Here is a 56998-nt window from a genome sequence, read left to right on the forward strand (position 1 = left end):
TTCCCGGCCAGCATCTGCTGGCGGTCCGACGCCACGCCCTTCTTGATGGCGCCCACGTACACGTCGTGGGCCAGTGACGACGCCGCTGCAAGGGTCAACCCCGCGACCACCGCCACGATCGTGGCGAACGCAACGGCAGCCACCAGACCCAGCAGCACGTTGCCGGATACAGTGTCTGCCCCTCCGCCCAACAGCTGGGCCAATAAAGGCGCAGCCAGGTTGCCACCTTTATCACCCGCGACAATCGTCGAACTGCCCACGTAATAAGCTGCCGCGAAACCCAGGAAAATGATCAGCAAGTGGCAAGCGCCGATGGCGAGCATGGCCCACAACACTGACTTACGCGCCGTTTGTGCATCCTTCACGGTGAAGAAACGCATGAGAATATGAGGCAAGGCCGCCGTGCCCAAGGTCAGTCCCAGGCCTAACGACACCTGCTCCAGCGGGTTCTTCAAATACAGGCCCGGCTCGAAAAAGGTTTTCGTCACCAACGTGGGGTCTTCACCGGACGCCAATGCACGGCCATGGGAAAGATAGTCATACAGGGCGGCTTGATGGATGAGCGACGAAAAGAACGCCGCAATATCAAGATGAAAGGGAATCAGTGCGAGCACGGCCAAACCTGCACACGCCGTCAGTAGCAAACCCGCCTTGATGATTTGCACCCAGGTGGTGGCCGTCATGCCGCCAAACGTCACGTAGGTGAGCATTAATACGCCGACCACCGCGACCGACACTTCGTACTTGATGCCCAACAGCGCATAGAGCAGAACGGCGCCGCCGACGATTTGCGGAATCATATAGGCGATGACGATGACGACACTCGATGTCGCTGCGAGAATCTTGGACGTCCGAAAGTCATAGCGATACGCGAGCACATCGCCAAACGTGTAGCGGCCGAGGTTTCGGCAGGGCTCGGCCACGAACAACAGCACAGGCATCAGCGCGACGAAAAAACCGATCAGGTAAAGAATGCCGTCGTAACCATACAGCGCGATCAGCCCCGACACGCCCAGAAACGCGGCGGCAGACAGGTAATCCCCGGCGATGGCGAAGCCATTCTTGACCCCCGATATGCCGCCCCCCGCGGTATAGAAGTCATGCGTGCTCTTGCCCTTTTTCGAAGCCAATCCGGTGATGACCAACGTCATCAGAATAATCGCCACAAACGCCGCCAAGGCATAGGGTTTGTGGGCTTGCGGCACCAGATCTGCCGCCTGGGAAGAGGCCGTCGCGAACATCGCGACACACCCCGCGACGCAGCGCTTAACAGTGTTCATGGACTTTTCTCCAGGCGTCGGAAAACGTTGTTATTTGAATATCAATGGCTTTCATCCGATACGCATAGATCAGGGCAAGGCCCGCAACGAAGAAGTACTGCGACACCGCAAACGCAGTCCCCACATTGACCCCACCCATCAACGGCAATACATAAATGTCGCGAAACCACCCTGCTCCGACAATGAACGCGAAATAGTAGGTGAAAAAAACGGCACTCAGCGTGACCAGCATTCGGTTTTTTGCGGCCATGCAGCGTTCGAAAGATTCAATCGCCAACGCTTTTTCATCCGTGTGCAGCGGCGGGACGGGAAGTTGTTTGAGCGCATTCATGATTGCCAATCCTCCAGGAGCCGGGAATAAATATCGACGCATTCATGAACGCGTCTGACGCTGCACCACTCATCCGTCTGATGGGCGCAAGAAGGCTCTCCAGGACCGATGACGATCGCCGGCACTTCGCCAAACAATTCCCGGAGTACCGGACCATCAGTGAAGAACGCCACCGTCCGCACGGCTGACTGCTCACCGGTGACAAACGCGACGGATTCTGTGACCTGCCGGATCCACGGGTTGGCGAGATCGTTCGAAAGGGCGGGTACATCCACTGTCGCTGACAACTTCACGTTGCCGCCGATATGGTCGCCCACCCTGCCGCATAGCTCGTTGTGGGAAAGGCCGCACACGGTGCGGATGTCGATCGTGAACGCTGACGTGTCCGGCACTGAGTTAACGTTCATGCCTCCCGTGATCGTGCCGATGTTTAAGGTGGGACTGCCCAGCAACGGATCGACCGGGGTGCAGAAATCAAATTGCCGCAGCTTCTGGATGGCATCGACCGCATGGTAGATGGCGTTATCACCAAGCTCGGGCATGGCACCGTGCGCGGTCTTCCCCGTGGCCTGTCCCGTCAGCCAGAGCGCGCCTTTGTGCCCGACGACACATTGATTCGCGGTCGGCTCTCCAATGAGCAACGCGCCCACGTCCAGACCGGACAGATCAAGCTCGGCCAGGCGCTTGGCGCCTTCACACCCCGTTTCCTCACCTGCGGTCAGTACAACCAACACCGGAGGCAAAGACCCGAACCGCGTCGCGAAGGTGTGCAACGCGCAAAGAAAAGCCGCGATGCCGCCTTTCATGTCCGAAGCGCCGCGGCCATAGAGACGATCACCGATCACCTCCCCGCCCAACGGCGCCTGAACCCACGGAGCCGCGCCCAGTGGGACGGTGTCGAGATGACCTGTGAAACATAACCTCGACCCGTCCGCCGAAGGGTTCCATGCCAAGAGGTTGGCCCGTCCTGGGGCGATCGACTGGACCAGCGTGGTCAACCCCAACGTTTTCAGTGCCCGCTCCAACTCTTCGACGAGGGGGCCTTCATTGCCAGGAGGGTTGATGGTGTTGGTGCAGACCAGGTGTCGCGTCAGTGCTATGGGGTCACGCAGACTTAGGGGCACGATAGGATTCCTATGTCAGGAGCAGGATGCCGCACCTAGACAAAGCGTTCGAAAAACGCCATGTACTGGTACGTTACTTTTTTTGTACCAGCTGAATCTATAACGACGAGGGGTGACCGTCAATCAAAAACATGAGGTGAAAGGTGTTGATGAGGCCGCGCATCCGGTACAAAAGCCCCATGTCCCGGCGTATGTCCTAGCATTTCGGCCCTGCGCATGTGCAACATCCAGGCGAAGGTGCAGGTTTGTCCCGGTTCGAGCTAAAGTATGTCTCCCTGTACCGGCGCCGGCCGGACGCGGCATGGCCCTCACGCACCCACGGCCAGGTCGCCAAGACCGTTGAGGATGATTATGTTCACGTTGCAACCCCATGAAATTGCTGAAGGCAAGGCAGAATCCATACGCCGCGCCATCGAGCAGGCCATTCTCGACGACCGCCTCAAGCCGGGTGAAAGCCTTCCAACAGTGCGTAACCTCGCGGCGGACCTGGGTGTCAACAAGAACACAGTGGTGGTTGCCTACCGACAGTTACAGGCGACGGGGCTGGTGGTGTCCGATGGCAGACGGGGTTCGATCGTGGCCAACCCCTCGTCGTCGGCGCCTTCCGCCGATGTTGGCCTGCCCCAGATGATGTCGGTGCGTGACGGCAATCCGGACATCGCGTTTCTTCCCGATGACCACGACATTCGCGACGCATTTTCCCGCATGAGCCTCGACAACCATTTGTATGGCGAGCAGCGAAACAACGCGGGGTTCGTCAAATGGGCAAAAGAGGGCTTCCTGGCGGACAACGTGCCCGTGGACAGAAGCATTTTTGTCTCCGCAGGCGCGCTGGATCTGATCGAGCGCGCGCTTGAAGCGAGCGGGCTCACTGCAGGTGACAAAGTGGCCGTGGAGGACCCTGGCTACATGAGCCTGCTGGCGTTGACCCGCCTGATGGGCTTTGAGCTGGTGCCCCTTGCGTTCGATGATCACGGGATCGTGCCCGCCAGCCTGCAAGCGGCGGTGGACGTGGGCGTGAAGGCGGTGCTATTCAGCAGCCGCGCGCAAAATCCCACCGGTATTTCGACGTCGAAAGAGCGCGCACGGGCGCTAGCGGACATTGCCGCCCATGCCGATGACGTGCTGTTCATTGATGACGATCATTCCAGCCTGCTCCAATTGGCCGATTACCATCCATGGCATATCCGGGAGAACGGGCCTTGGCTGGTTGTCAGGTCGCTGTCCAAATTCCTGGGCCCTGATTATCGACTGGCGGTATCGACGGGAGACACCCGGACCATCGAGAGCCTCGAAAACAGACAGGCCGTCGGCATGGGGTGGGTCAGCACCTTTTTGCAGCGCCTGGCGCTTGAGCTGCTCATCAGCCCTGCCATCCGCCGAAAAATAGCCGCCGGTGGCGCAACGTATGTCGAGCGCCATATGGCCCTGGTGACGATGCTGAAAAAGAAAGGGTTCAACGTGGCAGGCGGCGCCGGACTCAATCTGTGGTTGCCCATCCCCGACGAGCGTGCAGTCGCCGAACGTCTGTTCGATGCGGGCTGGCTGGTGCGCACGGGGCGTGACTTCTGCGTGACACCCCAGTCCGGTATTCGAATCACATCATCGAGAATGACACCGCAACAGAGCAGCGTGTTCGTGGAGGCGCTCCTCGCCGCACGTCACGCCGTGACCACGACGCTGTCGGCCTGAGTCTGACGCCGACAGAACCCGACTGGGACGATCGATGACGGCCCATTGCGAGCCATCATCGATCGTCCCGTGTCACGCTGGAAAAACGGACTGATCCGGCAGACTCAAGCGCGAGCCAACGTTTGGCTGGCGTGATAAGCACGTGCGGTTTCAAGGCGCTGGGCCGTGATGTTGGCCGCGCGTTCCGTCACTGTGCGCAAAATCGACGCAGGCGCGCTTTTCGGCGAACCGGCCTGGAAAGGCGGTTCCGGGTCGTAGGCCATGTAGAGTTGCAACTCTTGGGCGACCGTCTCCCCGCGCAGCAGTGAAACCAGTACCAGCGACCCATCGATCCCGGACGTCACGCCGCCAGCGCTGACGAACTTGCCGTCGATCACGACGCGCTCATCGCTGGGGATGGCACCGAAAAAGGGCAGCGTTTCCATGGCTGTCCAATGGGTCGTCGCGCGCTTGCCCTTGAGCAAGCCAGCCCCGCCACACAAGAGCGCTCCGGTGCACACCGAGAACACATACTTCGCGTTTGCGGCTTGCTGACGGATGAAAGAAAGCACGACCTCATCATGCATCAGGGCTTGCTGGCCATAGCCGCCCGGCACCAGCAGCACGTCGAGCTGTGGCGCCTCGTCCAGGGTCGTATCGGCCAGCAACAGCATCCCGGCCAGATCACGGACCGGATCTTTGTCCTTCCAGATGGTGAAGAACGTCGAGTTCGGGGTACGTGCCAACGCTTCGAAGGGGCCGGTGAAATCGCATTGATCCATGCCGGGAAAGATCAGGGCGCCGATCTTCAAATGGGTCTCGAGTGGAATAGTCATGTTCGCTCCAACAGTATCAAGGTTCGTGGTACAACATTTGTTATGTACCAGTACAAATATAGGCTATTGTCTGCCCTGTCAACGAATTTTGACGCCGGGGTGAGTACCCACGGGCGGCCTGTCCGGCGTTCCGTCGCTGGGCAGAGCCTTCGGGTGAGCTACGCAGATGGACCAGAGACCGCCCTGTTCACTCGACCAGACACACGTTTCTCAGGCCCTTCATGCGCATTCACGTGACCTTCATCGACCGCGTCGGCATCACTCAGGAAGTCCTCGCCCTGCTGGGTGAGCGCCGCTTCAATCTGGAGGCCGTGGAGATGGTTCCCCCCCACGTCTACATCGATGCGCCAACGCTCGGCGCCGAGGTGCTGGAGGAGTTGCGCGGCGCATTTCTCGGCGTGAAAGGCGTGCAATCGGTGACGGTGGTCGACATCCTTCCGGGCCAGCGCCGACACCTGCAGCTCGATGCGTTGTTATCTGCCAGCTCCGACCCGGTGTTGGCGGTGGATGAGCGCGGGCATGTCTTGCTGGCCAACCCTGCGCTGATAGCTTTGTGCGGACGCGAACCGGCCGGCGAGTCGCTCGCCCAGGTGTTTGATGACGACGTGCTGCACACGTTGGTCAGCCACGCCTTTCGCTTGCCGATGCGAGAAGTCAGCCTTGGAGGGCGAACCCTGCTGCTCGACGCCATGCCGATTAATGCCGCGGGCGCCCTGATCACCCTCTACCCGCCAAGCCGAATCGGCGAGCGGCTGTCGGCGCTGCGCCATGACCCTGCCGGTGGGTTCGACGCGATTTTGGGTGCTTCCCAAGCCATTCAAAAGCTCAAGGCGCGAGCGCATCGCGTGGGAGGGCTCGATGCGCCTCTGCTGATTCAAGGCGAGACCGGTACCGGCAAAGAGTTGGTCGCCCGCGCCTGCCACGCGATCAGCAAACGGCGTGAGGCGCCGTTCTTGCCGTTGAACTGCGCAGCGCTGCCGGAAAGCCTTGCCGAGAGTGAGCTGTTCGGGTACGCCGCTGGCGCCTTCACCGGCGCGCAACGGGGCGGCAAGCTCGGGCTGCTGGAGCTGGCGGATCAAGGCACGGTGTTTCTCGATGAAGTCGGAGAAATGTCACCCTATCTCCAGGCCAAACTCCTGCGTTTTCTGAGCGATGGGTGCTTCCGTCGCGTCGGCGGTGACCGGGAGATCAGGGTCAATGTGCGAATTCTCAGCGCGACCCACCGCAATCTGGAAAACATGGTCAGCGACGGTCAATTTCGTGAAGACCTGTTTTATCGTCTCAACGTGCTAAACCTGCACGTGCCGCCACTGCGCGAGCGTGGCCAGGACATCCTGTTGATGGCAGAGCACTTCATGCAGCAAGCCTGCGCGCAGATTCAGCGTCCGGTTTGCCGTCTGGCCCCCAGCACGTTTCCAGCCCTGCTCGACAACCGATGGCCGGGGAACGTCCGGCAATTGCAAAACGTGATATTTCGCGCCGCGGCCATTTGTGAACATCCCAGGGTGGACCTCGACGACCTGGACATCGCGCGCACCGCCGTGGACGGGCAGCAAACCCGTGAGATAGGCAGCCTGGAGGACGCGGTTGCCCGCTTCGAGAAAGACCTGCTGGAACAGCTTTACCCCAGCCACCCTTCCAGCCGACTGCTGGCGGCGCGGTTGCAGACCTCGCACACCTCGATCTCCATGCGACTTCGCAAATACGGCATCCCTGGCAAGTCCTGAGCCTTTTGCTCCAGTGCCGTGTTCGCCTGGCCAGATGACAGCGCCTATAAAAAAAGCACCCTCAGGTGCTTTTTCAATGACGCGTTCTTCCGTTTATCGGGCTGCCGTCGCCCGCGCTGCGTGCAGCTTCTTGTAGCTCTCGATCAAGCGCAGGTGTTTGTCCAGACCTTCAAGCTTCATGCTCGTCGGCGTCAGGCCGTGGAAGCGCACGCTGCCGTTCACCGAACCGATCGCCGCGTCCATGCGTTCGTTGCCGAACATGCGGCGGAAGTTGACTTCGTAGTCGGCCAGTTCCAGGTCGTCGTCGAGTTCCATTTCCAGCACCACGTTGACCGCCTGATAGAACAGGCCGCGTTCGACGGTGTTGTCGTTGTATTGAAGGAAGGCTTCGACCAGATCTTTGGCTTTTTCGTACTTCTGCAGGGCGAGGTAGATGAGCAGTCTCAGTTCTAGAATGGTCAGTTGGCCCCAGTCGGTGTTGTCGTCGAACTCGATGCCGATCAGCGTGGTGATGTCGGTGTAGTCGTCCAGTTCGCTGTCTTCCAGACGCTGGGCGAGGCTTCTCAGGCCGACTTTGCTCAGGCTGTGCAGGTTGAGGATGTCGGCGCGGAAGGCCAGCGCCTTGTTGGTGTTGTCCCAGATCAGGTCTTCGATCGGATAGATCTCGGAATAGTCCGGCACCAGGATGCGGCAGGCCGTCGCGCCAAGGTCGTCGTAGACCGCCATGTAGGCTTCCTTGCCCATGTCTTCGAGGATGCCGAACAGGGTCGCGGCCTCTTCGGCGTTGGCGTGCTCACCCTCGGAAGAGAAATCCCACTCGACGAATTCGTAATCGGCTTTCGCGCTGAAGAAACGCCACGACACCACCCCGCTGGAGTCGATGAAGTGCTCGACGAAGTTGTTCGGTTCGATGACTGCCTGGCCTTCGAACGTCGGCTGCGGCAAGTCATTCAGGCCTTCGAAACTGCGGCCTTGCAGCAGTTCGGTGAGGCTGCGCTCCAGGGCGATTTCGAGGCTTGGGTGAGCGCCGAACGAGGCGAATACACCGCCGGTGCGCGGGTTCATCAGGGTCACGCACATGACCGGGAATTCGCCGCCCAGCGAGGCATCTTTCACCAGCACCGGGAAACCCTGCTCTTCCAGCCCCTGAATGCCCGCGAGGATGCCCGGGTACTTGGCGACGACCTCGTGCGGCACGTCCGGCAGCGCGAGTTCGCCTTCGAGGATTTCGCGCTTCACCGCCCGCTCGAAGATCTCCGACAGGCACTGCACCTGAGCTTCCGCCAGCGTGTTGCCCGCGCTCATGCCGTTGCTGAGGTACAGGTTCTCGATCAGGTTGGACGGGAAGTACACGGTTTCGCCATCCGACTGGCGCACGAACGGCAGCGAGACAATGCCGCGCTGGGTGTTGCCGGAGTTGGTGTCGTACAGGTGCGAGCCGCGCAACTCGCCGTCGCGGTTGTAGATTTTCAGGCAGTAGTCGTCCAGCACTTCGCTCGGGAGCGCGTCGTCCGGGCCGGGCTTGAACCAGCGCTCGTTCGGGTAATGCACGAAGTCGGCGGTGGCGATGTCCTCGCCCCAGAACTGGTCGTTGTAGAAGAAATTGCAATTCAGGCGCTCGATGAATTCGCCCAGCGCCGAGGCCAGTGCGCCCTCTTTGGTCGCGCCCTTGCCGTTGGTGAAGCACATCTGGGAGTGAGCGTCGCGGATGTGCAGCGACCAGACGTTGGGCACGATGTTGCGCCACGAAGCGATCTCGATCTTCATGCCCAGCGCCGCGAGGATGCCCGACATGTTGACGATGGTCTCTTCCAGCGGCAGGTCCTTGCCCGCGATGAAGGTGCTTTCGCCGGACAGGGACGCTGGCATCAGCAACGCCTGGGCGTCGGCGTCGAGGTTTTCGACCTCTTCGATCACAAACTCGGGCCCGGCCTGCACCACTTTCTTCACGGTGCAGCGGTCGATGGAGCGCAGGATGCCGAGGCGATCCTTTTCGGAAATGTCGGCGGGCAACTCGACCTGAATCTTGAAGATCTGGTTGTAGCGGTTTTCCGGGTCAACGATGTTGTTCTGCGAGAGGCGGATGTTGTCCGTCGGGATGTTGCGCGTCTGGCAGTACAGCTTCACGAAATACGCCGCACACAGGGCCGACGACGCCAGGAAGTAATCGAACGGACCCGGCGCCGAGCCATCGCCCTTATAGCGAATGGGCTGGTCGGCGATCACCGTGAAGTCGTCGAACTTGGCCTCCAGGCGGAGGTTGTCGAGAAAGTTGACCTTGATTTCCATGGGGTTTACCAGAAGCGAAAAACGGAATGGCGGCCATTATCCGGGTTTTGCGCCGGAAGTCTCGTGCGGTCGGCTCAGAGGGTGAAGGTCGGACCGATCAGCGAATGTTGCGAGATGTGAAAAAATTGTAAAAAATCCGTTACCATTTGTGTATATTTCTCATTTGCGACTGATTGACAATTACTTCTCTGCTCAACCAACCAGGAAATCGATCTTGAAAGCCCGCCTCCCTGCCAGCCTGTTGTTCGCTGGCGCTTGCAGCGCCATGCCCCTCACCCACGCCGCTGATGAAATCACCCTGCCCTCCACGCAAATCCAGAGCAACGGCGTCGCCCAAGCCGACGAGCAAAGTCAGGGTTATCAGGGGAAGACGGCCACCAGTACCACGCGTCTGGGGCTGTCGGACAAGGAAACGCCGCAAGCGGTGACCACCGTGACCCGCGACCAGATCGACGATTTCCGCATGAACAGCGTCAAGAGCGCGTTGCGTTCTGCGCCCTCCGTCACGGTCGAGCAGATCGAGACCGACCGCACCGAGTTCACGTCCCGGGGCTTCAACATCAACACCTTCGAATACGACGGCATGGGCATGCCTTTTACTGGCGACCTGCTGGTGGGCGATCAGGACCTGGCCGAGTACGAGCAAATCGACGTATTGCACGGCGCCAACGGCCTGATGAGCGGCAGCGGCAACCCGTCAGCGACGGTCAACTTCGTGCGCAAGCGTCCGACGAAAGACGTGCAGGCGAAGATCAGCACCAGCGTCGGCGCCTGGGACAACCGCCGTCTGGACGTGGACGTGTCCGGTCCGCTGACCGACAGCGGCAACGTGCGCGGCCGCTTCATTTACGCCCACGACAAGGGCAACTCCTACCTCGACCGCTACAGCCACGAAATCAACGTCGCGGCTGGTCTGATGGACTTCGACCTGACCGACGCCGACACCCTGACCGTCGGTTTCTCCCAGCACAACAGCGATTCGAACGGCAGCAGTTGGGGCAACCTGCCGCTGTCGGATTCGGACGGCAACCCGATCCATTACGGCAGCCGGAGTTCCAACGTCGGCCAGCCGTGGACCTACTGGAACGTGCACACCCAGCGCACTTTCGCCGAGCTGAAACATGACTTCGGCAATGGCTGGAACAGCAAGCTGTCCGTCACCGGCATCCGCCAGTATCAGGACACCGACATGTTCTACATCGCCAGCGTCACGGGCGACGACGCGTCGGCTTATGCGACCCACATCACCAGCAAGACCGATCAGGTGATCGGCGAGGCGCAGCTGTCCGGTCCTTTCACCCTGTTTGGCCGCGACCATGACCTGACCGTCGGCGCCAATTACGGCCGCACGCATTTGAAGGCCAACGAGCATGACATCGACGCCAACGGCTATTACGACGTGCCGTTCTCCAGCGCGCTGGCCGGCACGCTCACCCGTCCATCACTGGAGTACACCTTCGACACCAACAACCAGAATTTCCGGGACACCCAGAAGAGCCTCTACGCCGGTACGCGCTTCAGCCTGATGGATGACCTGCACTGGATCGTCGGTGCGCGGATGCTCAGCGCCGATGGCAGCGGTCTGGATTACGGCGCTGACCATTACACCCGCGAGCACGGCAAGGTCACGCCGTATTCCGGTCTGGTGTACGACCTCAACGATCAGTGGAGCGTGTACGGCAGCTGGACCAAGATTTACGCGCCGCAATACAAGGTCAGTTCGGACGGCAGCATGCTCGACCCGCTGGAAGGCACCAGCAAGGAAATCGGCATCAAGGGCAGTCTGGACAGCGGCCTCAACCTGACGGCAGCGCTGTTCAAGACCAAGCAGGAGAACGTTGCGGGCAACGGGCAGTATCAGGGCAGCCGCTTCGTCTACGACCCGATGGATTACAAGAGCCACGGCGTCGAGCTGCAAGCGTCGGGCGAAGCGATGCCGGGCCTGGAAGTGTTGGGCGGCTACACCTACGTGCGCATCGACGACGATAACGACGACCGCGCCCGCAAATTCGTGCCGACCCACAGCTTCCGTGGCATGGCGACGTATCGCCTGCCGGGCCTGCCGAAAGCCAAGGTGGGCACGCGGGTCAGTTGGCAGAGCGCCGTGCAAAGCGACACCAACAGCGACGTGCGCCAGAACGCCTACGCCCTGGTGGACCTGATGAGCAGTTACGACATCGACGAGCACTGGAGCACGTCGGTCAACCTCAACAACGTCACCGACCGCAAATACCTGATGTCGCTGTACGACAGCGCCACCAGCGCCAACTACGGCGCCCCGCGCAACGTGACCGCGTCGGTGACCTGGACGTATTGAGCCGCGTGTTCCAGTAGCACTCCGACTTGCCGGCGGCGCGGTCTCACAGTCGCCACCGCCGGTACGCCGCGCTGCAGCAGCCAATCGTTGGTCACACAATCCGGCACGTCGCAAGGGTGACAATCCATTCCTCCTGTGGGAGCGAATTCATTCGCGAGAGGCCCGTACATCCGACACGTGTTTGTCGGTTGTACGATTGCATCGCGAACGAATTCGCTCCTACAGGGCTCGCGATTATCCAGCCGGAGCGTGTTCATAGGGCAGCGCTTGCGCCGACAGTCCGGCTCGGCGGCAGCATGGATCAGTCGCCCAAGGCGTCGATAAAATCCGTCGACGGCACGAAGAACAGCGCACCGCTCACGGCCTTGCTGAAATCCAGCAGCCGGTCGTAATTCCCCGCCGGGCGGCCGACGAACATGTTTTCCAGCATCTGCTCCAGCGGTTCGGGCGAGCGTGCGTAGCCGATGAAATAGGTGCCGAACTCGCCCGATCCCGGACGCCCGAACGGCATGTTGTGGCGCAGGACTTTCACCTCTTTGCCGTCTTTCTCGATGACGGTCAACGCACTGTGCGAGTTGGTCGGCTTCACGTCATCGCCCAGTTCGATGTCCGACAGCTTCTTGCGACCGATGACCAATTCCTGTTGCTCGACGGTCAACCGGTTCCAGGCCGTCATGTCGTGCAGGTATTTCTGCACGATCACGTAACTGCCGCCCGCGAACGCCGGGTCTTCATCACCGACGATGGTCGCTTCTGCCGCGCGCTTGCCTTCCGGGTTTTCCGTGCCGTCGACGAAGCCGATGATGCTGCGCATGTCGAAGTTGCGGAAACCGTGGACTTCTTCGACGACGGTCACTGCATCGCCCAAGGGTTCGAGGAGTTGGGTCGCCAGTTCGAAACACAGGTCCATGCGGTCGGCGCGGATGTGCATCAGGATGTCGCCCGGCGTGGCCACGGCGCGGCGCTCCGGCGGGCCGAACTCACGGAAGGTGTGCAGTGCTGCCGGACGGTGGGTGCCAAACAGCGAATCCCAGGCGTTGAAGCTGAAGCCGCAAATGCAGGACAGATTGCCGTCGGGCACGCGTTTGCCAACCGCGCGGACCAGACCGGCAATGTCGGCGCACCAGGCCCGGGCGGTTTCAATGGCGTCATCGCCCGGCGCCAGAGTCGCCACCATGAAGATCGCGCTGCTGGTGATGGGCGTGTCGATGCCTTGGGGGAATGGGGTGACTTTGATCATTTTCCAGAAATTCCTTTTCTGTGGGAGCGAGCTTGATCACTCCCACAGGTCACTCTTCACACAATAATCGGGGGAAAATCAGTCCAGATCCGCCGCCGAATGCCGCTCCGGCACTTGTTTGTCTTCATCACCCCAGGTGCGGTTCACCCGCAGGCCGCGCACGACGGCCGGGCGGTTGGCGATGGTTTCGGCCCAGCGCTGGATGTGGGTATAGCTCTCGGCGTCGAGGAATTCAGCGGAGTTGTACACGGTGCCGCGCACCAGTTGGCCGTACCACGACCACACCGCGATGTCAGCGATGCTGTAGTCCTTGCCGCCCAGGTACGGGCTTTCAGCGAGACGACGGTCGAGCACGTCGAGCTGACGTTTGGCTTCCATGGTGAAACGGTTGATGGCGTATTCGATCTTTTCCGGGGCGTAGACGTAGAAATGCCCGAACCCGCCGCCCAGATAAGGCGCTGCGCCCATCTGCCAGAACAGCCAGTTCAGGGTTTCGGTACGGCCCGCCGGATCGGTGGGTAGCAACGCACCAAACTTCTCCGCAAGGTAGAGCAGGATCGAGCCGGACTCGAACACGCGCACCGGCGGCTCGACGCTGCGGTCCAGCAAAGCCGGGATCTTGGAATTCGGGTTGATGTCGACGAAACCGCTGGAGAACTGGTCGCCCTCACCAATGCGGATCAGCCACGCGTCGTATTCGGCATCGGTCTTGCCCAGCGCCAACAGCTCTTCGAGCATGATGGTGACTTTCACCCCGTTGGGGGTCGCCAGCGAATACAGTTGCAGCGCGTGCTTGCCGACGGGCAGGACTTTCTCGTGGGTCGGACCGGCCACCGGACGGTTGATCTTGGAGAACTGACCACCGGATTCCGCATCGTTTTTCCAGACCTTGGGCGGTACGTATGCTGCGTTCGACATGAAACTAACCTCTTGAAGTGAGTCACTGCGAAGGGTCCATGGGCACCGCCAGACGACACGGCGGACCGCAACCAGACCGGGCGTGATGGAGAGCGGTTCAGGGTATGCGCTTACGTTGGGGCGGCTCAAGAACATTTCAATCGCGACGTCTTGGCTTTAACCTGACACCCCTTCCTAGCCCCTCCCCGACAGGAACGCCATGCTCGCCCCCTTTTCCGGTGCCAAGATCGCCGTGCTGTGTGAAGGCCAGTTGCTGATCTACCTCCGCGACGACATCCCCACGATTCCATGGCCCGGCCTGTGGGACCTGCCGGGCGGCGGCCGGGAACATGACGAAACCCCGCTGCAGTGCGCGTTGCGTGAAACCCATGAAGAATTCGGCCTCACCCTCGATCCGGCGTGGATAGTCTGGCAACGGCTGTACGCAGGCCAGGGCATGCACGGCCTCGACACGTGGTTTTTCGTGGCTGAGGTGCCGCCGGGCACATTCGATCAGGTGGTCTTCGGCGATGAAGGCCAGCGCTGGCTAATCAGCTCAGTCGAAGCCTTTCTGGCCCTGCCGGACGCCATTCCCCGCCTGCAACAGCGTTTACGCGAGTACCTGAACGACGGCCGATAACTGCCTGTCAGCCCAACGGACGTGCCGCATCCCGAGCAAACAGCGCCGCCAATTCCTCAGAAGGCACCGCCTTGCTGAAATGGAAGCCCTGCACCTCATCGCACGGATGCCGTTGCAGGCATTCCAGTTGCTCCAGGGTTTCAACGCCTTCGGCAGTGACCGTCATGCCCAGCGAGCGCCCCAGATCGATCATCGCCTGCACGATCGCCTGATCGTTGCCGCGCTCGGTCATGTGGGAGATAAAGCTGCGGTCGATCTTGATCCCGTCCAGCGGGTATTTGCGCAAGTACGCCAGCGATGAAAAACCGGTGCCGAAATCGTCCAGACTGAGCCGTACGCCCAGGGCCCGCAGCGCCGTGAGCGTCGCCAGCGCGGCGTGAGCATGATCGAGCAGCACGCGCTCGGTGATTTCCAGCTCCAGGCGGCTGGCGGGTAAACCGCTGTCGAGCAACGCGGCGGCCACCACCGCGACCACGTCTTCGTTCTCGGCCAATTGGCCCGGCGACAGGTTCACTGACAGGCCGATGTCGTCCGGCCAGGTCATCGCTTCGCGGCACGCAGTGTTCAACACCCACTGCCCCAGCGGCTGAATCAACCCGGTCTCTTCCGCGAGGCCGATGAAGGTGTCGGGCGGGAGCAGGCCGCGCTCCGGATGCTGCCAACGCACCAGCGCCTCGAAACTGCGCAGCGAGCCGCCAACGGTGGCGTAACGCGGCTGGTAATGCAGGCGCAACTGACCGTCGAGCAGCGCCTGACGCAGTTCCTGTTCGAGCTGACGACGCGCCACCAGTTGGGTTTTCATGCTGTCGTCGTAGAAACACCACGTGTTGCGACCGGCGCCTTTGGCCTGATACAGCGCAATGTCGCCGGTGCTCAACAGCTCAGCGGCGGTGTGCGCGTTTTCCGGGGCCTGAGCGATACCGATGCTGGTGCCGATGAACACGGTCTGCCCCTCGACCTCCAAAGGTCGGCACAGGTCGTCCACCACCCGCCCACACAGTTCAATGATGTCGCCTTTTCGCGTCTCGCCCACCAGCACCAGAATGAATTCGTCGCCCCCCAGCCGCGCGACCATGCCATTCGGTTGCGCGTGGCTGCGCAGGCGCTGGGCGACTTCCTGCAACACGCGGTCGCCGATGGCGTGGCCCAGCGCGTCATTGATCGGTTTGAAGCGGTCCAGGTCCAGACTCAACACCGTCAGCGCTGACGGCGCCGGTCGATCCAGGTGTTCGTCGAGGAATTGGTGCAGGCGCAAGCGGTTCGACAAGCCGGTCAGGGAATCATGCAACGACAGCTGGCGAAAACGCTGCTCGCTGCTGGTCAGTTCCAGTTGGCTCGCGTGCAAGGCGTCGAATTGCGCATCGATCTGTCGCGCCGACGTCAGCGCATACCGCACCAGCATCGCGAGGACGATCGCCAGCACCAGCACCCCGGAAATGAACAGCGGCAAGGTCTGTTGAAGCAGGTCCATGCCGGGCTTGGGCGGCACCCAGCCCAATTCGATCCTGGAACCGAGCAGCGGCATCTGGTCATAGCCCTGCCGTGGCGCGGGGGACACGGAGATCGTCGGCAGACCGTAGGTGTCGCTGAGGTGCGCGAGCTTGGCGGGGTCGAGGATGGTCACGAACATCATCACCGACGCGGGGCCGGGCACCGGTTCGATCAGCGGGTCGGACGCCGGGCTGATGGTCGCTGCGGCCACCAGCGCGGGCACGCCGTCGACGCTGAACGCGCGCACCAGCCCGTCGTTCTCCTGAGTGGACTGGCGAGCATCGGCGATCAACGCGCTTAAATCGCCTTCCAGCCAGTCGCCGGCCTGAATCATCGAGGGCTTGCCATCGATCACCGCGTAACGGGTGCGGTCGTTGGCATCAATCACCAGCACGCCGTTGTAGCCGTACAACTCGTAGGGCACCGCGCCGACGTTGCGCTGTTCGTCAGCCCACGGCTTGTCCACCACCATGTGCAAGTGTTTGTAGGCCTCGCCCCACTTGGCGTAGTTGATGATGTTGCGCCCCACCTCGTTGCGCACCTGATCCAGCGTGCGAGAGATGAACGTGCGCGAACGCTGCTGCACGTCGCGATCCTGATTGAGCGCGTTCTGCACCAGCAGGTAGCCACTCAGCCCGATCAGCAGCAACAGCGCGCAGATCGCCGGAAAGAGGCGCAGGATCAAGTGGCGACTGCGACGTGTGGCGGCCCAGTCGGCCAGTGTGGGTTTGAACATGCAGACACCTGAATGCATCGACGGTAACGACAGCGACTCGTCTGGACCGGCCGTCAGCGAGACGCTGCGGCCGACCGATGATTGCGATTGGCTATCGTAACCGGCTGTTTCTGCAGGGGCTAGCGGTCATTCTGCGAAGCGGCGGTTACTTGGTCGCGAACAGCCGCCTTGTCGATGACCGAGTACACGTTGCGAATCCGCCCGTCGCTGAATTCATAGAACACGTTCTCGGTGAACTGCACGCGCTGGCCGTTGACCGCCGCGCCAAACAGTTCGCCCACCGGGGTGCAGTCAAAACGCAGGCGGGCCGCGACGTGCGGCGGGTCCGCCAGCAACATGTCGATCCCGAAATGTAAGTCGGGGATGGCGCGAAAATCGTTCTCCAGCATGCGTTGGTAGCCCTCCAGCCCGATGCGCTGGCCGTTGTAATGGGCCTCCTCATCGACAAACCGGCCGAGGTTGGCCCAGTCCTGACGGTTCAGGCAATCGATGTAACGGCGATACAGGCTGAGGATTTCGGGTTCGGACATGGGGGAAGCTCCCTTTTTTTATCGCTGCGGGTGCAGCCTTCGGAAATTAGGGCTTCATGGCGCGACGTTAGTTCAAAGGGTGCATCGGTCATCTTGCCGTCCTGCGAGCCCTGTCAAAGCGGTACGGCAACAGGCCTCGGGCGCCATCGATCCCCCCGAACCTTCAGATCACCCTTCGGTGCAGCTTGAACGCGCCGACATTCGGGGCATAAGACCCCCTGACCAGGTGGCTGATCCGCTCGGCACTGGCGCACGCCAGCGTCCACCCCAGGGCGCCATGCCCGGTGTTGACGAAGAGATTTTCCACGGGGGTGGCATCGATGTACGGCAATCCGTCCACCGTCATGGGCCGCATGCCGCACCAGGCGTTGACCTCAGCGGGCATGCGGATCTGTGGGTAAAGGTTGCTCAATGCATGCTTGAGGTTCGCCACTCTGGATTCACGCAGCGTACGGTCGTTGCCTGCGAACTCGACGGTGCCGGCCACGCGCAGCCGGTTACCCAGCGGGGTGACACAGATATGCTCGTGATCGTCGACAATGGGCCGCGTTGGCGCGATACCCACCTCATCCCGATCCAACGTCAGCGAGTAGCCTTTGACCGGCGTGATAGGCAGCTTCACACCCCAGGGCGCCAGCAGCCGTGGGGAGGCCGCGCCACTGCAGACGATGACCCGCGCCGCCTCGATTCGCCCATTGGCCAGTTTTACGCCGGTGATTTTACCGGACGCCACTTCCAGCCCTGTCACCTGCGTCTCGTATTGAAAACGGACCCCCTCGCCCGCCGCGACGCGTGATATCTCCTGAGTGAATTTGTGCGCATCCCCCCAGCAGTCATTTTCCAGCCAGAGCCCGACCTCGATACTCGACTCGATCGGCAACAGCGAGGGTTCGAGCGTGACGCACCCCAGCCGGTCCAAACGTTTCACGCTAGCGCCCATTCGCTCCAGCAGCGTGGCAAAGGCTTCTGCGCTCGAACGCGCGTTTGGGCCTTTGAAGATTTCCAGAAACCCGCCCCGCCCCAAGTCGAACTTCATCGCATCGCGGGCCAGCAATGTGTCCATCAGGCCCAGGCTATGTTGCGCGAAACGGGTCAAGGTGTTGGCCGTGTCGCGGTATTTGCTGTCGCGACAGTTGGCCAGAAATTTGAGCCCCCAGCTGCCCAGCGCGGGGATGGCCGAGGGACGCAGCAGCAGAGGCGCGTCTTCACGCCCCAGCCATTTCAGCATTTGCAGCGGCGTGCCTGGCGATGACCAGGGCAACGCGCTGTTGGCCGCCAGCAAACCACCATTGGCGAAACTGGTTTCCATGCCGGGTGCAGGCTGGCTGTCCAGAACGGTGACCGACAATCCTTCCCGGGCGAGAAAACAGGCCGTCGTGGCGCCGATGACGCCCGCTCCAATGATGATCGTGGCGGTCATGGCTTACGGTTCCAGGTAGGCGTTGGCAATGATTTCAATCTTGGCGCCCGGCACCATCAGATCGGCGATGATCGTCGCGCGGTTGGGGAATGGCGTATTGAAAAACGCCCGGTAAACCGCATTCATCCCCTCGAAGTAAGCCTTGTCGGTGAGGATGACTTGCAGCTGGGTGTAGTCGTCCATGGTCCCCCCTGCGGCTTCGATCGTCTGCTTCAGGTTCTTGAGTGTGAGTTCGGTCTGGGTCGCGATGTCGCCGGTTTCAATGCTGCCGTCGGGATAGATCGGAATACTCGCGGTGTAAAGGGTCTTGCCGCCGACAGTGGCCCATTCGACCGGTGCGGATCCCTCTGGAAGGCCGGTTGTGATGACGTTACGCATAGTGACTCCTTTTGAAGTGGGGGTTGCGGTTGGGATAGCGGTTGAACAGACCCGGGGGGCGGTTGCGTCAGGTGGACGTTCTGGAGGTTTTGCGCTCCAGCATGCGGACGGCGATCGACAGCGGGAAACACAGCGCGAAATACAGGGCCCCCACGATCAGATAGGTTTCCAGCGGCATGAAATACACCGAACTCAGGTCTTGGGCCCGCAGCATCAGGTCGGGCGTGGCGATGAGCGACGCCACTGACGTGTCTTTCAAAAGGGAAATCGCCACATTGCCTATCGGCGCAAGCACGACGCGGATCGCCTGAGGCAGGACGACCCAGCGCAACATCTTGAAGCGGGTCATGCCGATGGTCTGGGCGGCTTCGAACTGGCCTTTGGGCACGGCTTCGATGCCTGCGCGATACACCTCGCTGAGGTAAGCCGATGCGTTGAGGCCCAGACCGATGGTCGCGGCCTGAAAGGAGCTGAACTCAATGCCGATGGCTGTCAGCCCAAAGTACAAAATGAACAGCTGCACCAGCGCCGGGGTGCCGCGGAACAGCTCCACATAGGCCACGGCCAGACGCACGACGCCACGGTGGCGACTCATGCGCAGCAGCGCTACGACCATGCCCACGACCAACCCGATGGCCAATGCGCTCAACGCCAATTGCAACGTCGAGACGGCGGCGCTCAGCAGTTCTTCGCGGCAGGCCTGCCAGAGTTCGTAATACGTCATCTCAGTGCCCCCTGCGCAAGCTGGATTCGGCGCGATTGCCTACTCTCGCCAGTACCAGGCTCAAGACCAGATAGATGACGGCCACCATCAGGTAAATGAGGTTGGTCTGGTACGTTTCGCTGACCAGCATCCGGGCCTTGAATGCCAGTTCCGGCACTGCAGCGGCGGACGCCAGGGAAGTGTCCTTGAGCAGGCCGATGGCGAAGTTGGCCATGCCTGGCAACGCTACCTTGACGGCCTGCGGCAGCACGATCATGCGCATCGCCATCCGCCGCGTCATGCCGATGGCCGCAGCGGCCTCGCCCTGGCCTCTGTCCACGTTGTTGATCGCCGAGCGAAAGACTTCACACAGGATCGCCGCGCCATTGAGCCCGAAGCCGACGATCGCGGCGACCGTCGCCGGCAAGGTCAGCCCGAGATGGGCGAGGCCGAAATACAGGATGAACAGCTGGGTCAGGATGGGCACGTTGCGGAACAGTTCTAGATACACGCTCGCCAGGGAACGTAGCCACAGGCTGCGGGAAATACGCATCAACGCCAGGACGAACCCCAGCAGCATCGCGACCGCAAACGAGGCGACGGTCAGCCCCACGGTGCTGAGCGCGCCGAAGCCGAGCACTTTAAGAAAATAGGGAAACAGCGACAGGGCACGTTCCAGCTCATCGATGAACACCACGGTCAACGCTCCTGCACAGCGCGCAGGAAGGCGCGGGTGCGGTCCACCTGACTGTCACGAAACACCTGAGCAGGTGAACCCTGCTCGACGACGCGGCCGTCCGCCATGAACACCACCTGGTCCGACACCTGCTCGGCGAAACGCATTTCATGGGTGACGATGATCATGGTCATGCCCTCCTCGGCGAGCTGGTGCATGACGCCGAGCACCTCCCCGACCAGCTCCGGGTCCAGCGCGGACGTCGCCTCGTCGAACAACATCAACTTGGGCTTCATGGCCAGCGCGCGCGCAATGGCCACCCGCTGCTGTTGGCCGCCGGACAGCTGATCAGGGAACGCCTGCTCTTTGCCATGCAGCCCGACTTTGGCCAACAGCGCTCGCGCCTGCTCCGCCACTTCTTTTGCCGGGCGGCCCTGAACCTTGAGCGGGCCGAGCATGATGTTCTGCAGCACCGTCAGGTGGGCGAACAGGTTGAAGCGCTGAAACACCATGCCAATCGAGCCCCGCATGCGCGCCAGTTCTGCGTCACGCAGGGCCACCCGGCGCTCGCCGACCTGGCGCTGCCCCATCAACTGGTTATCGATATAGATGTCTCCCGATGAGGGTTCTTCCAGGTAGTTGATGCAGCGTAAAAGCGTGGTCTTGCCCGAGCCGCTCGGTCCGATCAGCGAGACTTTCTGCCCCGGCAGGACGTTCAAGTCGATGCCCTTGAGCACCTCGATCCGACCGAACGACTTGTGCAACCCTTGAATACGGACGAGCGGCTGCCCCGCCGAAGCGGTAGGTGGTGTGTACGACATGGAAAAACCCTTTTCGAGAATCGCGACGCGGCGGTTGACAGGCAATCAGCTGAAGACTGGGCTGAAATCGCGCGCTTGATGTTCGAAGGGTCCCAGCAGATTGCCTTGGGCGTCTCGGTCAACACCGAGCCGAGGATCGACCGGCATCGGCACCAGATAATCAGGGTTCTTGATGCCGTACTTGGCCAGGATGGGTGCAATCTGGCCGGTGGACTTGAGCCACCGGACGCCCTGGTTGATCGCGTCGAACAGATCGTGATGCTTCGGATAAACGCCCCAGATCGCCTGGAATTTCCCGGTGAGGTTTGGATAACGCTCATCGAACGCCATCGGCACCTGTTTGAGCTTCATGCCGGGGTTCTGCAGGATCATGTAGTCGATGGTGGGGGCGTCGAGCACGGCGAAGTCCAGACGCCCCGCAACCACGTCACGGATGCAGGCGTCTGAGTTGTCGTAGAGTTTGACTTCCTTGACGCCCGGGATTTTCTTCATGTCGGGCACCACGGAGTAGCCGGTGTTGCTGCCCAGCGTGCGCCCTTTCAGATCATCTGCGCTGATCGTGGACGCAAACGGCTCGCTGTCACGCATGATGATGTAGGCGCCGGTGTAGAACACAGGGTCTGTCAGCAGCAGGATTTTGGAGCGCATCGGGTTCCAGGCGAAGTTACCGCCGAACCAGTCGGCCCGGCCTGATCGCACCGCCTCGATCACTGCCGGGAAGCCCATCGGCAGAATGTCCAGCTTCAACTGCAGCCGATCGGCGATCAGCTTGAGCATTTCCAGGTCAGTGCCTACAGGCTGGCCGTCCCGCACGGCCCCCAATGGCATGTCACCCATGCAGGCGGCGGTCAGGTAACCCGGCCGAATCGTTTTGATGGGTGCGCTGGCTGCAAAGCTTTTGGACACGGGGCCCAGGACGCCAGCGGCAACGCATGCAGCGGCGCCATAAGCGGAGGCTTTGAGTAATGAGCGGCGGGACAGTCCCCGTTGAAAAAGAGTCGAATCTGAAGTCATGAGTCACCTACCACGGAGAATTGATGGACTGGCTTGCGTCGTCGCTGACGATTGCAAACTTCGAACAACAGGCTGGGCAGACTGAACAGTGAGACGGTGAAACGTGTTCTTTTTAGTGTTGGCGAAATGAAATCTATCGTCGATTTTGCATAAATGCAAATATTTTTCTCAATTGAGAAGCCGTGCAAAATGCTGCAAACTCTCGGCCTGCCCGTCTACTGGACTCCGGACATTCCCCATGAGCGTCAAGACTCGCGACAAAGCCCCTTCGCCAAAAAAGGCGGCGCTCCAGATCGAGGCGTCGGTTGAACGCATTCCCAACGTGCCCGGCCCCATGCATGAGCCCGGGCCGATGATTGCGATGCAACGCAAGAAGCTCAAATGGTCGCTGACCCGACTGGCCGAGAAGTCCAACGTCTCGATCTCCACCATCTCAAGAATCGAAAACGGCCTCATCTCCCCGACCTACGCCGTGCTGGCGCGGCTGTGCGAAGCCTTGGAAATCCGCTGGGCCGACATGTTAGGCGAGGAAGAACAGCGCTCTGCAACGGGATGTCGCGTGGTCAATCGGGCGGGCAGCGGGGTGATGCACAACACAGCGCGGGGGGTGTATGAATGGTTGGGGGCGGACCTTGCAACCAAGCGTATGGAGCCGACCATCGTCGACGCGATTCCGGACACCGGCTTGCGTACGCTGGAGGGGCACGAAGGGGAAGAGTTCTTGCTGGTGCTAGAGGGCACCATCGTGTTTTTCATGCAGGACTACGCCCCGCTTGAAATGACCCAGGGCGACAGCGTGTACTTCGATGCTTCGATTCCGCACGCCTACTACGGCATTACGCAACCCGCTCGATTCCTGAGCGTTGTCTCGCGCCAGCGCACCTGATGCGACGCCGTCTTCGGCGTCGCTGCCGAGGCGTCGCACCTTCGGCCAGTCCAGCAACGGGGACCTTCAGTTCCCCGCCACCTGCGCCACTTCACCCGAGGTCACCAGCGCTTTGAGCGAGGCGTCGAATTGTTTCAGGGCGTGGACTTGCAACGCGCGCTGCTGATCGATCTGCGCGGCAATTTCAGGGGCGGCCTTGTCGTGAACCCAGACCGATGTCAGCTCCTGAGCACCCGCACCTTCCGCTTTACCAATGTATTGCAGGTTTTCGTCATAAAACTTGGCGACAAACCGTGCCTCTACTTTGCTATTACGCTGGGTCACGAGTTGGTTGTAGGTGTCGAGCATGACCACCACATCAGGGCGCGCTTTCATCAACGCATCGAGGTTGTCGTAAACAGTGACCGACGCAAACTCTTTGGCAATCGACGCTTTGAGCCAATCGATCGCCAGCTTCGGATCGGAGCTGTTGACGAAGGCCTCACGAATCCGCGAGTCCAGCGCGCCATTTTTCACGCCCTTCAATGCCACGGCGTGATAACGCTCAAGGTATTGGAGCGTGCTGACGGTGTTTTCGCTGTAAAGAACGCCCACCGACTGGGTTTTTCTCAACGCAATGTTGCTGTCAGCCACGGGCGCGAAATGGCAGGAATGTTCATCCACGGCAGCGGTGGCCGCATAAACAGGCGCGGTGGCAGCGATGCCCCCAGTGAGGACGGCGACAAGTGTCAGCAGGGTTGAAATTCTCATCGCGGGTGTCCTCTAACGCCAGTTCGGTATGGCTCTATCCTGCTCCTTTGCTGGAAAAAAAGAACTCCCGATTGGTGATGTTCACTATCGATTTCACGAATGGTAGACAGACGGAAAAGGTCCTTTACGTTTTACTGAATAAAGCAACTTCGCCCTATGCTTATACGGACTAACTCAGAAGGCCAAGTTACCGATTACTTGCCGAACTTTATGCAACGCTTGTTGTAATGCACTCATGTCCACCGACCCGAGTGCCAACCGAATCGCATGGGGCACCGGGCTGGAAATGGCGAACGGTTCGGCGGTGGACACCGCGACGTTCATCGACAATAACGCCACCGCGACCTGATCCGCCCGCACCTCTTCCGGCAGCGGGAGCCACAGAAAATACGACGCGGGATGGCCGATGACCTTCAGCCCCTCCAAGGCTTTCCGGGCCAGGGTTTGCCGTTTCCTCGCATCTTCACGTTTTTCCGCTTCGAGCCGCAGGACGGTGCCGTCTTCGATCCAGCCACAGACCAACGCGGTCATCACCCCCGGCGTGTTCCAGGTGGTTGCCCGTATTGTCCGTTCAATCGCAGGCACCCACTGCAACGGCGCGACCACGAACCCTACCCGCAGGCCGGTGGCGATGTTTTTCGAGAAGCCCGAGACGTAGACCGTCAGCTCCGGGGCCAGCGCTCGCAGCGGCGCAGGGGGCGAATCGGCGAGAAAGGCATAGGCCGCGTCTTCGATCAACAACAAACCGTGTGTTCGCGCGATGCCGACCAGACGCTCGCGCCAAGGCAAATCCAGGACCCAGCCCATGGGGTTGTGCAGGGTCGGCATCGCGTAGACCGCCTTGATTCGGCGTTTACGACACAGCGCCTCTAACGCCTCCAGATCAGGGCCGGTGTCGGTCAGCGGGATCGGCACCAGTTCCAGCCGATGGGCGTCGGCGATCACCTTGAAACCCGAATAGGTCAATGCATCCACCGCCACCACGTCCCCCGGTTTGAGCAAGCCCATGATCGTCGCCGCCAGCCCGTGTTGAGCGCCGCTGACGATCAGCACCTCTTCCGCCTCGACCTGCAGCCCTCGCTCCGCCAGATGCCGCGCAATACAGGCCCGTTCATGGCCTCTGCCCGCGTGGGGCTGATAGCGCAGCAACGCCTCCAGATCCCCTGACAACGCCAGTTGCCGCAACCCCACGCGCAACAACTCCGCCTGTTCCGGTAATGCCGGGTAGTTGAAGTTCAGGTCCAGCACGCCCACGGCGGCTGCCTGTTGATCGACGCCATGGCTCAGCGGCAGCGCAATCTCGCGAACGAAGGTGCCGCGCCCGGCTTCGCCGCTGATCAGGCCCATCGCCTCCAGCTCGGCATAGACCCGAGACGCCGTGGCCAGCGCCAGCCCTTCTTGCTCGGCCAATTGGCGGTGGGTCGGCAAACGCGTGCCTGGCGGCAAGGCGCCCGAGGCGATGTCGCTGGCAAAGGTGTCGACGAGGGTTTTGTAGCGAGCGCGGGGCATGGGGCTGTATCCATGACAATTTTTTGATTGTCCTGACACTGCGCCTTAGGATGCGTCAACTGCAACCTGGCACCGGACGATCAGCATGGAAAACGCATCGAAACTGCAACACAGCAACCCCGTGAAAGCCTCCAGCGGCTGGCTGAACGGACTGATCGGGGTGGTGATCTTCAGTGGCTCGCTGCCCGCGACACGCATCGCGGTACAGGAAATCGCGCCGGTGTTTCTGACCGTGGCCCGGGCCTCCATCGCGGGTGCCGTGGCGTTGTGCATGCTGCTGTTGCTCAAGGAACGGCGCCCGGCGCGGCATCACATCCTGCCGCTGTGCATCGTCGCGTTGGGGGTGGTGCTCGGCTTCCCGCTGCTCACAGCGCTGGCACTGCAATACGTCACGTCAGCGCATTCCATCGTCTTCGTCGGCCTGTTGCCATTGGCGACCGCAGTCTTCGCGGTGTTGCGCGGCGGTGAACGACCCAAGCCAGCGTTTTGGCTGTTTTCGGTGCTGGGTAGCGCGCTGGTGGTCGGGTTTGCAGTGTCTCAGGGGTTGTCGCAAGGACTGAAAGCCTCCCCGGTCGGCGACTGCCTGATGCTGCTGGCGATCCTCGCGTGTGGGTTGGGCTATGCCGAAGGGGCGAAAGTCTCCCGGACCCTGGGCGGCTGGCAGGTGATCTGCTGGGCGCTGGTGATTTCCCTGCCCGTGATGCTGGCGCTGACGGCATTGACCGCCCCGTCCACCCTTGCCCACCTAAGCTGGCCGGCATGGCTGAGCCTGGGTTACGTCTCATTGTTCAGCATGCTGATCGGCTTCGTGTTCTGGTATCGCGGGCTGGTGCAAGGCGGGATCGCGGCCGTGGGGCAGTTGCAATTGCTGCAACCGTTTTTCGGACTGGCACTGGCAGCGACCCTACTTCATGAACAGGTCAGCCCTGGCATGATCGGCGTCACCGTCGCGGTGATTCTGTGTGTGGCAGCGGCGCGCCGGTTCTCACGATAGCCGCGCCGGTTCTCACCATAGCCGCGCCGGTTCTCACGTTAGCCGCGCGTCGGTTTTCTCGCTGAACGCGCTCAGTTGCTCAGAGCTGCGGCCGTACGCCTGCCGTACACCAGCAGCCCGCTGAAACAGATCAACGCCATGCCCGCCACCGAGAACAGCGCCGGGTAATTGCCGAAGAACAGCATCCCGTACAGCGTGGCGAACACGATCTGCAAATAGCCCAGCGGCGCGAGCGCAGACGACGAGGCGTAGCGGTAGGATTTCGAAATCAGGAAATGCGCCGACAGACCGAGGCTGCCCAGTACCAGCAACATCAGCCATTGGGTCAACGTCGGACTGACCCAGAAAAACGGCACCACCAGGCTCAACAGTGCGGTGCTGAAAACACCCACATAAAAGCTGCACACCGACGGGCTGTCCGACTCCCCGGCCAGTTGCGTCAACAGTTGGTACACCGCGAAGCAGAACGCACAGGCCAACGGGAACAGCATCCACAGCGAAAACCCGTCACTGGCCGGGTTAATCACCACCAGCACACCGATGAACCCGACGATCACCGATACCCACTGCAAGCGGTCCGCGCGAATGCCGAACAGGAGCGGCGAAAGGATCGTGACGAAGGCCGGTGCCAGGAACACCAGCGCGGTTGATTCGGCCAACGGCACGTGGGTCAGGCCGAACAGAAACGTCAGACTGTCGCCCAACAGAAACACGGCCCGAAGCAAGTGCAGCCAAGGGCGTTTGGTGTGGAAGGCGGCGCGACTTTTTTCCCGGATGATCACGCTGGTGACCAGCAAGGTGTGAATCAGATACCGCGCCCACGCCACGAAAATCACCGGCAGGACGAAGATCAGGCTTTTGGACAGCGCATCGTGGGTGGCAAACACGAACGCCACGCCCACCATCAGCCACATGCCGATCACGTGGCTGGAACGGGAAGAAACAGTCATCGAACCGCCGGACAGTCAAAAGGTGTGCAGGAATGCGCGGGAGTACACCACAGTTGAAGGAACGGTCCAAGGCACCTGACGCCCGCAAGAGGTTCGGTGTCGGTCGCAGACATTGAGCACGACACCCCCTCCCCTGTAGGAGCGAATTCATTCGCGAAGGCGATTCAGGCGATGGAGATGTATTGGCTGTACCGGCCCTTTCGCGAATGAATTCGCTCCTACAGAGGATTTGCGTCAAGGCAGTCACAGATGCATCGCCTGATACACCGCCTTCGCGGCCGTCGTGCCTCCGGCTGCTCCCACGATTTCGGTGTCGGTCTCAGACCTTGAGTACGGCGCCCCTCCCTGTAGGAGCGAATTCATTCGCGAAGGCGGTTCAGGCGATGGAGATGTATTGGCTGTACCGGCCCTTTCGCGAATGAATTGAACTGGCCTAATGATCCCGGACACCTCTTAAGGGCGATATGATTCGCCCATTCAGGAGGTTCCATGCAAGAGCGAAAAACCTATACCCGCGAGTTCAAGCAACGTGCTGCCAGCATGGTTCTTGACGACAACTGTTCGGTTCCTGACGTCTGCGCATCGATGGACGTCGGCCCAACGGCTCTGCGCCGCTGGGTGGATCAGGTTCGTAAAGAGCGCCAGAAAGGCCAGCCTTTGGCAGGCACCAAAGCGATCAGCGACGAGCAGCGAGAACTCCAGCAGTTACGCGCCAAAATCAAACGCCTGGAGACCGAGGCCGAAATCTTAAAAAAGGCTACCGCTCTCTTGATGTCGGATCCCGATCGTTTTTCCTGATTGAGGAACTGAGAGAGTCAGGTGCGTATCCGACCAGCCAGCTTTGCTGCGCTCTTGGCGTTTCCCGAAGCGCGTTCTATGACTGGCTTCATCGCCGTTCGTTGCCTGATGCCAAGCGTGAGGCGCTCAAGGCCCAGGTCGTCCAATTGCATAGGGAAAGCAGGGAAAGTGCAGGTGCGAGAATGATCTCTCAGTCCTTGAAGGCGCTACAGATCAAGGTAGGGCGACATCTGGCTGGGAAACTCATGGCGGAGGCAAATCTGACCAGCAGGCAGCGCCGCCGCCATCAGTATCGCTCCAGAGGTGTCGAGGCCTTTGTCGCCAAGAACCTGCTCGAACGTAACTTCAAGCCAACAGGAGTCAATCAGGTCTGGTGTGGCGACGTCACCAGCCTGATGGTCGGGAAGCGCTGGTATCACTTGGCAGTGGTCATTGATCTGTTCGCTCGCCGAATCGTTGGCTGGGCGTTTTCTCTGATCAATGACGCCAACCTGGTGAGCAAGGCACTGAGAATGGCGGTGGAGGTTCGAGGTAAACAGTCGGGTTTGATGTTCCATTCAGATCAAGGCTGCCAATACACCAGCCAGCGTTTCCAGTCCGAGCTGCTTGAGCATGGGATCACGCAAAGCATGAGCCGCAGGGGGCAATGCTGGGACAACGCACCAACGGAGCGATTTTTCGGCACGCTCAAGTCAGAATGGGTGCCTGCCAAGGGCTACTCAGAAATCGAAGAAGCTAGACGGGACATGACCAGCTTCTTCATGCGTTACAACCGAATCAGGCTCCACAGCTATAACAATTACCTGTCGCCGATAGCCATGGAGCTGCAGGCGGGGTGATCACCGTAATCGGTGTCCGGAAAGACTTGACCAGAACAAATTCGCTCCTACAGAGGATTCGCGTCAAGGCAGTCACAGATGCATCGCCTGATACACCGCCTTCGCGGCCGTCGTAACCTCCGGCTGCTCCCACAGGTTTGGTGTCGGTCGCAGCCCTGGAGTACGAAGCCTCTCCCTTGTAGGAGCGAATTCATTAGCGAAGTGGGCTCAGGCGATGGAGATGCGTCGACTGTACCGCCGGTTCGCGAATGAATTCGCTCCCACAGGAAATCCTGATCGTCTGGTATGGCCTGGCCCATCCGCCACCGCCGGCTATCCGTGCGCCTACTTCGTGCGACTCACCCGCCACACTTTATTTCCGACATCATCCGCCACCAGCAACGCACCTTGCTGGTCCAGAATCACGCCGACCGGCCGTCCTTGAGCCTCGCCATCGGCGTTGAGAAAGCCGGTGAGAAAGTCGATGGGCATGCCCGACGGTTTGCCGTTGTCGAAGCCGATGAACACGACCTTGTAGCCCGATTGCGGGTTGCGGTTCCAGGAGCCGTGTTCGCCGACGAACACACCGTTGGAGAAGTTCTCCGGCATGCCTTTGGCGTCGGAATAGGTCAAGCCCAGCGGTGCGACGTGGGTGCCGAGGGCGTAATCGGGGGCGATGGCCTTGGCGACCATGTCCGGACGCGGTGGCTGGACGCGCACGTCCACGTGGCCGCCGTAATAACTCCACGGCCAGCCGTAAAACGCGCCGTCTTTCACCGAGGTCAGGTAATCCGGCACCAGGTCGCTGCCGATTTCGTCACGCTCGTTGACCACGGTCCACAACTCGGTGCTGCCCGGTTTCCAGATCAGGCCATTGGGGTTGCGCAGGCCGCTGGCGAACAGGCGCTTCTGGCCGGTCTTGGCGTCCACTTCCCAGATCGCCGCCCGGCCCTCTTCCGCTTCCAGGCCGTTCTCGCCGACGTTGCTGTTGGAGCCGACAGTGACGTACAGCTTGGTGCCGTCAGCGTTGGCCACGATGTTCTTGGTCCAGTGATGGTTCAGGCCCGCTGGCAGGTCGGTGACTTTGACCGGCGTGGCGGTGATTTCCGTCTGGCCTGCGGTGTACGGCACTTTCACCACCGCGTCGGCATTGGCGATGAACAACTCGTTGCCCACCAGAGCCATGCCATACGGCGACGTCAGGCCACTGATGAAGACCGTGTGCACCTCGGCCTTGCCGTCGCCATCGGCATCACGCAGCAAGGTGATGCGGTTGGCGCTCGGCGCTTCGGCACCGGCGCGGTCCATGACAATCCCGGTGGCCTTGCGCTTGGCCCACGCCATGAACCCGCTGCCGCCATCCTTCGAGCCTTCCGGTTTCGGCGGCGTGTTGCTCTCGGCCACCAACACGTCGCCGTTCGGCAGTTTGTACAGCCAGCGCGGGTGCTGAAGGTTGTCGGCCAGCGCCTGCACCTTAAAACCCTGCGGTGCCTTGGGCGTGTCATCGCCCTTCCAGCCCACGGCCTTCGACACCTTGAGCGTCGGAATCAGGCTGCTGGTCGGCTCCGGCAACTGCGGGTTGGGCCCGACGCCGGCCTGAAACGGCAACTTGGAATTCTCTCCACAGGCACTCAACAGCGCCGCGGTGGTCATCAGCAGTACAACGCGTTGCGACGGCTTCATCATTCGAACCTCTTGGCGGCCATCCCTGGGCCGAATTGGAATTGACCGAAGTATCGCCCTGTCGCCCGACACCGAACAGGCCGGGGGCCACAAATGAGATTTGTCCTTCAGGCACGAATAACCGACCGCACGGAAGGCACAAGGGTTCAACTGCCCGGCCTGTTGGGCTCATGCCCGGAACGACACACGCCGCTCACTTCACCAACCGCTTCTCCTTGGAAGGCCGATAACCAAAGTACGAGCTGTAGCACTTGCTGAAGTGGCTTGGCGAGACGAAGCCGCAGGCCACCAGCACTTCAACCTGTGACAGTTCAGTGTGCTGCAACAGGCGGCGGGCTTCGGTGATGCGCAGTTCGAGGTAGTAGCGCTGGGGCGTGGTGCCCAGTTGCTCCTTGAACAGCCGTTCGATCTGTCGCCGGGAGCGTCCGGCATAGACGGCCAGCTGCTCCATTTCCAGCGGTTCTTCGAGGTTGGCGTCCATCAGTTTGACGACTTCCTTGAGCGGCGCGCTGACGGAGATGTGCGGGCTGGGTTTGATGCGGCGGTAGCGCGATTCTTCGAACGACAGGATGTCTTCGATGCCTTCCACCAACGCCTTGTCGTGGAGTTCCTTGATCCACTCCAGCGCCATGTGAAACGCCCCGGACGGGCTGGATGCCGTAAGTCGCTGGCGGTCGACGACGAAGGGTTCGCTGGTGACGTGGGTGACCTTTGAAATTTCCGCCAGCGCCGGGCGATGCTCGGGGTGAATCGCGCAGCGGTAGCCTTCCAGCAGACCGGCGGCGCCGAGGAACCACGCGCCGTTCCACAGCCCTGCCAGGGTCAGGCCCAGGTCGGAAGCGGTGATCAGCAGGTGGTTCAGCGACTCCATGACCTTGAGTTCGGTGCGATAGCCGCCGCAGATCACCAGAAGGTCCAGATCCTTGAGCGCCGACAGTTCAAGGCGCGCGTCCGGGCGGATGACCAGGCCCAGGTCGCTGGTCACCTCGCCGTCCTGCAACCCGAAGGTGCGCGACGAAAACAGCTTCGGGCGCAACAGGTTGGCCGTGACGAGGGTGTCGAGAAACTGGGTGAAGGCCGGCAGGGAAAAATGTTCGAGCAGCAGGAAGCCTGCCCGGGTGGTCGCAGAGGGTGTCTTTTTATTGTCGTCCAGATAACGAAGGTTCTTGCCCTTCATGCCCCCACTGAACTCGCGTCTTTCGCTCAACGTTTGCCTCTTCGCTTGAAAACAGGCGCCCGGATGCGGGCGCCGCGCACGTGCCGATGACTCGACGCCTACGCCAGCTGGAAGCCGTGGGCGAGTGGATCGCGGTCATCGACAAAAATGGTGTTGTGGCCGGTCACGCGGGCCCAGCCGGCGATGCTGGGTTTCATGCCGTCGAATTCGCCGACCTTGATCGCGGCCTCGACTTTGCCCTCGTAGAGAGTACCGATCAAACTCTCGTGCCGGTAGAGGTCGCCCACATTCAAGCGGCCTTTGCCGAATAACTGCGCCATTCGCGCCGAAGTCCCGGTGCCGCCGGGCGAACGGTCGATGGCCTTGTCGCCGTAGAACACGGCGCAGCGTCCGTCGGCGGTCGGCTCTTTCGGGGCGTCGCACCAGATGACGTGGTGCACACCGCTGATGCGTTCATTCTCCGGGTGGACGGGCTGGCTGACGTGAGCCAATGCCGCCCGCAGCTTCACGCTCAGGTCGACGATATCGGCCGTGGTCTGCCCTTCCAGGCCGCGCCAGTTGGCTTGCGGTTCGACCACTGCGTAGAAATTGCCGCCGTAGGCAATGTCCACCGTCAGCGTGCCTACGCCCGGCACCTCGACCTCGACATCGGCGCTGTGCAGGTAGCTGGCGACGTTGTGCAGGCGCACCGAATCGACGAAGCCGTTGTTCACCTCGTACGCCACGTCGACCCGGCCCGCCGGGGTTTCGATGGCCAGTTGGCCGGGCACTTTCGGGGCGATCAGGCCTTCTTCGATGACCACCGTGGACAGCCCGATGGTGCCCGCGCCGCACATGGGCAGGCAGCCACTGACTTCGATGAACAGCGCGCCGAAGTCGCAGTCGCTGCGCACCGTGGGGTAGATGATCACGCCGGACATGATGTCGTGGCCGCGAGGCTCGAACATCAGTGCCGTGCGCACCCAGTCGTGGTCGCGGACGAAAATCTCCCGGCGCTCGGCCATGGACACCGACGGCAGCAACGGCCCGCCCCCGGCCACTACGCGCACCGGGTTGCCACAGGCGTGGGAATCGATACAGAAAAAGCTACGTCTCATGTGGGAAATCCTTCAGACCTTTTTGGAAGGCCTACACCAGCTTGGTTGGAGAGTGCCGCTGCAAGGCGCCCCGTGACAATCGATCCAGCAACAACGCGATGGCGACGATGGCCAGACCGGCGCGCAACCCCAGGCCCATTTCCATCCGCGACAGCCCCCGCGTGACTTCCGCACCGAGACCGCCCGCCCCCACCAGCCCCGCCAGCACCACCATCGCCAGCGACATGAGGATGCACTGGTTCAGCCCGACCAACAGGGTCGGCGCGGCGGTGGGCAGTTCGATCTTGAACAGAATGTCCTTCGGCGACGCGCCGGAGGCTTGGCCAAGTTCGAGCAGGTCCTTGGGCAGCTGTTTGAACGCCAGCGTGGTCAGGCGCAGCATCGGCGGGATGCCGTAGACGATGGTGGCGATGATTGCGGGCACCCGACCGAGGCTGAACAGGATCACGGCCGGGATCAAGTACACCCAGGGCGGCACGGTCTGCATGATGTTGAGAATCGGCTGGAACGCCTCGTCCACACGCTTGACCCGCGCCGCCAGCACGCCGAGTGGGAATGCGATGGCCACCGAAATCAGCACCGCCACCGAGACCAGCGCGATGGTCTGCATCGACGCCACCCACAGCCCGGAGAACAGACAGAACGCCAACATCAGCGCGGCGAACACCGCCACGCGTTTAGTGGCGAAAACGAACGCCGCGACGAACACGATGCCGATCAGCACGTAAGGATGCGGCGCCAACAGCACGCGCTCCACCAGACCCAATACCGCTTCCACGATCTGGCTGATGAACACGAACAGTCCGTGCAAATTGGCGTTCAGCCAGTCGATGGCCGGGGCGAGGAATTCGCCGGGGGAAAAACGCAGGTCCGCAGTCATTGGGCTTCTCCCGTACGCGACCGGGCGGCGCTCTGGGCCAGGCGGTCGAGGATCATGGTCAGGATGACGATGGCAATCGCCGCGTTGATCGACTTCGCGATGTCCAGCGTGCGCACCGCGCCGTAAATCGATTCACCCAGCCCGCCGGAACCGACGATCCCGGCGATCACCACCATGCCGAAGGCCATCATCAGGCTTTGGTTCACCCCCGCCATGATGCTCGGCATCGCGAACGGCAGGCGGATCTTGAAGAACATCTGCCAGCCGGTCACACCGCTGGAGTCACCCAGTTCGATGAAGTGATTAGGGGTCATGCGAATCCCCAGCGAGGTCAGGCGCAAGGCCGGGGGCAGCGCGACGATGAAGGTCGCCAGCAACGCCGTGGCCGGGCCGTAGCCCAACAGCGCAATCGCGGGCAGCAGATAGATGTAGGGCGGCATGGTCTGCACCAGGTCCAGGCAGGGATCGACCACCCGGTCGAACGCCGGAGTCAGCCCTGCCAGCACGCCCAACGGAATCGCCACGACCAACGCGAGAAAGGTCGCGGTGAGCACCAACGCCAGCGTGCTCACCGTTTCCGGCCACAGCCCGATGAACGCGCAAAACGCCAAGGCCAGGCCTGACAGGATCGCAAAGCGCACGCCAATCAGGCGCCAGCCGAGCAACGCAAAAATGATCGCCACGACGTAAGACGGCGGCCAGGCAATGCACCACAGCACGGCCTTGTACAAACCGGTCAAAGCGCTGTTGGCAGCATCAAACAGAAACTCGCCGTGGTCGGCCAGCCACCCCAGTGCGGAGTCGATGGCCTCGTCGAATTGACTGGAAAAATCAGGCGTGTTCATGCCGAGGCCTCCAGCGCCGCAACGTTCGTCGAAGCGGCAAATTCGTTGGGAATGCCCTGCACGCCCCGCAGCAGGTCGCGGGAGGTGATGATGCCGACGACACTGCCGTTTTGCACGACGGCCAGCGCGTCGCGCTCGGACTTCATGGTCAGGCCAATCAGTTCGTCGATGTCGGCGCTGGGCGAGGTTTTGGTCAGGCGCTGAATGTCGCAACCGGGGTTGGCCGCCCTGTAGGCATCGACCGGGGTCATCACCGAATGGGCTTTCACCAGATGCAAGCGCGAGATGCCCGCCACGAACTCCGCCACGTAATCGTCGGCCGGGTTGAGCACGATGTCCTCGGCGGTGCCGACCTGAATGATCGCGCCGTCCTTCATGATCGCGATGCGGTCACCGATGCGGATCGCTTCGTCGAGGTCGTGGGTGATGAACACCGCCGACTTGCCCAGCTCTTTGGTCAGTTGGCGGAATTCGTCTTGCAGCTGTCGGCGAATCAACGGGTCGAGGGCGCTGAACGGCTCGTCCATCAGGATGATTTCCGGGTCCGCCGTAATGGCACGGGCCAGACCGACGCGCTGTTGCATGCCGCCGGACAGCTCGCTCGGGTAGCGGGAGGACCACTCGCTGAGGCCGACTTTCGCCAGCGCGCGCTCGGCGACCTGATAGCGCTCGGCCTTGCCGATGCCCTGTACTTCCAGGCCGAACGCGGTGTTTTCCAGCACCGTGCGATTGGGCAACAGCGCCACGCTCTGGAAGACCATGCCGATGTGGCGGGCACGGACTTCACGCAATTGGGCCGGGCTCAGGGCGGACAGGTCTTTGCCTTTGACGATGACCTTGCCTGAGCTCGGGGTGATCAGCTTGTTGAGCAACCTGATCAGGGTGGACTTGCCACTGCCGGACAACCCCATGATGCAAAAGATTTCTCCACGGCGAACCTGGAGACTGACGTCCGAGACTCCGACCACGCAGCTGAAATCTTGCAGAATCCGGCTCTTGGTCAGGCCTTGCTGCACGACAGCGTTCATCGCGGCAGGTGCGCTTTTCCCGAAGATTTTCCAGACGTTCTGGCAATCCACCAGCACTTCGTTCGTATCGATTTTAGCCGTAGTCATGTCGTAACCCGTCGAGTCAGTGGTGCTGACTTCTCTCATTGATCAAAAGGCGGCAGTGGCAAAAAAGGTGCAGCAATCGCTCAGCTTTTCACTCAGTTCTTGACGTTTTCCCAACGCTTGAGCAGGTCGGCGTGGCTGTCGGTCCAGTCCTTGACCGCCTGGTCCATGGTCTTGCCGTCCTTGACCTGGGTGTTGATCCCGGTGATGTCGGCAATCGGCACGTAGACGCTGGCCATCAGCTCGCGAGCGTGGGGGTAATCCGCAGCGAAGCCTTTGTGGCCGATCCAGTAGTAACCCTGTGGCGGCGGGAAGATGCCTTTAGGGTCTTTGAGGAATTTCACGTCGTATTTCTGCACCATCCACGACGGCTCCCAGATGGTCACCGCGATCGGCTCCTTGCGGTCCACGGCGGACTTGAGCGCAGCGGTCATCGCGGCAGTACTGCCTTCCACCAGTTGCAGCTTGAGGTCATAGCCCTTGACCACGTTGGTGGCGTCTTTCATCAGGCCCGACCCCGGCTCGATGCCGATGATCTTGCCGCCGAACTTGTCGGCGTTGGCGTTCAGTTGTTCGATGGAGTCGATGTCCACGTACTTCGGAACGGCCAGGCCTTGATAGAGGCCGTGGGACACCGGCGACAGTTTTTCCAGACGGTTCTTGTTCTTGTTCCAGTAGTCGGACGCGGCGTAGTCGGTCTGCGAAGCCAGCACCTGCACGTCGCCCTTGGTCAGCGCGGCGTAGGCGATGCCCCACTCGGAGAACTCCACCACCTTCACGGTGTAGCCGGAGTCTTCGAGGACTTTCTTGGTGATGCCGGTGATGGGCGTCAAATCCTCCCAGTTCATGGTCCCGACGGTGATGGTCTTTTCCTCTGCCTGAACCGGCAGCGTCATCACGCCCACGACAGCCACCGCGCAAACGGCCTTCCAGATGTTCTTCATGGCATTCCCCGATCTACGTTGATGAAACTTGAGTGTTGGTGTTTTTCGAACCCGATACCGCGTTTACCCCTCACGCCCCGCTCTTAACTCTTGCCAGCGAATCACCGAACTCACCCCCAGTTGCGTCAGCAGGCGCGGCGGCAATTTGCTCGGCTCCGGTGCCTGGCTGAAGCGCCGCAGAAAGTCGGAACCCATGCCCGTCGCCAGCTCGGCCGCCATGACGCCCGCCAGGGTGCTCTTCACCGTGCCCAGGCCGTTTTCACAGCAGGCGGCGTAGAGGTTTTCCTCCACTTCGCCGAACGCCGGGACGCTGTTGCGGCTCAGGCACAGACGCCCCGCCCAGCTGAACTCGATGGGCGTGTCTTTCAATTCCGGAAAGCGCGCGTCGAGGGACTGCCGCTGCTCCATAGCCACCTGCGCCACTCGTTTCGGGGTCACGGTGATGGTCGGGTCGTAAGTGAATTTGGTGCGGATGACGATCCGCGACAGGCCGTCTTCCGAGATCTTGCGCACCGTCGCGCCCATCGGGTCGGCGGGGAGCAGCGCCCAGCGATCGTGACCGGAGACCCTGCGCGAGAACTGATCGTCGCTGTAGGCCGCGGTCATCGACGCGTAGGTGAAGACGTGCAGCAGCCGTCCCTGAAAATGCCCGAAGTCTTCGATGTGGCCGTTGACCGCGAGAATCACCTTGGGCGCCGATACCCGGCCCTTGTGGGATTTCGCCACCCAGCCGGCGCCGGATTTCGACAGCTCGACGATGGGCGAGCGTTCGTACAACGTGACGCTCTGCGCCAGACCGCCCGCCAGGTCGCGGATGTACTGCGCCGGTTGAATCATCACCGCGCCGGGGGTGTACAGCCCGCCGTGGTAATAGCGCGAGCCGGTGATCTCGCGCATCTGCGCGGCGTCGAACAGCTCGTGTTTCTCGCCGATGCCCGCCAGTGATTTCGCGTACTTGAGGTTCAGTTTCAGGCCACGCTCGGTGGCCGCCGCGTTGATCTTCCCGGACGGGTCGAAGGTGTGCGGCGACATGCCGTATTCGAAAGCGGCTTGTCGGGCGAAGTCGATGGCGAAGCGGTTCTGCTCGATTTCCAGCGCCGTGGCCGATTCGCCGCCCACCGAGTATTCCCCGGTGGACAGGCTGTGGGGCACGTCAATCATGAAACCGGAATTGCGCCCCGCCGGGCCTTTGGCGATTTCATGGGCATCGACCACCACGATGCGGTCCTGAGGACGCAGTTGGGACAGCCGACGGGCCGCCGAAAGACCGGCGAATCCCGCACCGATGATCAGCCAGTCCGCCGACACGTTCCCATCAAGCATTCGCACCGGGGTCGAACGCGTGGAGATCGCCTCCCAGCCTGAAACACCGGTGTCCACCGGCAGCCGCTTGATGGTGTGCTGGCTCATTTTACGGTCTCGTCTACCGAGCGATCGGACACGTCGATCCAGATGGTCTTGATCTCGGTGTACTGGTCGTGGGCGAACACCGACTTGTCGCGACCGCCGAAACCGGACTCCTTGTAACCGCCGAACGGAGTGGACGCGTCGCCCTCGCCGAAGCAGTTGACGGTGACGATGCCGGCACGAATTTCCCGCGACAGTTTGATCGCCTTGCGCAAGCTGCCGGTGTACACCGAGGCGGCCAGGCCGTACGCCGTGTCGTTGGCCAGCGCGATGGCCTCGGAGATCGAATTGAAAGTGGTGACCGACAGCACCGGGCCGAAGATTTCTTCCTGGAACAGGCGGCTGTCGCGGTCCACGCCGTCAATAACGGTAGGCTGGACGTACGCGCCGTCCTGGGTGTCGCCGCCGTACACTGCTTCCAGATTTCCGCTGCTGGCGTAGTCGAGGTAGGACTTCACTTTCTCGAAATGGTCACTGCTGACCAGCGCGCCGACGCGATTTTGCGGATCCAGCGGGTCGCCCATTTTCCATTCCCGCAGGTAGGCGCCCATGCGTTTGAGCAGTTCGTCCTTCACCGACGCGTGCACCAGCAGACGCGAGGTGGCGGAGCAGTTTTCGCCCATGTTCCAGAACGCGCCGTTGACCACGTGCTCGGCGACCAGGTCCAGGTCTTCGGCGTCTTCCATCACCACGGCCGGGTTCTTGCCGCCGCACTCCAGCACTACGCGCTTGAGGTTCGAATCCGCTGCGTAATGCAGGAAACGGCGTCCCGTGGCGGTGGAGCCGGTGAAGCTCACCATGTCCACGTGTTTGTGCAGGCCGATCGGTTCGCCGACGTCCTTGCCGGTGCCGGTGACGATGTTCAGCACGCCCGCCGGTACGCCTGCTTCGAAGGCCAATTCAGCCACGCGCAATGTCGTGAGTGAGGTTTGCTCGGCCGGTTTGACGATCACCGAGCAACCGGAGGCCAGCGCCGGGCCAATCTTCCAGGCCAGCATCAGCAGCGGGAAATTCCACGGCAGCACGCAGCCGACGACACCGATGGGCTCGCGCACCACCAGGGTCAGCGCGTCATTGCCCACAGGGGCGGTGTGGTCGTAGAGCTTGTCGATGACTTCGGCGTGCCAGCGCAGGGTGTGAATGGTGTCCGGCACATCGACCAACTGGCACTCGCGCACTGGCTTACCGCTGTCGAGGCTTTCCAGCACCGCCAGTTCGTGGCGATTGTTTTCCAGCAGTTTGGCGAACTTCAGCAGCACGGCCTTGCGCTCGCCCGGTGGCAGCAGCCGCCAGCGGCCATCGTCGAAGGCCTCTTTGGCCTTGCTTACGGCGTAGTCCACGTCGTCGGTGTTGCACGCCGCGATGTCGGTGAGGTGTTCACCATTGGCCGGATTGACGGTGGCAAAGGTGTTGCCGGACAGCGCGGGTTTGAAGGCACCGTTGATGAACGCGTTGGTCGGAAACGACATCGACTGAGCGATGGCGGCATATTCGGCCGCGGTTAGAAGATCACGCATTGCTGGCTCCCGAGGTGATGTGTGCGACGGTGCGTTTCACGTTGGTGATAACGGTCTGAAGGCTGCGTTTGTCATCGGAGTTGAGGGGCCGCAATGGCGCACGCACATCCCCGACGTTCAAGCCGTTCAATTCACAGCCGAACTTGATGCATTGCACGAACTTGCCGCCGTCGAGGGCATTCATCAGCGGCATCATCGCGGACATGATTTGCCGACCTTTATCGAAGTTCTTTTCCAGCACGCAGGCTTCATAGAGCGCGACGTGTTCTCTTGGCAGGAAGTTAGAACCGGCGCACACCCAACTTCTGGCGCCCCAGGCGAAGAACTCAAGGGCCTGATCGTCCCAGCCGCAAGACAGCGCAATATGCGGAAACTCACGGGCCAATAAGTGCACGCGGCCCATGTCACCGGAACTTTCTTTAATGGCTTTAACGTTCTTTGACTTGCCGACGCGCGCGAGGTAATCCTCGTTCATTTGCACGGACATGCGACCCGGATAGTTGTACAACATGATCGGCAAGTTGGCGGCGCGGTCGATGGTCAACGCGTGAATAGCGTTTTCCTGATCGGTGGGCAGCGCGTAGGGCGGGGTCGTGACCAGGATCGCGTCAGCCTTGATCCGCTTGGCGTCTTCGGCGTACATCACTGCATCTTCTGTGCGGATGGCGCCGGTGCCGACGATCAATTGCACGCGGGAACCGATGACTTCCTTGGCGTGGGCCGCCAACTTCAGACGCTCTTCGGCGGTCTGGGCGTAATACTCGCCGGTGGAGCCACCAATGATGATGCCGTGAACGTTCGCCTCGATCAGCGATTCCAGAACTTCTGAAAAGACGCTCCAGTCGATTTCACCATCAGGCGTGTGGGGCGTCACCGCCGGTGTATATATGCCTTCGAATTTCAAGACGTCTTCTCCGAATAAGTAGGGCGCGAGCGTTCAATGAGCAGCACAAAACAATCCCCGGATAAACAAGAGGAAGATTCCGTGGTGAAACATGTTCAGTTGTGTACGGACGCAGGGGTGCCGTGCGCTCAAGTCGGAACGTGAGCGGAGTGTTCGGCCAAAGGGGCCTCAACTGTTATCAGCAGCGCGAGCGAACCGTTATTCCACGCCCGTCCTTTTCACTGGGGCGATGGGGTGACCTGGGTATTTAAAATTCATGTCGTCGACGCAGCGCCGGAAAAGCAGAAAGGCGTTGTTCGATAGGGGGCAGAGGTAATTCAATCATCTGGAGCATGGACCGTATCTATCCCAATTGGCAGTGACGACGGTTTCTTGTTTTAAGTCCGTCCGGGGCAGCCCCGGCGGTCTTTTTGCACGTCTCGAATCCCGGTTTTCGTCCCGGTGATGGCTGGCGGCTTGGGTGAAGATTACGTGGCGTTTGAGGCTGGGAACAAGAAACTTTTACGCTCATCAATCCATAAGCTGATGTTATCGATTGGGGGTTTTGGAGGGGGAATTGGGTGGGAATGGGGGGTATCGTTCGAGGTCGATGGCGTGGAAATCGGGGACATATCCGATAACGGTAGTGGCGCAGATCACGGTTCTGCCTAGGGGCAGAAAATTTCGCCTCCGGCGAGTTACTTGGAAAAGCACCCCAAGTAACCAAGGGTGCCTGCTCCTGGTTTGGCCCTGACTTCGTCAGGGTTCCCTCACTCCGGCGACGCTCCGTGGGCCCGCCGCGAAGGGCCATCCATGGCCCAGCGCGGCTCTCGCGGCATCCATGCCGCTCGACCCACTCCGCGCCGCCTGCGTTCGGCCTGCACCCAAGTCGCGTTCGGCGGTGTCTGGTCTATCGCGTGTGAAGATCAAAAGCGTCTGGCTGGAGCGAACGCTCTTCGCAGTTGGGGGGATTCGCTAATTCAGTCGCACCACAAATCCCCCTGTGGGAGCGAATTCATTCTGGGCGGCATTCCGACGAAGGCGTCGTCACATCCCACACACATCTGCCGCCTGACGCATCCGTTCGCGAATGAATTCGCTCCTACAGTTGTAACCGCGTGCAGGTCAACCACTTGGCTATGGCATCGACGCACGCTGCTCCAGCACTAAAACTGCCCCAACACCCAATCCCGCAACCGGCAGCATGCCTCGTCTTTCTCACGATCTTCGCGGAACGTCAGGTAGTGCTGGCTCTCCGTCAACACCACCTCCTCCTTCACTGGCCGCACCAGCCTCCCCTGTTCCACCAGCGCCGCGACCAGATGGTTCCACCCCAAGGCCACACCCTGATGGGTGAGCACCATGCTGATGATCAGGTTGTAGTCGTTGGCGTTCAGCAGGTGGGGGCTGTCGTGGGGTCGGTCATCGATATCGACATCATGAAAGGCAAACCACACCCCCCAATCCACATGCTCTGCCACTTGCGAGCGGCCGTAGGGACTGAGGTTCAACAACCCGCTGTCGCGCAGTCCCGTCAACGACGCCAGTTCAGGGTGCGCCGCCTGGTATTCCGGCGTGCACACCGGGTAGATCACGTCGTGGAACAACGGATAGCTGCGGTAGCCGTCCTGGATCTTGGCCATTTTCGTGATGAAGATATCCGGCCGCACCCCCGGTTCCATCGACAGGAAGTTCTGCGTCGTGATCAGGTTCAAGTCGATGTCCGGGTTCTCGCTGAAGAACGTCGGCAGTCTGGCCGACAGCCACAACGCCGAAAAAGCGGGCGAGCAACACAGGGTCAACACGCGCTTCCCGGCGTTGTGGCTGCGGATGCGTTCGGCGGCTTGGGAGATGTTGACGAAGGACATCTGCGCCGCGTCGAAAAAGATCGCCCCCGCTTCGGTCAGCGCCACGGCGCGCCCTACCCGCTTGAACAGCTCGACACCGAGGTACGTTTCCAGCTCGCGGATCTGTCGGCTGATGGCCGCTTGCGTGACACACAGCGCCTCCGCCGCGCGGGTGAAGCTCTGGTATTTGGCGGCTGCCACGAACGACTTCACTGCTTTCAGCGAAGGCATTTTCAGCAGCGTCATATCCGGATCGATGTGCTTGACCATAACGTGAGGGCGTGGATTCCGATTCGATGCAGGATGAGGGAAGCAGGCCTGCGCAGACCGCCTGCGCCCGTGGGGCAGGCGGGAGATTAGCCGAAAGCGCGGGCAACGCCTACGCCGAGTCGCCCCGAACGGCGGCCTCGATGGTGGCGATGTCGATTTTGGTCATGTTCATCATTGCCGCGAACGCCCGTTTGGCTGCAGCCTTGTCGGTGCTGGTGTACGCCTTGGTGAGCACACGCGGGGTGATCTGCCACGACAGGCCCCACTTGTCCTTGCACCAGCCACAGACGCTGGCCTCGCCGCCATTGTCGATGATCGCGTCCCACAGGCGGTCGGTTTCCGCCTGATCGTCCGTGGCGACCTGAAACGAAAACGCCTCGCTGTGTTTGAATTCGGCACCGCCGTTGAGCCCGATGCAGGGGATGCCCATGACCGTGAATTCCACGGTCAAGACGTCTCCTTCCTTGCCGGACGGGTAATCGCTCGGGGCGTGATGGACGGCCTTCACTTCGCTGTCGACGAACGTCTTGGCGTAGAACGCTGCGGCCTCCAGCGCGTCGCCGTTGTACCAGAGGCAGAGGGTGTTTTTGCTGACCATGTCGGTTCTCCAGAAACGAAGAAGTGAAAGGTCAGTCTAGTCCCGCCCGTCACAACAGCGAACGCGAGAGAGGGTCAGCCGGACGAGCGCTGACCCGTCTGCTTTCAATCGCGGAATTGCGTGAGTTGCTTGTCCAGGGATCCGGCCTGGTCGCGCAGTTCGACCGACTGATCGAGCAACACGCGGATCGCCTGATCGTTCTGTTCGGAAATGCGGCTCACGCCCTGAATCGCCACCGACAGTTGCTCGCCCGTGGCCGCCTGGCTTTGGGTCTGGCGGGCCACTTCGCTGATGCGAGTGAGGATGTCGCGGGCGTGCTGACGGATCTGCACGACGCCTTCAGAGGAAGTGGTCAATTGCGAAACACCGGTGCGCACGGCTTCACCGACCTGCTGAACGTTGGCCACGGTGTTGCGCACGTCTGAGCCGATGGCGCCGATCATCTCGCCGATTTCACCGGTCGAGCGGCTGGTGCGTTCGGCCAGCTGCCGGACTTCATCGGCCACCACCGCAAATCCTCGGCCCTGCTCCCCTGCCCGCGCCGCTTCGATGGCGGCGTTGAGGGCCAACAGGTTGGTCTGGTCGGCGATGCTGCGGATGACCGCGATGATCCCGGCGATTTGTTGGGAGCGTTTTTCCAGATCGCCGACGGCACCCGCCACCACGTCCATGGTCTGGTCGATGTGGGTGATGCCTGCCAGGGTCTGGCTCATGTCATCGGAGATGTGAGTCGTCAGCGCTTCCGTGTTGCGCGCCAGTTGCTCGACGTCCTCGGCCTGTTGGGCCATCTCGGTCACCGAGTGCGCCAGGGCCGTGACACCGCTGGCCATTTCTTCCGTGGCCGTGTGTTGCGCGGTCGCCCGCTCGGCGACGGCCTGGGTGGTGTCGCCCAGTTGCGTGGAAATCTGCATCAACGCGCCGCTGCTGTGGCGGATGGTGCCGACCAGCCCGCCGAGGCGCTGAATGAACTGATTGAAGGCGCCCGCCAGCTTGCCGGTCTCGTCGCCGCTGCGTTGTTCGAAACGCAGGCCCAGCTCGCCGCTCCATCCCTGGATGCCGACCGTGAGCCCCGACAGCGGACGAATCTGCCAACCGAGCAGGTTCCACAGCACCAGCGCCAGCACCAACAACCCCGCCAGGCCCACCAGCACGGCGACGTAGAGGAAGTGGTTGATGCCCGCCATGGCCTCGGCCTGCGGGTAGGCAATCATCAGTGACCAATGGTTCGGTGCTTCACCGATCTGCACCGGCCGCAGCGCGTAGGTCCAGCCATTGCTTTCGAAGTTGTAGGGCTGACCGGCCTTGATCGCCTCTCTCGCCGCGACAGGCAGGTCGTCCGCGAGCTGCGCCAAACGTTTGCTATCCGGGTGACTGGCATACAGACCGTCGCTCGACACCAACGCGCCGTAGCCCTTGAACACATTGATGGTCGACAGCTGTTTATTGATGCCTTCAAGCGGAATATCGACCCCCGCAACCCCCAGCGTTTTACCGCCCTGCACCAGCGGCACCATGATCGAGGTCAGCATCAATTGCTGGCCGCTGGCGGTTTTGTAGGCGTATGGCTCGGAGGCCCAGGCTTTGGCGGTGTGCAGCGGACGGTAGTAATACTGGTTGTCGGCGTTTTCCGGCACATAGCCCACCAGCGGCTCGGATTTGACCACCCCGCTCGCCCGGTTCCAATACGTCAGGTAACGGCCTGTTGCATCGTGATTGGGTTGATTGACGAATTCGTTGTCTTTGCCATCGAATGCGTTCGGCTCCCAATACTGACCCAATCCCAATAATTGGGAATTGGATTCCAGAAGTGCGCGCGAAGTGGCGTCAGCGGTTTTACGATCGACATGTTCGTGTTGCAAGGCAATGGCAACACTGGCAAGCGAGTCTGCAATTGAATAGCCCACGCCAAGTTCTACTTCGACCGCCCTCGCGTTTTCTTTGACGAGGGTATCGACCAGCGTTGTATTTTCTTTGACCGCCGACCCGTAAGCCACGTAGGCAACGGACGCCAGCAACAGCAGCAGGACCGCCACAGCGCCGATCAGCGCGGTCCAGAACAGTTTGAAGTGTAAAGAGCGGTTAGACATGAAGGTTCTCGGATGGCATAAAAAGTCAGTCGGCAAGACTGTCCGAATATGCACACGCGGCAGCCCTGCCAGGTCTATTATTAGTTTGATATCTATGTGCCAGCATATACCCGCTCCCTTTAACTCCGCAACCATATAAAACGCCGCGGTATAAAAGATGACCGGTGAGTCTCTAGGCGAGGTCGTTATTGGAAAGTTGTACGACGTAATAGAACTAAGACCGGCTCGTTATTAACGAACCGGTTAGTTTTTGTTTAGGCTGAATAACTGATTTATATAACCGAACAATCATTCCGCCTCGTCGGCGACTTCCACTCGGTTTCGACCTTGGCGCTTGGCGTGGTACAGCGCGGTGTCCGCCAGGCCGTAGGCCAGGTCGAAGCTGGTGCCAACGGGATTGGCACTGACGCCGAAGCTCGCGGTGATGACGCGATTCACCGGATCGCCGAAAACGTGTTCGGCGACGGCCTGGCGCATCGCTTCGGCCAGCGCGAGGCCCTCCTCCAGTTGGCCACCGGGAATCAGCACGGTGAATTCCTCGCCGCCGACCCTACCAATGGCGCCTTTCTCGCCGACGATCTTGCGCAGGCACTCGACGATGCCCTGAATCACGGCATCGCCCGCCGGGTGACCGAATTCATCGTTGACGTGTTTGAAATGGTCGATGTCGAGCACGATCATCACCGCCCCCGTGCGCATCAGCGCCTGGGCGGTCATGTCGATGATCGCGCCGCGATTCAGCACCCCGGTGAGCGCGTCGTGGGTGGCCCGGTATTCAAGCTGGCGCGCCAGGGTCTGCAACTGCGCGTTGAGCGCGTTCATCTCGCGCTCCGCCCGATCGCTGCGGCCAATCAGGCGACGGGTTTCGCGCATCAGCCGCTCGTAGTGAGTCGCCAGACCCGACAACGATGTGCGGTAGACGTCGGCGTCGGCATGCGGCAGTGCCAGCACCGAACGAACCTGTTCAAGGGCCTCGGCCTCGCTCTTGAACAAGTCAGGCGCCAGCTGGCCGGAAGGGTCTCGCGAAGCGACGGAGGCTGCCATGTCCACGAGCCTCTTCACGTCGTGATCGGACGGTCGTTGAAGACAATCGACGTGAAGTCGGCTTTCAGTTCTTCACCGAATTCGAAAATCGTCTCGTCTTCTTCGTCGTAGTACCAGTTCACTTCGATGCCGTTGCCGTCTTCGGCGCATTGGTCCAGGGCGTCGAAAATGCTGAACAGCATCTTGGTACTGGAACTGTTGAAATACGCCAGCGCGATGTTGGCGGTGATCGTTGCGCCTTCCTTGCCAGCCAGGTAGGTGCGCAGTTGCTCCACGATGGGCGAGTAAAAGGCGGCTGCATTTTCCGGGTACGACTCGCCCTTCATCGACAGAAGGTTCTGGTCGAAACGAAAGTCGATTTCCGGGGAAGTGGCCGTTGCTTCGATGTAGACGTTGTCCATGGCTAAGCGTCGCTCAATTCAAATAGTGGCTTTAAGGCAAAACAGCGTCGTGTCCGGGTCATCGGCGCGCGGATGAAACCCGAACTCCAGCGGCGCGCTGGCGTCCCGGGCCATGGTCAGGAAGCCCAGACCGGCGCCCTTGCTGTCTTCCGGCGTCTCGGCACGCAGGGTGACTTTGTAGGCCTGTTTGATTTCCTCGATCGTCATGTTGCGCAGCGGCTCCAGCTTTTCGCGCAGACGTTCGGTGTCGGCGGTGGCGATCGGGTTGGCGCAGAGCATCTGATGACGCTCGCCATCGGTGCTGATGCACACCGCGCCCTGACGCAGGCCGGACTCGTCGGGGGCCGAACCGCTCAACGCGTCGGACGAGTAATGGATGATGTTCTGGGACAGCTCGACGAACGAGGAAAACAGCTTGCGTCGCGTCGGTCCGCTGACCCCGGAAATTTCCAGCTGCAGCTTCACCACCTCAGCCATCGCCGAGATGATGTGATGTGAGAAATAACCCATGTGATAGAAAATCACGTTTCGCTGTTGGGCCAGGTCGAAAAACGTGCAGTCCTGCTGGGCGGTTTCTGAGTTGAACATCGTCATTCCTGAATGCGGGCACAGAATAGGGTCAAATCGTCGCGCCGAGCCTGGTCCGCCTGCCACAGCGCCAGCGCCCCTTGCAATGCTTCACAGATGGCAGCGGACGCTTCGCGGCGGTGTTGCAGCAGAGCGTCGAAGGCTTTGCGTTTGCCGAAGGCGATGCGTTTCGGGCCGCCGATCTGATCAACCAGGCCGTCGGTGGCGATGAACATCAGGCTGCCGGGCTGCATCGGAACCGTGCTGACCGACCATTGGTAATCGAAATCGCTGCCCACGTAGCCGACGCCCATGCGTTGCCCGGCGATGGTCTGCACCTGATCGGCGTCCGGGTGCAGCACGTGCAAGGCCATGCGCGCGCCCGCGAAACTCAGGGTGCGGCTGGCGTTGTCGAACCAGAAAAACGACGCGTCGAGGCCGTCATCGGACTCCGGGGTGTCGTCCTGGCCATCGACCTGCCCCAGCAGTTCCTTGACGCTGCGGTTGACCGCCGCCAGCAACTGCGCAGGGTCGCGAGGTCCGAAACGCTCCAGCGACTGGGTCAGCGAGGAGGACGCGATGAGCGTCATGAATGCGCCAGGCACGCCGTGGCCGGTGCAGTCGGCAATCGCGCCAAACCAACCTTCGGGGTAGGCGCTGAAATGGTAGAAATCGCCACCGACCACGTCCCGCGGTTCCCACAGCAGCGCGGCGTCGCCCAACGTGGACGCCAGCGCATCGCGAGAGGCGCGCAGCATGGCCCGCTGAATCACGCTGGCGTATTCGATGCTTTGCATCATCTGGCGATTTTTTTCGGCTTGCATGGCGGCGACCACGGCCATCAGTTCCAGACCGTTGCCCAACCCGGCAAAGCGCCCATTACGGGTGACGATGAAACCGTCCGCCAGGGCCTTTTCGCCGAACTCGACCGTCTTGAACGTCAGGTCTTCGATGCTCATCAGCGCATCGACGATCAGCGGTTCTTTGTCCATGAAGGCAATGCAGCTTTTCTTGTCGTAGAGCTCGCGATGAAACGGCTTGCTCATCTGCGACAGGAAAATGTTGCGGTTGATCAGACCAATGGGGCGCTCACCTTCCAGCACGGCCAGACACGCCCGCTCGCGGTGGGCGCTGAAGATTTCCATCACCCGGTCGTTGGTGCTGTTGGACTCGATACCCGGCACCTCATTGCACAGATCACCGGCACAGCGATGGTCCCTGGGCAACTTTGGCCGGGTGAAAGTGAAGTGTTCTGCCTGCATGCTCGTGGCCACTGCGCCGGACGGAAGCGGGCACCTTAGCAAGGTGATGTTAAGATGATGTTACAGCGACCGCCCCTGCCTCCGTTGCCCGAGTTGGTGTTAAATACAGCACCCGGATTACACATTCAGCGCGCCAAGCCTTGTCTGGACGCGCGCCATGAAACGGAAAGCACGATGAAAAGCCCATTCAAGCCCTCCTTTATTCCTCACTCGACGGTGGCAGCATGATCGAAGTCACCGAAGTCTCCATCGCTGAATTGCGCGCTGCACTGGCCTCCGGTCAGACCACCTCGGTCGAGCTGGTCAAGGCGTACCTGGCACGCATTGACGCCTACGACGGCCCGCAGACCGACACCGCGCTCAATGCCGTGGTCGTGCGCAATCCCGACGCCCTTCAAGAAGCCGAAGCCGCCGACCAGCGTCGCGCCGAGGGAAAAACCCTTGGTCCGCTGGACGGCATCCCGTACACGGCCAAGGACAGTTATCTGGTCAAGGGCCTGACCGCCGCGTCGGGCAGCCCGGCCTTTGCGAATTTGGTCGCCCATCGCGACGCCTTCACCATCGAACGCCTGCGTGCCGCCGGGGCGATCTGCCTGGGTAAGACCAACATGCCGCCGATGGCCAATGGCGGGATGCAGCGCGGCGTCTACGGCCGGGCGGAAAGCCCGTACAACGCTGACTTTCTGACCGCTCCGTTTGCGTCAGGCTCCTCCAACGGAGCAGGCACGGCCACCGCTGCGAGCTTCGCGGCGTTCGGGCTGGCGGAAGAAACCTGGTCCAGCGGCCGTGGCCCGGCGTCCAACAACGGCCTGTGCGCCTACACCCCGTCGCGCGGCGTGATTTCAGTGCGCGGCAACTGGCCGCTGACGCCCACCATGGACGTGGTCGTGCCGTTCGCCCGCACCATGGCCGATCTGCTGGAAGTGCTGGACGTGGTGGTCGCCGAAGACCCGGACACCCGTGGCGACCTGTGGCGGTTGCAGCCGTGGGTGCCGATTCCGCCCGTTGCGTCGGTGCGTCCGGCCTCCTACGCCGAATTGGCGGTGAAGGCCGAAGCGCTGGCGGGCAAGCGTCTGGGCATCCCGCGTATGTACATCAATGCGGATGCTGACGCTGGCACCAGCGAAGCGCCGGGCATTGGCGGCCCCACCGGGCAGCGCATTCATACCCGCCCTTCGGTGATCGGGCTGTGGCAGCAGGCCCGCAAGGCCTTGGAAGCCGCGGGCGCGGAAGTGATCGAGGTTGATTTCCCGCTGGTCTCCAACTGCGAGGGCGACCGCCCCGGCGCGCCGACCGTGTTCAATCGCGGCATCGTTTCCAAGGAATTCCTGCACCACGAATTGTGGGACCTGACGGCCTGGGCCTTTGATGACTTCCTGCGCGCCAACGGCGACCCGAAGCTCAACAGGCTGGTGGACGTGGACGGCCCGAAGATCTTCCCTCACGACCCCGGCACCCTGCCAAACCGCGAGGGCGATCTGGCGGCGGGGATGGACGAATACGTGCGCATGGCGGAACGCGGCATCACGCCGTGGAATGAGATCGAGACGTTGCCGGACGGCCTGCGCGGGCTGGAAAAAACCCGCAAGCTGGACTTGGAAGACTGGATGGACACACTGGGGCTGGATGCGGTGCTGTTCCCGACCGTCGCCGACGTCGCGCCCGCCAACTCGGACGTTGACCCGGCGTCGGCCGACATCGCCTGGAGCAACGGCGTGTGGGTCGCCAACGGCAACCTCGCCATCCGCCACCTCGGCGTGCCCACCGTCACAGTACCCATGGGCGTCATGCCCGACATCGGCATGCCCGTCGGCCTGACCTTCGCCGGCCGCGCCTACGACGATTCGGCATTGCTGCGACTGGCCTCGGCGTTCGAGGCCACAGGCAGCAAGCGCCAAGTGCCACCGCGCACGCCGCCGCTGGAGCGAAACGCAGATTGATGCCGCTCCCCTTGTAGCCGTCCGGCTACAGCGGCGCTCCATCGCTTCTGCCATCGCTTTTCAACTGAACGAGGACCTGAACATGCTTCTCCATCTGTCGACGTGGCGCGAGATCGAACACTTTCTGACGCGCAGCCGCACCGTCGTCGTTCCTATTGGCTCCAACGAACAACACGGCCCCACCGGCCTGCTCGGCACTGACTGGATGTGCCCGCAGATCATCGCCGAAGAAGCCCAAAAAGACGCCGACATCCTAATCGCGCCGACCTTCAACATCGGCATGGCCCAGCACCACCTGGGTTTTCCCGGCACGATTTCCCTACGCCCATCGACCTTCATCGCCGCCATCGGCGACTGGGCGCGCTCGCTGGCGGGCCACGGCTTCGAAAAAATCCTTTTCCTCAATGGCCACGGCGGCAACATCGCATCGATTGAAGCGGCGTTCTCGGAGCTGTACGCCGAAGCCAGCTTTGCCAGACGCCCCGCAGGTTTTGCGCTGAAGTTGTGCAACTGGTGGGATCTGGAAGGCGTCGGCAAACTGGCCCACGCGCAATTTCCGGTGGGCCATGGCTCCCACGCCACGCCATCGGAAATCGCCGTGACGCAATGGGCCTATCCCGATGCGATCAAATCGGCCGACTACTCCCCGCAAATCGCGCCGACCGGGCCGATCCGTGAATCCGGCGATTTCCGCGCACGCTTTCCCGACGGCCGCATGGGCTCGGACCCTGCGCTGGCAACCCCGGAAAAAGGCGGAGAATTGGTGAGGCTGGCGGCTAAGGGTCTGGTGAAGGAAGTGGAGGCGTTCAGCCGGGAATCGCTGCCCGGCTGATTCATCAGCGTGTGCGCTGACGGTCGACTTGCCCCGGCCGTCAGGGGTTCAACCGCTTGAGAGCCTCGCGCAACTCGGCATCATTGCCCCCCAGCGCGTTGGTGGCGATGGCTGCGTTGCGCAGCAGTATCGACGCGGCGTGTTCGATGTGTTCTTTGAGCAGACGGTCGGACGGGCCGGACAAGGTCAACGCCCCTTTCAATTCATACCCCATGGCGAACACCGGCACTGACACGGCCGTGGTCTCAGGGTCGCGCTCGCCGTAGGAACACGCCCAAAAACGCTCGCGAACCTCGGTCAGCGCCGGATCGACATTGCGCGTGAACGCCCGAAGTACCTTGCCGGACGCACCCGCCTGCAGCGGAAAGCGCGCGCCTTCCAGCACCGACACGCGCACCGCCCGCTTGGGTTCTACCCTGAACAGCACCACGCGGCTGCCGTTTTCCAGCACATAAAAGGAAGAGGTCTCACCGCTTTCTTCGGTGATCGATTCCAGCAACGGATGGATCACATCGCGCAGCCGGAACGAGGTCTGGTACAGCTGCGACAAACGTAGCGGCTCAGGTCCCACGGAATAGCGACCATCGCTGAGACGACGGACGAACCCGGCTTTTTCCAGCGAAGCGATCAGGCGCAGGATTGTGCTTTTGTACAACCCTGTGCGCCGTGCGATCTCGGCCAGGGTCAGGCAGTCCTGTTCAATGTTGAAGGCCGACAGAATGGCAAACGCGCGGTCGACGGCCGCCACCCCGCTTTCTGCTTGGGCCTGCTCAGGGAGATTCTTTTCGGATTCGGTATTCATAGACACTCATTGTCGATTCGTCGCTCGCGGGCGGCAGGTGATTCGCAAACCACCCCGCCGACCCGCAAGACAATATCAGAGCAGCCGGATACCTTTCGAAAAAAGTGCAGCCCGCCTCACGCCTCGCGCAAAAACAATCGCAGCGAAACCACCATGGCCGCGGCGATGAACATGATGCAGCCCATCACCATCAGACCCGCTGTGAACGAACCGGTGTAATCCTTCAAGAAGCCCATCAGGTACGGCCCGACAAAACCGCCAAAGGCACCGATGGAATTGATCAGCGCAATCCCCCCCGCCGCTGCCTGCCCGCGCAGGAACTTGCCCGGCAACGTGTAGAAAATGGTTTTGCCGGCGATGGTGCCGATCAACGCCAGGGTGATGCCCGCCAGTGCCGGAATCAGCGCGTCCATCTGCAGCGCCAGGATCAACGCAAAGCCTGCCAGCAACATCGCCAGCGTCAGGTTGAAAATGCCCTTGCCGGTACGGTCCACGTGTTTGGCCCAGATCAACAGCGCCACGGTGGAAAAGAAGTACGGGATCGCCGCCACCCAGCCGATCATGCTGACCTCCACACCATGGGCCTTGAGCATCTGCGGCAACCAGATGCCGATGCCGTAGGAACCGAGGGTGAAGCTGAAGGTGATCGAACTGAGAATCCACACGCGCGGATCTTTCAGCGCCGCCTTGAAGCCGTGGCTGTGCTGGCCCTTGCCCTGCTCTTCGGCCAACATCCCGGTCAGCACCTCGCGCTCATCGGCGGTCAGCCATTTGGCCTCGGCCGGGTGATTGGTCAGCACCTTGAGGGTGATCAACCCGAGGATGCACGCCGGAACCCCTTCGATGAGAAACATCCACTGCCAGCCCGCGAGCCCCAGCAAACCGTGCATTTGCAGCAGCCAGATCGACAGCGGCCCGCCGACCAGGAACGAGATCGGTGTGGCCACGGTAAACCAGGCCAGCACCCGCGTGCGGTATTGCGCCGGGAACCAGAGGGTCAGAAAGAAGATCACGCCAGGGAAGAAACCCGCTTCGGCGATGCCGAGGATCAGGCGCACGATATAAAAGCTGTACGGCCCTACAATCATCGCGGTCGCGGCGGCAGCAAGGCCCCAGGTGATCATGATCCGCGCCATCCACAAACGGGCGCCGAAACGGTACATCGCCAGGTTGCTCGGCACTTCGCACAAGCAGTAACCGAAAAACATGATGCCCGCGCCCAAGCCAAACTGCGTGGCGGTCAAGCCCAGTTGCTCGGTCATCTGCAACGCCGCGTAGCCAACGCTGGTGCGGTCCAGGTAATTGAAGAAATACGCCAGCGCAAGCAACGGGATCAAGCGCCAGGCGGCTTTATGCAGGACGCGGGTCTGTTCGGCATCCAGGGGGCGCACACTGGCGACGTCGCTGCTGTGCGGGGGGGTCGTGACGATGGCCATGACGGGGTTCCTCACCAATTATTTTTATAAGGCTGACGGCGGGAATGTCCGTCAGCGACAGGCATCAGGGAATCCGTTCCAGCGGGGTGTCAGCGAACGATGCCACGTCCGCGCAGCGCGTCGATGTCACCCGAGGCGTAGCCCATTTCTTCCAGCAACTCGGCGGAGTGACTGCCCAGCGACGGCACATTGAGGCGGGTGTCGAAGCGACGGCCATTCATCTCGAAAGGCAGCATCGGCACCTTGACCGCCTCGCCATCTTCCAGCGTCAGATGGGCCAGGCCACCCGACTCGTTGAGGTGCCGGTCGTCGAACAGGTCCTGCGGACGCTGGATCGGTGAAAACGGCAGGCCGGTCTGTTCGCACAGGTCCATGACCTCCTGTTTACTCATCTGCGCCAGCCGTTCACGGACCGGCGGCAAGATCCTTGCTCGGGCTTGAACGCGCTGGGTGTTTTTCGCCAGCGAAGGATCACGGCCCAGTTCGGCAAAACCAAAACGCTCGCAAAAATTGACCCACTGGCTGTCGCTGACCACGCCCATGAACACTTGCTCATCGCCCAAGGTATTGAATACGTCGTAGATGGCCCAAGCGGATAAGCGACTCGGCATCGGTGCCGCCGGCTTGCCGGTGGTCGCCATCTGCATCATGTGCTGCCCCACCAGAAACGCCGAGTTCTCGAACAGGCCGGTCTGCACGAACTGCCCTTCCCCGGTGTGCTTGCGCTGCCACAGCGCCGCCAGAATCGAGATGGCGCTGAACATGCCGCCCATGACGTCATTCACCGACGCCCCTGCGCGCAACGGACGGCCTTCCGGACCTGTCATATAGGCCAGGCCCGTCATCATCTGCACCACCTCGTCCAGCGCGGTGCGATGTTCATACGGCCCCGGCAGAAAACCTTTCATCGAGCTGTAAATGATGTCCGGCTTGATCGCCTTGACCTGCTCATAGCCCAGGCCGAGTTTATCCATGGCGCCAGGGCGGAAGTTTTCGGTGACCACGTCAGCGCTTTCGATCAGCTTGCGGACGGCGGCCATGCCCTCCTCAGTCTTGATGTCGACCGCGAAGCTTTTCTTGTTGCGGTTGTAAGTCATCCAGTAGCCCGCGCCGGAACCGGTCAGACGTCGGGTATTGTCGCCTTCCGGAACGGGCTCGACCTTGATCACCTCGGCGCCAAGATCCGCCAGCACCAACCCGCAGGTCGGGCCCATGACCATGTGCACGAACTCGACCACGCGCACGCCGGCCAGCGGCAGCGCCTGAAGCTTCTGATTGAGCAGGCTCATCGCGCGCCTCCGGCGTAGTGGAAATTCTTGCCGACGCCTGCGTCCGGAATGAAGCCATACAGCGGCTCTCCCGGCAGGCCCTGTTTAAGCCAGGTACGGGCGGCCACCAGCTTGTCGATGTCCACGCCGGTGCGCAGGCCCATGGATTCGAGCAGGTAGACCAGATCCTCGGTCACGATATTGCCCGACGCCCCCGGCGCATAGGGGCAACCGCCGATGCCGCCTTGAGAGGCATCGATGGTGGTCACGCCGACGTCCAGCGCCGCGACCACATTGGCCAGGCCCTGGCCGCGGGTGTTGTGGAAATGCGCGCTGCCGGCCTTGCTGCCGATCTCATTGCGCAGACGCGTGAACACGCGACGCACCTGCGCCGGATTGGCGTACCCCACGGTGTCGGCGAGTCCCACCTCATCGACGCCCAGCTCAACCATGGTCAGGGCCATGCGCAGCACATCGTCTTCCGGCACCTCGCCCTGAATCGTGCAACCGAACACCGTCGACAACCCGGCCTCGACCTCGACATGAGGGAAGCGCTCGTTGCGCAGGGCCATGACCGCGCGCACTTCGTCGTACACCTGTGGGTGGGTCTTGTGGATGTTGGCCAGGGAATGGGGTTCACTGACGGAAATAGGCAGGGTGATCTTCTGCACGCCCGCGTTGAACGCCGCTTCGGCGCCCTTGAGGTTCGGCACCAGTGCGGTGACGAACACGTCAGATCGCTGACGCATGTGCGCCACCAGCTCCGCGGCATCGGCCATTTGCGGCAGCAGTTTCGGAGAAACGAACGAACCGACCTCGATCTCTTTCAAGCCCGCGTCGGCCAGCGCCGTCAGCCATTGAAGCTTGAGCGCCGTGGGCATGGTCGCGCTGACGCTTTGCAGGCCGTCGCGGGGGCCGACCTCGCTGATCAGGATGTCTACGTTGTTGTTCGGATTCATCGCCGGGTCTCCGGGTATTGGAATGCGGTTGTTCTGTCTGATAGAACGATGTTCTGAAATAATCATGAGCCGATAAAATCCCCCTGTCAACGCTACTCACCCCGAGTCATACGCCAGCGCTTTTGGGACTGATCGGGAGTGTTCGGGCGGGATCACGTAATGCCATCCTGACCAATCCGGCGGGTTGACAGCCGAAAAAATAAAGTTGAACCTTGTTCTGTCAGAAAACATGACGTTCTGTCTGATAGAACAATAACAACATGGCGAAAAGGCCTCGTCACCGGCAAGATCGGTGCTTTCCCGTTCGCCCCCGTAGGAGCTGATCCTGTGAGCCTGTACGCCCCGCCTCGCGATTTGCCGACCCGCGTGTTCACCACGCTGCCCGAAGCTTTCTGCAAAGACGGCGACTCCGACTGGGTACGCGCCAACAAGCCCGGGCAGAAGGTCAAAAGCTTTCTTGAAGGGCCGTCCTTCGACCGGGACGGCAATCTTTACGTCACCGACATCCCCTACGGCCGCATCTTGCGCATCGACTCTCAGGGCCACTGGACCTTGATCGCCGAATACGATGGCTGGCCCAACGGTTTGAAAATCCACCGCGACGGACGGGTTTTCATCGCCGATTACAAGCATGGGATTCTGACCCTCGATCCGCACACCGGAACGGTGACCCCCTTCCTCACCCACAGCCGCAGTGAAGGCTTCAAGGGCGTCAACGACCTGTTCTTCGATGCCAGCGGCAAGCTGTACTTCACTGATCAAGGCCAGACCGGACAGCAAGACCCGACCGGTCGCGTCTATGCCTATGACTTGGACAAGCAAACCCTCATGCGCCTGATCGACAACGGTCCGAGCCCCAACGGCCTGGTCATGGACCTGGCGCAGAACGCGCTGTTCGTGGCGATGACACGGGGCAATGCGGTCTGGCGCCTGCCAATCCAACGCGATGGCGGCACCAGCAAAGTAGGGATTTTCACAGCCATGGCCGGGGGCGTCAGTGGCGCCGACGGCATGGCACTGGACAGCGAAGGCAACCTCTATGTGTGCGATGCCGGGAATGGCTGCGTCTGGGTGTTCGACCCTCACGCCGTGCCGCTGTACCGCATCCGCTCGTGCACCGAAGGCCGCACCCTGACCAACCTGGCGTTCGGTGGCGAGGGCAATCGGCAATTGTTCATCACCGATTCCTCCACCGGCTCCATCCTGGTCGCCGACTTGCCCCATAGCGGCCAGCCGATGTTCTCGCACCGCTAGGCCCTTAATCCGCTGAACCCTGTGCGCCAGGCGCACGGGTTTCGTTCGGCCTGAAGAAAG

50 protein-coding genes (1 of these 50 running past the window's edge) are annotated in these 56998 nt (G+C 61.4%); 11 read left to right on the forward strand and 39 right to left on the reverse strand.

Annotated elements, in window-relative coordinates:
- The 3 genes in view from AAEO81_RS19300 to AAEO81_RS19310 are tightly spaced (each overlapping or abutting the next) and all read right to left on the reverse strand, a layout consistent with a single transcriptional unit that may run on beyond the window.
- A protein-coding gene (locus AAEO81_RS19300; RefSeq protein ID WP_341958576.1) for a cation acetate symporter crosses the window boundary here: on the reverse strand, positions 1–1280 show its 5' portion. Its footprint begins 622 nt before the window's first position; the window shows 1280 of its 1902 coding nt (coding positions 1–1280); its start codon is at positions 1278–1280; its stop codon lies beyond the left edge, outside the window.
- Positions 1267–1611, reverse strand: coding sequence for a DUF485 domain-containing protein (locus tag AAEO81_RS19305; protein ID WP_341958577.1), 345 nt, complete (start codon positions 1609–1611; stop codon positions 1267–1269). The genes AAEO81_RS19300 and AAEO81_RS19305 overlap by 14 nt, the downstream gene beginning before the upstream one ends.
- A complete protein-coding gene (locus AAEO81_RS19310) occupies positions 1608–2735 on the reverse strand; it encodes a M20 family metallopeptidase (protein WP_341958578.1) in 1128 nt (375 codons plus the stop codon). Before AAEO81_RS19310 ends, AAEO81_RS19305 begins: the two co-directional genes overlap by 4 nt.
- Before the next feature lie 351 nt (positions 2736–3086).
- Here AAEO81_RS19310 and AAEO81_RS19315 point away from each other — a divergent pair, with 351 nt between their 5' ends.
- Positions 3087–4427 carry an aminotransferase class I/II-fold pyridoxal phosphate-dependent enzyme gene (locus AAEO81_RS19315; protein WP_341958579.1) on the forward strand — a complete coding sequence of 447 codons (1341 nt, stop codon included), beginning with the start codon at positions 3087–3089 and terminating at the stop codon, positions 4425–4427.
- 104 nt (positions 4428–4531) lie between these two features.
- Here the strand turns inward: AAEO81_RS19315 and AAEO81_RS19320 are convergent, their stop codons facing one another.
- The gene (locus AAEO81_RS19320; protein ID WP_341958580.1) at positions 4532–5242 is read right to left on the reverse strand and encodes a DJ-1/PfpI family protein; all 711 of its coding nucleotides are present in this window, start codon (positions 5240–5242) and stop codon (positions 4532–4534) included.
- A 221-nt stretch (positions 5243–5463) separates the two neighbouring features.
- On the opposite strand from AAEO81_RS19320, the gene AAEO81_RS19325 reads away from it, so the two are divergent.
- On the forward strand, positions 5464–6969 hold the full coding sequence (locus AAEO81_RS19325) for a sigma-54-dependent transcriptional regulator (protein WP_341958581.1): 1506 nt from the start codon (positions 5464–5466) through the stop codon (positions 6967–6969).
- Between the two features lie 93 nt (positions 6970–7062).
- Here AAEO81_RS19325 and AAEO81_RS19330 read toward each other — a convergent pair whose 3' ends face one another.
- Complete coding sequence (locus tag AAEO81_RS19330; protein ID WP_341958582.1) at positions 7063–9258, reverse strand: OsmC domain/YcaO domain-containing protein; 2196 nt, start codon at positions 9256–9258, stop codon at positions 7063–7065.
- Between the two features lie 265 nt (positions 9259–9523).
- Between AAEO81_RS19330 and AAEO81_RS19335 the strand changes: the two genes are divergently transcribed.
- On the forward strand, positions 9524–11575 hold the full coding sequence (locus tag AAEO81_RS19335) for a TonB-dependent siderophore receptor (RefSeq protein WP_341964572.1): 2052 nt from the start codon (positions 9524–9526) through the stop codon (positions 11573–11575).
- 301 nt (positions 11576–11876) lie between these two features.
- Here the strand turns inward: AAEO81_RS19335 and AAEO81_RS19340 are convergent, their stop codons facing one another.
- Together AAEO81_RS19340 and yghU are read right to left on the reverse strand one after the other, a co-directional pair.
- On the reverse strand, positions 11877–12815 hold the full coding sequence (locus AAEO81_RS19340) for a Dyp-type peroxidase (protein ID WP_341958583.1): 939 nt from the start codon (positions 12813–12815) through the stop codon (positions 11877–11879).
- Positions 12816–12893: 78 nt separating this feature from the next.
- Entirely contained in the window at positions 12894–13733 is an 840-nt protein-coding gene (yghU, locus tag AAEO81_RS19345; protein WP_166598454.1) for a glutathione-dependent disulfide-bond oxidoreductase, read from the reverse strand.
- Positions 13734–13932: 199 nt separating this feature from the next.
- Between yghU and AAEO81_RS19350 the strand changes: the two genes are divergently transcribed.
- Positions 13933–14352, forward strand: coding sequence for an NUDIX hydrolase (locus AAEO81_RS19350; RefSeq protein WP_341958584.1), 420 nt, complete (start codon positions 13933–13935; stop codon positions 14350–14352).
- Positions 14353–14359: 7 nt separating this feature from the next.
- On the opposite strand, the gene AAEO81_RS19355 is transcribed toward AAEO81_RS19350, so the two are convergent.
- From AAEO81_RS19355 to AAEO81_RS19390, 8 genes are all read right to left on the reverse strand, one after another.
- Complete coding sequence (locus AAEO81_RS19355) at positions 14360–16579, reverse strand: EAL domain-containing protein (RefSeq protein WP_341958585.1); 2220 nt, start codon at positions 16577–16579, stop codon at positions 14360–14362.
- Positions 16580–16698: 119 nt separating this feature from the next.
- Positions 16699–17109, reverse strand: coding sequence for an ester cyclase (locus tag AAEO81_RS19360; RefSeq protein WP_341958586.1), 411 nt, complete (start codon positions 17107–17109; stop codon positions 16699–16701).
- Between the two features lie 163 nt (positions 17110–17272).
- Positions 17273–18529: a D-amino acid dehydrogenase gene (locus tag AAEO81_RS19365; RefSeq protein ID WP_341958587.1), complete on the reverse strand. Its 1257-nt coding sequence runs from the start codon at positions 18527–18529 to the stop codon at positions 17273–17275.
- A gap of 3 nt (positions 18530–18532) precedes the next feature.
- Positions 18533–18907, reverse strand: a complete 375-nt coding sequence (locus AAEO81_RS19370) for a RidA family protein (RefSeq protein ID WP_341958588.1) — start codon at positions 18905–18907, stop codon at positions 18533–18535.
- 67 nt (positions 18908–18974) lie between these two features.
- Positions 18975–19631 (reverse strand): amino acid ABC transporter permease, encoded by a 657-nt coding sequence (locus AAEO81_RS19375; protein ID WP_341958589.1) that lies wholly within the window; start codon positions 19629–19631, stop codon positions 18975–18977.
- Between the two features lies 1 nt (position 19632).
- Positions 19633–20307 carry an amino acid ABC transporter permease gene (locus tag AAEO81_RS19380; protein WP_341958590.1) on the reverse strand — a complete coding sequence of 225 codons (675 nt, stop codon included), beginning with the start codon at positions 20305–20307 and terminating at the stop codon, positions 19633–19635.
- Between the two features lie 2 nt (positions 20308–20309).
- Positions 20310–21107: an amino acid ABC transporter ATP-binding protein gene (locus AAEO81_RS19385; protein WP_341958591.1), complete on the reverse strand. Its 798-nt coding sequence runs from the start codon at positions 21105–21107 to the stop codon at positions 20310–20312.
- Positions 21108–21152: 45 nt separating this feature from the next.
- Positions 21153–22013: a transporter substrate-binding domain-containing protein gene (locus AAEO81_RS19390; protein ID WP_341958592.1), complete on the reverse strand. Its 861-nt coding sequence runs from the start codon at positions 22011–22013 to the stop codon at positions 21153–21155.
- Between the two features lie 346 nt (positions 22014–22359).
- On the opposite strand from AAEO81_RS19390, the gene AAEO81_RS19395 reads away from it, so the two are divergent.
- Positions 22360–23007: an XRE family transcriptional regulator gene (locus tag AAEO81_RS19395; RefSeq protein ID WP_341958593.1), complete on the forward strand. Its 648-nt coding sequence runs from the start codon at positions 22360–22362 to the stop codon at positions 23005–23007.
- A 66-nt stretch (positions 23008–23073) separates the two neighbouring features.
- Here AAEO81_RS19395 and AAEO81_RS19400 read toward each other — a convergent pair whose 3' ends face one another.
- Together AAEO81_RS19400 and AAEO81_RS19405 are read right to left on the reverse strand one after the other, a co-directional pair.
- A complete protein-coding gene (locus AAEO81_RS19400; RefSeq protein ID WP_341958594.1) occupies positions 23074–23757 on the reverse strand; it encodes an ATPase in 684 nt (227 codons plus the stop codon).
- 174 nt (positions 23758–23931) lie between these two features.
- Positions 23932–25266, reverse strand: coding sequence for a PLP-dependent aminotransferase family protein (locus AAEO81_RS19405; protein WP_341958595.1), 1335 nt, complete (start codon positions 25264–25266; stop codon positions 23932–23934).
- Positions 25267–25351: 85 nt separating this feature from the next.
- Here AAEO81_RS19405 and AAEO81_RS19410 point away from each other — a divergent pair, with 85 nt between their 5' ends.
- Positions 25352–26260, forward strand: a complete 909-nt coding sequence (locus AAEO81_RS19410) for a DMT family transporter (RefSeq protein WP_341958596.1) — start codon at positions 25352–25354, stop codon at positions 26258–26260.
- Between the two features lie 71 nt (positions 26261–26331).
- On the opposite strand, the gene AAEO81_RS19415 is transcribed toward AAEO81_RS19410, so the two are convergent.
- The gene (locus AAEO81_RS19415; protein WP_341958597.1) at positions 26332–27210 is read right to left on the reverse strand and encodes a DMT family transporter; all 879 of its coding nucleotides are present in this window, start codon (positions 27208–27210) and stop codon (positions 26332–26334) included.
- A gap of 489 nt (positions 27211–27699) precedes the next feature.
- Between AAEO81_RS19415 and AAEO81_RS19420 the strand changes: the two genes are divergently transcribed.
- Entirely contained in the window at positions 27700–28008 is a 309-nt protein-coding gene (locus AAEO81_RS19420; RefSeq protein WP_341957599.1) for a transposase, read from the forward strand.
- Positions 28009–28016: 8 nt separating this feature from the next.
- A complete protein-coding gene (locus AAEO81_RS19425) occupies positions 28017–28847 on the forward strand; it encodes an IS3 family transposase (protein ID WP_341964544.1) in 831 nt (276 codons plus the stop codon).
- 324 nt (positions 28848–29171) lie between these two features.
- Here AAEO81_RS19425 and AAEO81_RS19430 read toward each other — a convergent pair whose 3' ends face one another.
- The 17 genes from AAEO81_RS19430 to AAEO81_RS19510 form a co-directional block, all read right to left on the reverse strand.
- Positions 29172–30512, reverse strand: coding sequence for a sorbosone dehydrogenase family protein (locus AAEO81_RS19430; protein WP_341958598.1), 1341 nt, complete (start codon positions 30510–30512; stop codon positions 29172–29174).
- A gap of 190 nt (positions 30513–30702) precedes the next feature.
- Positions 30703–31716, reverse strand: coding sequence for a GlxA family transcriptional regulator (locus AAEO81_RS19435; protein WP_256665461.1), 1014 nt, complete (start codon positions 31714–31716; stop codon positions 30703–30705).
- Between the two features lie 68 nt (positions 31717–31784).
- Positions 31785–32783 (reverse strand): 4-hydroxyproline epimerase, encoded by a 999-nt coding sequence (locus AAEO81_RS19440; RefSeq protein ID WP_341958599.1) that lies wholly within the window; start codon positions 32781–32783, stop codon positions 31785–31787.
- 31 nt (positions 32784–32814) lie between these two features.
- Complete coding sequence (locus AAEO81_RS19445) at positions 32815–33663, reverse strand: ABC transporter permease subunit (RefSeq protein ID WP_341958600.1); 849 nt, start codon at positions 33661–33663, stop codon at positions 32815–32817.
- Positions 33660–34508: an ABC transporter permease subunit gene (locus tag AAEO81_RS19450; protein ID WP_341958601.1), complete on the reverse strand. Its 849-nt coding sequence runs from the start codon at positions 34506–34508 to the stop codon at positions 33660–33662. Before AAEO81_RS19450 ends, AAEO81_RS19445 begins: the two co-directional genes overlap by 4 nt.
- Positions 34505–35623: a glycine betaine/L-proline ABC transporter ATP-binding protein gene (locus AAEO81_RS19455; RefSeq protein WP_341958602.1), complete on the reverse strand. Its 1119-nt coding sequence runs from the start codon at positions 35621–35623 to the stop codon at positions 34505–34507. Before AAEO81_RS19455 ends, AAEO81_RS19450 begins: the two co-directional genes overlap by 4 nt.
- A gap of 92 nt (positions 35624–35715) precedes the next feature.
- A complete protein-coding gene (locus AAEO81_RS19460) occupies positions 35716–36564 on the reverse strand; it encodes a glycine betaine ABC transporter substrate-binding protein (protein WP_166597409.1) in 849 nt (282 codons plus the stop codon).
- A 63-nt stretch (positions 36565–36627) separates the two neighbouring features.
- Complete coding sequence (locus AAEO81_RS19465; RefSeq protein WP_341958604.1) at positions 36628–37974, reverse strand: FAD-binding oxidoreductase; 1347 nt, start codon at positions 37972–37974, stop codon at positions 36628–36630.
- Complete coding sequence (locus AAEO81_RS19470) at positions 37971–39488, reverse strand: aldehyde dehydrogenase (protein WP_341958606.1); 1518 nt, start codon at positions 39486–39488, stop codon at positions 37971–37973. The genes AAEO81_RS19465 and AAEO81_RS19470 overlap by 4 nt, the downstream gene beginning before the upstream one ends.
- The gene (locus AAEO81_RS19475) at positions 39481–40392 is read right to left on the reverse strand and encodes a dihydrodipicolinate synthase family protein (protein ID WP_341958607.1); all 912 of its coding nucleotides are present in this window, start codon (positions 40390–40392) and stop codon (positions 39481–39483) included. Before AAEO81_RS19475 ends, AAEO81_RS19470 begins: the two co-directional genes overlap by 8 nt.
- A 1145-nt stretch (positions 40393–41537) precedes the next feature.
- The gene (locus tag AAEO81_RS19480) at positions 41538–42488 is read right to left on the reverse strand and encodes a LysR family transcriptional regulator (protein WP_166597405.1); all 951 of its coding nucleotides are present in this window, start codon (positions 42486–42488) and stop codon (positions 41538–41540) included.
- Between the two features lie 109 nt (positions 42489–42597).
- Positions 42598–43086 (reverse strand): VOC family protein, encoded by a 489-nt coding sequence (locus tag AAEO81_RS19485; protein WP_341958608.1) that lies wholly within the window; start codon positions 43084–43086, stop codon positions 42598–42600.
- 104 nt (positions 43087–43190) lie between these two features.
- Complete coding sequence (locus AAEO81_RS19490) at positions 43191–45173, reverse strand: methyl-accepting chemotaxis protein (protein WP_341958609.1); 1983 nt, start codon at positions 45171–45173, stop codon at positions 43191–43193.
- Between the two features lie 288 nt (positions 45174–45461).
- Complete coding sequence (locus AAEO81_RS19495; protein WP_341958610.1) at positions 45462–46217, reverse strand: GGDEF domain-containing protein; 756 nt, start codon at positions 46215–46217, stop codon at positions 45462–45464.
- A gap of 14 nt (positions 46218–46231) precedes the next feature.
- Positions 46232–46618, reverse strand: a complete 387-nt coding sequence (locus tag AAEO81_RS19500) for a DUF1987 domain-containing protein (protein ID WP_166597401.1) — start codon at positions 46616–46618, stop codon at positions 46232–46234.
- 18 nt (positions 46619–46636) lie between these two features.
- The gene (locus AAEO81_RS19505) at positions 46637–47206 is read right to left on the reverse strand and encodes a SiaB family protein kinase (RefSeq protein ID WP_166597400.1); all 570 of its coding nucleotides are present in this window, start codon (positions 47204–47206) and stop codon (positions 46637–46639) included.
- Between the two features lie 2 nt (positions 47207–47208).
- Positions 47209–48447, reverse strand: coding sequence for a SpoIIE family protein phosphatase (locus AAEO81_RS19510; protein ID WP_341958611.1), 1239 nt, complete (start codon positions 48445–48447; stop codon positions 47209–47211).
- 224 nt (positions 48448–48671) lie between these two features.
- Here AAEO81_RS19510 and AAEO81_RS19515 point away from each other — a divergent pair, with 224 nt between their 5' ends.
- Complete coding sequence (locus tag AAEO81_RS19515) at positions 48672–50387, forward strand: amidase (RefSeq protein WP_341958612.1); 1716 nt, start codon at positions 48672–48674, stop codon at positions 50385–50387.
- 82 nt (positions 50388–50469) lie between these two features.
- The gene (locus tag AAEO81_RS19520; RefSeq protein WP_341958613.1) at positions 50470–51219 is read left to right on the forward strand and encodes a creatininase family protein; all 750 of its coding nucleotides are present in this window, start codon (positions 50470–50472) and stop codon (positions 51217–51219) included.
- 40 nt (positions 51220–51259) lie between these two features.
- On the opposite strand, the gene AAEO81_RS19525 is transcribed toward AAEO81_RS19520, so the two are convergent.
- The 4 genes from AAEO81_RS19525 to AAEO81_RS19540 all read right to left on the reverse strand — a co-directional run bounded on the left by AAEO81_RS19525 (position 51260) and on the right by AAEO81_RS19540 (position 55684).
- Positions 51260–52021 (reverse strand): IclR family transcriptional regulator, encoded by a 762-nt coding sequence (locus AAEO81_RS19525; RefSeq protein ID WP_166597396.1) that lies wholly within the window; start codon positions 52019–52021, stop codon positions 51260–51262.
- A 116-nt stretch (positions 52022–52137) separates the two neighbouring features.
- Positions 52138–53457 carry an MFS transporter gene (locus AAEO81_RS19530; RefSeq protein WP_341958614.1) on the reverse strand — a complete coding sequence of 440 codons (1320 nt, stop codon included), beginning with the start codon at positions 53455–53457 and terminating at the stop codon, positions 52138–52140.
- An 89-nt stretch (positions 53458–53546) separates the two neighbouring features.
- A complete protein-coding gene (locus AAEO81_RS19535) occupies positions 53547–54746 on the reverse strand; it encodes a CaiB/BaiF CoA-transferase family protein (RefSeq protein WP_341958615.1) in 1200 nt (399 codons plus the stop codon).
- Positions 54743–55684: a hydroxymethylglutaryl-CoA lyase gene (locus tag AAEO81_RS19540; RefSeq protein WP_341958616.1), complete on the reverse strand. Its 942-nt coding sequence runs from the start codon at positions 55682–55684 to the stop codon at positions 54743–54745. The genes AAEO81_RS19535 and AAEO81_RS19540 overlap by 4 nt, the downstream gene beginning before the upstream one ends.
- Before the next feature lie 327 nt (positions 55685–56011).
- Between AAEO81_RS19540 and AAEO81_RS19545 the strand changes: the two genes are divergently transcribed.
- Entirely contained in the window at positions 56012–56938 is a 927-nt protein-coding gene (locus tag AAEO81_RS19545; RefSeq protein WP_166597393.1) for an SMP-30/gluconolactonase/LRE family protein, read from the forward strand.
- Positions 56939–56998: the final 60 nt, after the last annotated feature.

The organism is Pseudomonas sp. RC10, assembly GCF_038397775.1.
GTDB classification, from domain to species: Bacteria; Pseudomonadota; Gammaproteobacteria; order Pseudomonadales; family Pseudomonadaceae; genus Aquipseudomonas; species Aquipseudomonas bambusae.

What these genes read in the sequence shown, in the direction of transcription:
- AAEO81_RS19540 (WP_341958616.1), bottom strand. Translation starts at nt 55,684, where the DNA reads ATGAATCCGAACAACAACGTAGACATCCTGATCAGCGAGGTCGGCCCC.
- AAEO81_RS19525 (WP_166597396.1), bottom strand. Translation starts at nt 52,021, where the DNA reads ATGAATACCGAATCCGAAAAGAATCTCCCTGAGCAGGCCCAAGCAGAA.
- AAEO81_RS19400 (WP_341958594.1), bottom strand. Translation starts at nt 23,757, where the DNA reads ATGAGAATTTCAACCCTGCTGACACTTGTCGCCGTCCTCACTGGGGGC.
- AAEO81_RS19325 (WP_341958581.1), top strand. Translation starts at nt 5,464, where the DNA reads ATGCGCATTCACGTGACCTTCATCGACCGCGTCGGCATCACTCAGGAA.
- AAEO81_RS19515 (WP_341958612.1), top strand. Translation starts at nt 48,672, where the DNA reads ATGATCGAAGTCACCGAAGTCTCCATCGCTGAATTGCGCGCTGCACTG.
- AAEO81_RS19500 (WP_166597401.1), bottom strand. Translation starts at nt 46,618, where the DNA reads ATGGACAACGTCTACATCGAAGCAACGGCCACTTCCCCGGAAATCGAC.
- AAEO81_RS19510 (WP_341958611.1), bottom strand. Translation starts at nt 48,447, where the DNA reads ATGCAGGCAGAACACTTCACTTTCACCCGGCCAAAGTTGCCCAGGGAC.
- AAEO81_RS19480 (WP_166597405.1), bottom strand. Translation starts at nt 42,488, where the DNA reads ATGGTCAAGCACATCGATCCGGATATGACGCTGCTGAAAATGCCTTCG.
- AAEO81_RS19430 (WP_341958598.1), bottom strand. Translation starts at nt 30,512, where the DNA reads ATGATGAAGCCGTCGCAACGCGTTGTACTGCTGATGACCACCGCGGCG.
- AAEO81_RS19330 (WP_341958582.1), bottom strand. Translation starts at nt 9,258, where the DNA reads ATGGAAATCAAGGTCAACTTTCTCGACAACCTCCGCCTGGAGGCCAAG.
- AAEO81_RS19405 (WP_341958595.1), bottom strand. Translation starts at nt 25,266, where the DNA reads ATGCCCCGCGCTCGCTACAAAACCCTCGTCGACACCTTTGCCAGCGAC.
- AAEO81_RS19355 (WP_341958585.1), bottom strand. Translation starts at nt 16,579, where the DNA reads ATGTTCAAACCCACACTGGCCGACTGGGCCGCCACACGTCGCAGTCGC.
- AAEO81_RS19365 (WP_341958587.1), bottom strand. Translation starts at nt 18,529, where the DNA reads ATGACCGCCACGATCATCATTGGAGCGGGCGTCATCGGCGCCACGACG.
- AAEO81_RS19370 (WP_341958588.1), bottom strand. Translation starts at nt 18,907, where the DNA reads ATGCGTAACGTCATCACAACCGGCCTTCCAGAGGGATCCGCACCGGTC.
- AAEO81_RS19455 (WP_341958602.1), bottom strand. Translation starts at nt 35,623, where the DNA reads ATGACTACGGCTAAAATCGATACGAACGAAGTGCTGGTGGATTGCCAG.
- AAEO81_RS19485 (WP_341958608.1), bottom strand. Translation starts at nt 43,086, where the DNA reads ATGGTCAGCAAAAACACCCTCTGCCTCTGGTACAACGGCGACGCGCTG.
- AAEO81_RS19395 (WP_341958593.1), top strand. Translation starts at nt 22,360, where the DNA reads ATGAGCGTCAAGACTCGCGACAAAGCCCCTTCGCCAAAAAAGGCGGCG.
- AAEO81_RS19440 (WP_341958599.1), bottom strand. Translation starts at nt 32,783, where the DNA reads ATGAGACGTAGCTTTTTCTGTATCGATTCCCACGCCTGTGGCAACCCG.
- AAEO81_RS19490 (WP_341958609.1), bottom strand. Translation starts at nt 45,173, where the DNA reads ATGTCTAACCGCTCTTTACACTTCAAACTGTTCTGGACCGCGCTGATC.
- AAEO81_RS19375 (WP_341958589.1), bottom strand. Translation starts at nt 19,631, where the DNA reads ATGACGTATTACGAACTCTGGCAGGCCTGCCGCGAAGAACTGCTGAGC.
- AAEO81_RS19305 (WP_341958577.1), bottom strand. Translation starts at nt 1,611, where the DNA reads ATGAATGCGCTCAAACAACTTCCCGTCCCGCCGCTGCACACGGATGAA.
- AAEO81_RS19360 (WP_341958586.1), bottom strand. Translation starts at nt 17,109, where the DNA reads ATGTCCGAACCCGAAATCCTCAGCCTGTATCGCCGTTACATCGATTGC.
- AAEO81_RS19445 (WP_341958600.1), bottom strand. Translation starts at nt 33,663, where the DNA reads ATGACTGCGGACCTGCGTTTTTCCCCCGGCGAATTCCTCGCCCCGGCC.
- AAEO81_RS19530 (WP_341958614.1), bottom strand. Translation starts at nt 53,457, where the DNA reads ATGGCCATCGTCACGACCCCCCCGCACAGCAGCGACGTCGCCAGTGTG.
- AAEO81_RS19470 (WP_341958606.1), bottom strand. Translation starts at nt 39,488, where the DNA reads ATGCGTGATCTTCTAACCGCGGCCGAATATGCCGCCATCGCTCAGTCG.
- AAEO81_RS19450 (WP_341958601.1), bottom strand. Translation starts at nt 34,508, where the DNA reads ATGAACACGCCTGATTTTTCCAGTCAATTCGACGAGGCCATCGACTCC.
- AAEO81_RS19505 (WP_166597400.1), bottom strand. Translation starts at nt 47,206, where the DNA reads ATGTTCAACTCAGAAACCGCCCAGCAGGACTGCACGTTTTTCGACCTG.
- AAEO81_RS19320 (WP_341958580.1), bottom strand. Translation starts at nt 5,242, where the DNA reads ATGACTATTCCACTCGAGACCCATTTGAAGATCGGCGCCCTGATCTTT.
- AAEO81_RS19465 (WP_341958604.1), bottom strand. Translation starts at nt 37,974, where the DNA reads ATGAGCCAGCACACCATCAAGCGGCTGCCGGTGGACACCGGTGTTTCA.
- AAEO81_RS19385 (WP_341958591.1), bottom strand. Translation starts at nt 21,107, where the DNA reads ATGTCGTACACACCACCTACCGCTTCGGCGGGGCAGCCGCTCGTCCGT.
- AAEO81_RS19350 (WP_341958584.1), top strand. Translation starts at nt 13,933, where the DNA reads ATGCTCGCCCCCTTTTCCGGTGCCAAGATCGCCGTGCTGTGTGAAGGC.
- AAEO81_RS19315 (WP_341958579.1), top strand. Translation starts at nt 3,087, where the DNA reads ATGTTCACGTTGCAACCCCATGAAATTGCTGAAGGCAAGGCAGAATCC.
- yghU (WP_166598454.1), bottom strand. Translation starts at nt 13,733, where the DNA reads ATGTCGAACGCAGCATACGTACCGCCCAAGGTCTGGAAAAACGATGCG.
- AAEO81_RS19340 (WP_341958583.1), bottom strand. Translation starts at nt 12,815, where the DNA reads ATGATCAAAGTCACCCCATTCCCCCAAGGCATCGACACGCCCATCACC.
- AAEO81_RS19410 (WP_341958596.1), top strand. Translation starts at nt 25,352, where the DNA reads ATGGAAAACGCATCGAAACTGCAACACAGCAACCCCGTGAAAGCCTCC.
- AAEO81_RS19520 (WP_341958613.1), top strand. Translation starts at nt 50,470, where the DNA reads ATGCTTCTCCATCTGTCGACGTGGCGCGAGATCGAACACTTTCTGACG.
- AAEO81_RS19495 (WP_341958610.1), bottom strand. Translation starts at nt 46,217, where the DNA reads ATGGCAGCCTCCGTCGCTTCGCGAGACCCTTCCGGCCAGCTGGCGCCT.
- AAEO81_RS19415 (WP_341958597.1), bottom strand. Translation starts at nt 27,210, where the DNA reads ATGACTGTTTCTTCCCGTTCCAGCCACGTGATCGGCATGTGGCTGATG.
- AAEO81_RS19535 (WP_341958615.1), bottom strand. Translation starts at nt 54,746, where the DNA reads ATGAGCCTGCTCAATCAGAAGCTTCAGGCGCTGCCGCTGGCCGGCGTG.
- AAEO81_RS19335 (WP_341964572.1), top strand. Translation starts at nt 9,524, where the DNA reads ATGCCCCTCACCCACGCCGCTGATGAAATCACCCTGCCCTCCACGCAA.
- AAEO81_RS19460 (WP_166597409.1), bottom strand. Translation starts at nt 36,564, where the DNA reads ATGAAGAACATCTGGAAGGCCGTTTGCGCGGTGGCTGTCGTGGGCGTG.
- AAEO81_RS19420 (WP_341957599.1), top strand. Translation starts at nt 27,700, where the DNA reads ATGCAAGAGCGAAAAACCTATACCCGCGAGTTCAAGCAACGTGCTGCC.